The sequence below is a fragment of the Butyrivibrio sp. AE2032 genome (genome assembly GCF_000702965.1).
Genome location: NZ_JNLF01000009.1, coordinates 57,672 through 115,342 on the forward strand (window position 1 = coordinate 57,672; position 57,671 = coordinate 115,342).

The window sequence follows — 57,671 nt, forward strand, 5'->3', positions numbered from 1 at the left end:
ACTCTGAGTACTCTGCAGACTTTTTCAAGGTAAGAGAGTACTTCTGCGGATTTGACGGATCTAACGGAACACTGGTTGTGAGCCAGGAAGAAGCCGGAATGTGGACTGACGGAAGATACTTCATTCAGGCTGAGAATCAGATGAAGGGCACAGGAGTTAAGTTATACAAGATGTTAGAGCCTGGAGTACCCACAATCTCTGAGTACCTGAAGGCTAACATGAAGGAAGGACAGACTCTTGGCTTTGACGGAAGAGTTATCTCCACCAGCATCGGCGAGGATCTGGAAAAGAAACTTTCTGCTAAGAAGGTCAGCCTTAAGATTGATAAGGACCTGGCTGAAGAGGTTTGGACAGACAGACCAACGCTTCCATGTCACGATATGTACGTGCTTTCTGATGAGCTTTGCGGAAAGAGTTTTAAGGAAAAGCTTGCTGTAGTCAGGGAGAAGATGAATGAGTATGGAACAACCTTCCACCTTCTTTCAAAGCTTGATGACATAATGTGGCTTACAAACCTTCGAGGAAATGACGTGGAGTGCAATCCTGTAGCTCTTTCTTATGCAGTGATCACAGCAGACGAGTTTCTTCTTTTCGCTCAGCCTGATGAGGTGACAGATGAAGTAAAGAGTTACTGTGACAAGGTAGGAATTACCCTTAAGGATTATCATGAGCTCTTTTCATATATCGAGGGCACTTCCTTTACAGGAGATGTGCTCTTTGATAAGAGAAATACAAATTTCCTGACCTTTAAGACTCTTTCAAAGAAGACCAAAGAGGCAGCAGTATCACTTAAGAATGAAAAGGATCCCACAGAGCTCTTAAAGGCCTGCAAGAACGAGACAGAGCTTAGAAATATCCGAGAGGTATATCTTCGTGATTCTGCAAAGCTCACTGAGTTTATCTATTGGGTCAAGAATAATGTTGGAAAGATTCCTATGACTGAGTATTCAGCTGCTATGAAGCTGGATTCCATGAGAGCTGCGCTTCCTGGCTTCATTGAACTTTCCTTCCCTACCATCAGCGCTTATAAGGCTAATGCAGCCATGGCACACTATGAGGCTACAGAGGATAATTGCAGTGAGATAAAGCCAGAGGGTATGCTCCTTGTGGATTCAGGCGGAACCTACATGGGCGGAACTACTGACGTAACAAGGACCATCGTTGTGGGACATATCTCAGACGAGATAAAGCGCAACTATACTGCTACAGTAATGGGAATGCTCCGTCTTGCTAAGGCTAATTTCCTTGAGGGATGCACGGGCAAGAACGTGGATATCCTGGCTCGTCAGCCCCTTTGGAATCTTGGAATTGATTACCAGCACGGTACCGGCCACGGCATCGGATATGTCCTTAATGTACACGAAGGACCACAGAACATTAGATGGAGATTCACTCCCGGACAGAATGAAGCTCCCCTTATGCCTGGCATGATTGTTTCTGATGAACCCGGAGTATACATCCAGGATGAGTACGGTATCAGGATCGAGAATATTGTGGAAGTAGTTAAAAGAGGTAACGGAAGGTACGGCCAGTTCCTTGGCTTCGATCACCTGACCTATGTACCAATTGATCTTGAAGCTATCGACACCTCCATCATGGACAGCAGCGACATCAAGGCACTTAACGATTATCACGCAGAGGTTTACAGAAGGATCAGTCCACTTATCCAGATCACTTATATCCGCGAGTGGCTTAAGGAAGCTACAAGAAGCATCTGATGCAGTAAAAAATACATAATTATAAAAACATTAAAAGTATCTTAAAAAACGCGCAAAGCCTTGAATTTAAGAGGTATTTGGCTATAATAAAAGTAGAACGAAGAGTTCTCCTGGGATGACCGACAACTCCTGTGTAATTTGAACCTACATTACTTTAAACGGGATTCCTACATTGCCTATTTGAATGTCACGCCTCCGGCCCTGAGCATGCTCAGATAAGCTATGGGAGAGGAAGGCAGGAGATTAGGTTGCGGTGACCCACCTGGCGTCAGCTAGGAGTCAAATAACAGGAAACGGCACCTTGGGATACTTTTAGGAAATAAAAGCAGTCATTAACGTGGCTGCTTTTTCCATGTGAGGGGAATTGTGTATGGATGTAAAGGCACAGCTTTTTGCCTTAGGAAAAGATTTTGGCTACAGAATGCAAAAAAAGAATATAGCAGCCTTTTCCGGAAGTTGTGCGTACTTCTTTGTTATTTCAATTGTCCCCCTTTTTGTTTTGATCACATCGACACTGCCATATACCACAATTACACAGGCTGATCTTGGAAGAGCAGTTATAAGCTTTACTCCCAATTTTGCTGATGAGCTTATGCTAAGACTTGTGGAAGAATCCTATGACAGATCAGTGGCGGTATTTTCTTTATCCGCCCTGGCAACGATATGGTCGGGAGCACTGGGAATGCTTTCCATCATAAGAGGACTTAACGCTATTTATGATGTGCCTGAGAGAAGAAATTATTTTGTGCTCAGGGCAATAGCTGCGATATATACAATTGCCATGATAGTTATAATAGTTGCCATGCTGGCACTCATGGTATTTGAGAATATAGTCAGATCCGTTGCTGTAAGCCATTTCCCTGGGATCATGTTTATAATATCCCTTTCGTCATATTTTAAATTTATTGTTGTTATTGCTGTGGCGACAGTACTGTTTGCCCTTATCTATACCTATGTTCCAAGTGCGAAAATGACCTTTGTATATCAGCTTCCGGGAGCTTTGTTTTCAGCCGTTGTATGGTATATCTTTTCCTGGCTCTTTTCCATCTATGTAAATTTCTCGGAGTATTTTTCAGTATATGGAAGTCTTGCGACGCTGCTTATTATGATGGTCTGGCTATATGTGTGCATTTACATCTTCATGGTTGGCGCCTTTATCAACAGGTTCTTCCATCCGGCAGTAAAGGTACTTTATGATGATCATCATCAGAAGATTGTTAAGAGGAAAGTGAAAAAGAAAAGCACACAAAGGCTTCGCAAGCCTAGAAAATATAATGAATTTGGGTGAAAGGAGATCATATTACGCATGAAATTTAACGACAAGTTCTTCAAGAAAAAATGGGTTTCCTATACCATTGCCACCTGTTCAGCCGTAGTTCTTTTTATTCTTCTGGCCCATATAGCAGATATCTGGAAGGGTGTAGTAAGCTTTTTTGCATTTATGAAGCCGGTAATTACCGGAATCATTATTGCTTATGTCTTTAATCCCTTGTCGAATTTTTACGAGAATAAGCTTTTTAAAAATATCAAGAAAGAAAAGTTAAAATGGACCTTATCAGTGGTTCTGGCGCTGATAACCATACTGGCTGTTATAGTTCTTTTGTTTGTGGCTATGATACCTCAGCTGGGAGAGAGCATTGCAACCCTGATGGGAAATATGGATGGTTATCTGGATGCTCTTGAAGCTTTCCTGGTAAATGCTGCTAACGGAGGAGCAAATCTTACAATATTTGGCTTTTCCCTTGATTCCTCCACTTTGATAAACCTGGGCGCCTCAGCCGTTGGCAAGATTGAGAAGTATTTCTCGGAAAATATGGGAAATTTGGCAAGTACTACTTCAAATATTGGAAAAGGCATTTTGGATGTGGTGCTTGGTCTTATACTTGCAATCTATTTCCTTTTGGATAAGAAGAGGATCATCACAAACTGCGCAAGACTGATGCAGCTTCTCATGAGCAATGAGAGATATGCAGGTGTTACAACTTATCTGGACAGATGCAACTCTATTATTATCAAGTACATCAGTGTGGATCTTATTGATGGAATTATAGTAGGTGTTGTAAATTACATATTCATGCTCATCATGGGAATGCCTTATGCAGCACTGATCTCAGTTGTCGTTGGTGTTACCAATATGATCCCAACCTTTGGTCCTATCATAGGAGCGGTGATCGGAGGTTTTATCCTGGTTCTTATCAATCCCTGGCATGCATTGTGGTTTTTGGTGTTCACCGTCGCTATTCAGACAGTCGATGGTTATATTCTGAAACCGAAGCTCTTTGGAGACAGCCTTGGAGTATCAGCTCTGATGATACTTATCTTCATTATTCTTGGGGGACGTCTCTTTGGTGTGATCGGCATTCTTGTTGCCATTCCTGCAGCTGCGATTGTGGATTTCACCTGGAGAGATTTTGTAATAAAAAGGCTTGAGGAACGACATTCCAAGAGGTACAATAGTTAGTAGGGTTATTTCTTATTCCACTAGATATTGAGTGGAGATTAAAAAAGGGGGCTATATATTATGGAGTTTATGGATATCTTTGATGATGCTATCACCTTTGCTAAGGACAAGATCGACACTTGTGTTGAATTTTGGGATGGCCTTGACAGTAACAAGAGAAGGCTTCTCATTGGATGCGTCATTGGAAGTGTAGTAGTGATCACTTTGATCTCAGTTGCTTTCAGCCTTGGCAAGGCCAAAGGAAGGAAGCTTGCTTTTGACGAGGAAGATTTTTAATTAAATATGATATTTAAGGGAGCTTCTTGTTTTGGGAGCTCCCTTTGTGTTTCTTTGCACCTGTGGAGCATGTATTGTAAGGAGCATTCCTGTAATTCAGAAATAACGCCAATTGAATAAAAAGAAACCTCTAAGTAAGATAAAGGTGTTCATCTTGGCGGATGAAAAAACATCTTATGCTAACCGGAGGTTTCTCAAAATGAATTTTACACAGAATGACAGACTTAAGCAAGTAACTGCAGATACACTGATTGTTGGGGTTGATGTTGGATCACAGACACATTTCTGTAGAGCGTTTGACTGGAGGGGATTTGAGCTATCCAGAAGAGTGTTTAAGTTTAGTAACGACCGAATGGGATTCCTTACATTCCTTCGATGGATTGAGGAACTCATGAATAAGACCGATATGAAGAAGGTCATTGTCGGCTGCGAGCCTACTGGTTGCTACTGGCTTACGTTTCAGAAGTTCTTACAGGACCATGATGTAAGGCTTGTAACAGTTAATCCATTTACTGTAAACAGAAGCAAAGAACTGGATGATAACAGCCCAGAAAAAAGTGACCTAAAGGATCCTAAAACAATTGCCATGCTGGTTAAAGAAGGAAGATATTCAACGTCTTATCTGCCGGAAGGTGTATATGCAGAGATCAGAGAAGCCTCTGTATGCAGAGACCAGATCATGAAGCAACATGTGCGTCTGTCAAACCAGATACAGGGATGGTTACAAAAATTCTTTCCTGAGTATCTGGATTGTTATTCCGATTGGGATTCAACAAGTGGACTTATGCTTTTAAAGAGTGCACCCCTTCCGCAGGATATCCTAAAAATCGGGGCAGGTGGAATCAATCAAATATGGCGTGATGCAAAGGTCCGTGCGGCAGGATTAAAGAGGGCTCAGACCCTGGTGGAAGCTGCACAGGAAAGTGTGGGGTTAGAAGCCGGTGAGGCTGCAAGACTCGAGATTTGGGTTCTTGTGAATGACTACATACTTAAGGCAGAACAGCTTAAAAGACTTGATGAATACCTGGAAGAAAAGATAAAAGAAGTACCAAATGTGGAGAAACTGCTCGCCATTAAAGGAGTAGGGATGAGTACTGTGATTGGCTTTGTTGCAGAGGTTGGTGATATCGGACGTTTCACAGACCCTAAGCAGATACAGAAGCTTGCAGGGCTAGAGATAGTCAAAAAGAGTTCTGGAAAGAAAAAAGGACAGCCAAGAATCAGTAAGAGGGGCAGAAGAAAGCTACGAAGAACAATGTATGAATCAGCTCGTGCACTGATGAACTGGAATCCTGCATTTCAAGATGTGTTCCTTTATTACAGGAATAGAACAAGAAATCCGCTTGGAGGAATGCAGGCAAAGATTGCAGTTGCATGTAAGGCTATCAGAGTGTTCTACGTAATACTACAGACAGGTTGTGACTTTGATGAAGAGAAGTTCCGAAGGGACATTATCAGACCGGAAGCAGCCTGACTCAAACAGCACATACTGTACCAGACAACGTCCGCCAAGAGTTCAATTGGTGCTGGATTACAGGAGTGCTCTCTATCAATGACAAAGCAGAGCGAAGCCGCTGAGACATAATTTATAGGGCAATGACCCTGATAAGGAGCAAAAGCGGCACCCCACTATGGGTAGGCTGGACGAAGGAATTTAGGACACTCCCACGGGAGTATGATCCTGTTAGACATGAGAGGTTAGCAGCCATAGGGAAGAATGGGACACAGATTCGCCTTCATAAAAAGGATGACGTTATCTTTCGTGCACCCTTCTGACTGGAAACACATATGCATTGTACCTGAAATGACATAGTTTTCGCCCATTATTTATTGCTTATCATTGTTTGTAACTTATTAACCAATTGCACAGAAGGCTTAAATGCTGGTTCTTTTGTGCAAAATATATAAGAAAGTATAGAGAGACTTTTTATGAAGAAGGTATTATGTGCTATTGGTGTTGCACTGGCAATGATCTTATTGGTTTGTGCAGGAATAATCGGATATCTTACAGTGGATGAATATTCTCCAAGACCTGTTGAGACCCTTGAAGTAGAAGGGGAGGGACATAAGACAGTTCCAAAGGATTCTACCATAAGAGTCATGTCCTGGAACCTGGGCTATGGAGCTCTTGGCGATAATGCGGATTTCTTTATGGACGGCGGAAAGATGGTCTACTCTGCTGATAAGGAAAGAGTCCTGGCCAATCTGAACATGGATATAGAGGCTATAGAAAAAGTCTCTCCTGATATCCTTATGTTTCAGGAAATGGACACAAATTCAGCCAGATCCCGTTTTGTGAATGAGCCCGAGTATATGGCAGAGCATAGTGACGCGGAGATTTTTGATGGTGCTTTTGCCTTTGCCTATAACTTCAAGGTTTCTTTTGTTCCGCTTCCTGTACCACCTATCGGTAAAGTTAATGCAGGACTTGGCTTTTTTACTGATTATGAAGTGACAAGTGCCGAAAGACTTGCACTTCCTTGTCCTTTTACGTGGCCACTTAGCACAATGAATCTCAAGAGATGTCTTCAGGAGGTAAGGATGCCTGTGGAGGGCACAGATAAGGAATTGGTTATCATAAACCTTCATCTGGAAGCCTATGACGACGGCGAAGGCAAGATTGCCCAGACCAGGGAATTAAAGGAAGTTATCAACAAGGAAATTGAAAAAGGAAATTATGTTGTAGCAGGTGGAGATTTCAACCAGATCTTTTCAAATGCTGACACCAGCAAATTCCCTATGCTGGATCGTAAGGATGCATGGATTCCAGGAACTATTGATGTTACAGAGTTTGGGAATGAAGTAACCTTCCTTACAGATACCGATGTTCCTTCCTGCAGATCTTTAGACAGGCCCTACGACACAGCAGAAAGTAAAGATCCGACGGATTTCCAGTACTATGTAATAGACGGACTTATTGTTTCCTCCAATATAGAAGTAGAGGAGATTCACACTGAAGATCTGGGCTTTGTTTCAAGTGATCACAATCCTATCGTCATGGATTTTAAATTGAAGTAATTATTCATTGCGGGGGCATTGAATATTTGCGATAGTTTTCGTGACACCACACGGTTTTTCGCTTATAATATTTTGTATGGGTTACGAAAACGTTTAAAAATTTTGAAAGGGGAATTTAGTAAAAATGGCACACAAGGCAAAACGTAATGTAATTGTTGGACAGTCGGGAGGACCAACAGCAGCTATCAATTCATCTCTTGCAGGTGTTTACAGGACTGCTATTGACCGTGGATACAAGAAGGTATATGGAATGATCCACGGCGTTCAGGGTCTTATGGAAGGCAGATATGTAGATCTTTCTGATCATATTCAGTCAGGCCTCGATATCGAGCTTCTTAAGAGAACTCCTTCTGCTTATCTTGGATCCTGCAGATACAAACTGCCTGAGATCTTTGAGAATAAGGACGTTTACGAGAAGATATTTGAGATTTTAGACAAGCTTGAAATTGACTGCTTCATCTACATTGGTGGTAATGACTCAATGGATACCATCAAGAAGCTTTCAGACTACGCCATTATTTCAGGCTCACAGATCAGATTTGTAGGATGCCCTAAGACAATCGATAACGATCTGGCTCTTACAGACCACACCCCTGGATATGGCTCAGCAGCTAAGTATATTGGAACATCAGTAAAAGAGATTATCAGAGACAGCTGGTCACTTGAGACCACCAGTGGACAGGTTATCATCGTAGAGGTTATGGGACGTAATGCCGGATGGCTTACAGGTGCCACAGCTCTTGCAAAGGGTGAGGACTGTGATGGACCTGATGCTATTTATCTCCCTGAGCTTCCTTTTGATATGGATGCATTCCTTAAGAAGATCAAATCCCTTCTTAAGAGCAAAGCTTCTGTAGTAGTAGCGGTTTCTGAGGGTATCAGAACAAAGGATGGCAAGTATATCAGTGAGCTTGGAAGCAGCATTGAGTATGTAGATGCTTTTGGACATAAGCAGCTTACAGGTACAGCAAGATACCTTTGCGACGTTGTTGCTAAGGAATGCGGATGCAAGACTCGTCCGATCGAGCTTTCAACTCTTCAGAGAGCAGCAAGCCACTGCGCTTCACGTGTTGATATCCTTGAGGCTTATGAGGTTGGTGGTGCAGCTATGAAGGCAGCTGATGAAGGTGACAGCGGAAAGATGGTTGTTATCGAGAGACTTTCCGATGATCCTTATCAGGCTGGAACAGAGGTTAAGGATGTTCATAAGATCGCTAACGACGAGCGTACCGTTCCAAGAGAGTGGATCAACAAGGACGGTACATATGTAACTAACGAATTTATTACATATGTAAGACCTCTTATCCAGGGTGATGTAGGACCTATCATGGTTGATGGTATCCCGAGGCATCTTTACAGACCTGGATTCCAGGACATTTTATGATATAGGGATTGCGAGAGTTTTTAACAGTGGAGAAATCCGAATATCATAAAAATTGTGAATTTGATTCAAGAAAATCGCTAAAAATCTGGATAAATTGTTGTTATGGTACTTAAAAAGTAGTAAAATAGGCAATGTAGTAAAAAAATTCTTTTCGGAGGAAAACCAAATGAATAAGACAGAACTTATCGATGCAATCGCAAAGGACGCTGGACTTTCCAAGAAGGATGCGGCTGCAGCACTGAACGCTTTCACAGACACAGTAACAAAGGAGCTTAAGAAGAAGGGCAAAGTTCAGCTCGTAGGTTTCGGAACATTTGAGACAACTAAGAGAGCAGCTAGAACAGGTAAGAACCCTCAGACTGGCGCAGCTATCAAGATCCCTGCATCTGTAGCACCTAAGTTCAAGGCTGGTAAGGCTCTTAAGGACCTTGTAAACAAGAAATAATTTTAGTTTTATGAATTAAAGAGCTGTCACACTTATGTGTGGCAGCTTTTTTGATGCCTATTAACATCAATATGATGATAAAATATAGTTGTATAACCAATAAAGTATCCTTAAAGTGCGGTAAATTGATTGAAATAATCATAAAAATAAAATAAAATTAAAGCATGACACTAGATAGAAGTTTTGAGAATTTTATACAGATATTATCTGAAGAAGAAGTGACTCCTGAGATTTCCCCAAGCGCTTTGGCGGATCTTTCCAAGGAGTTTTCTTTGCGTTCCATAGTTTCTGTTGTTTCCTACAGGCTTGATTCTGAAAGAGCCGGTGAACCGGATACCATAATACCGTTATTTGGCCCTGTTCCTGAGAATGAAAAGCCAACCTACAGATTCAAGAGCAACATGTCCGGGAAACGGACGGTTATATATAACATATATACTGTTGGCGACAAGAAGTGGACTGAAGAGGAGTATAAGTACTTTTCGCTTATCATGGACGTTCTTTCCTTCCATATGGAGAGATTTCTTTTGATAAGTGCTGTTAAGAACAGCGCTCTGACACAGTTCCTTACAGGGCTTCCCAATTCAGGTGGATACCTGGAGTTTGTGGGGCAAAAGCTTGGAACCGGTGAGATAATGAATTATGACGCCTTCTTTTTTAACCTCAAGAGCTATGGCCTTATAAGCAGGCGCTATGGCATTCAGGAAGGCGATGAGATAATGAAGCGCTACTCCAAAAAGCTTCGTGACTTCTGTGAGGAAAATGAGATAGTAGCCCACTTTGGCGGAGACAACTATGCTGCTCTCATCAAGAAGGACAGGACAAAGAAGTTCCTTAAGTTCATCTCTGCTGTCCCTGTTTATGGCATGAGGAAGGACAAAAGGGATGAGTTTACCATAGCTGCAGTTTCCGGAATTTATTCTGTAGATGAATCCATGAGCAGTCCCGGACAGGCAATCTCCAGAGCTGTAATGGCCTGTAATTATGCCAAGAACGTGGCAAATAAGCCTTATGTCTATGTTAATAAGGCAATGAGTACCAGAATTTACAGGCAGAAGCAGATCGAGGACAGATACGAGGAGGCCCTTGCAAGCGACGAGTTCAGGATCTACCTTCAGCCTAAGGTAGATATTGAAAGTGGCAGGATTGTGGGAGCCGAAGCTTTAGCAAGATGGTTCTGCAAAGGACTGGTGCTATATCCCACAGAGTTTATACCAATCCTGGAACAGGAGGGGATGGTAGCGTCCCTGGATCTGTATGTGCTTAAGAAGTCCTGTGAGTTTATCAAGGAATGGATCGACAACGGTATAAAGCCTGTGCCTGTATCCGTCAACTTCTCCAGACGAGACCTTAGTTACAAGGACCTGGCAAAAGAGATAACAAGTATAATCGACAGTTTCAATATAGACAGGAAGCTGATTCAGATAGAGGTTACAGAAACAGCCAGCGAGGATGAAAGGAAACAGATGACAGGCTTCCTTTCAAGACTCAAGGATGAAAACATCTCAACAGCTATCGATGATTTTGGAACCGGTTATTCCTCCCTTTCTACACTTAGGGATTTTCCTGTATCTGAGATTAAGATCGACAGGTCTTTTATCAATAATGATGAATTAAACAAGTCTGATGAGATAGTTCTTAAGAATATAATTGCTATGGCCAATGAGCTGGGAATCTCAGTGGTTTCTGAAGGTGTGGAAAGACCGGATCAGACTGCACTTCTTCAGTCTGTTGGCTGTCATGTGGCACAGGGATTTTTATATGACAATCCTATGCCAAAAAAAGATTTTGAGAAGAGACTTATCAAGGGGGTTTACGAGGAATAAACCCCCTTGACTTTTTCTTAACGAACCCGTATATTGATTCATGGACATGGGCCGTGAAAGCGGCTCAATAATTTAATATCGAGGAGGATTTTGACATGATTAAAAGAAGACCAGGCAGGAGGTTAGGCACGGCCCTCTTGATGATCGTGTTGACAACGCTGACTATTGCATTGAGCGGATGCTCAAGCGACAAGACAGGAGATGATTCTTCTACTCTTACTGTAGGAATACCTCAGGATATCGACAGTCTTGACCCCCACTATGCGACAGGGGCAGGAACGAAGGAGGTACTGTTTAACGTTTTCGAAGGACTCGTTAAACCTGACAAAGATGGTAATCTTAATCCTGCTGTAGCCAGCGAGTACACGGTCTCAGATGATCACACAGTTTACACTTTCACACTGAGAGACGGAATTAAGTTCCACGATGGAAGCGCTGTTACAGTAGAGGATATCAAATATTCTATTGACCGTAACCGCGGCGCTGATGGCAGTGAGCCACTTATCTCAGCATTTTCCAAGATCACTGATGTGAATATTGTAGATGACAAGCACGTAGAGATTGTACTTGCAGAAGCTGATTCAGACTTTATTGCACAGCTTACTGTAGCTATTATCCCTGCAAATAACCAGACACCGGAGACAACACCTATCGGAACCGGTCCTTACAAGTATGTTTCAAGCTCTCCACAGGAGAACGTGATCATGACAAGGTTTGATGATTACTGGGGACAGAAGGCATACATCAAGGACGTAACCTTCAAGGTTGAGGCAAATGCAGATGCTATCGTTATGGACCTTAACGGTGGTTCAATCGATATGTTCCCAAGACTTACATCCAACCAGGTTGCTCAGCTCTCTGAAGAGTTTCAGGTTTACGAAGGAACCATGAACCTTGTTCAGGCTCTTTACATCAACAACGCTGAGAAGCCTTTTGATGACGTAAGAGTTCGTCAGGCTCTCTGCTATGCCATCGACAGACAGGAGATCATGGACTACGTTTCAGATGGTGATGGAACACCAATCGGTAGCGCAATGTTCCCATCCTATGCTAAGTACTTCTTACCTGAGCTCAATGACACATACACCAAGGACATTGATAAGGCAAAAGAGCTTTTGGCAGAGGCTGGTTACCCAGATGGATTTGAGTTCACAATAACAGTTCCATCAAACTACACACAGCACGTGGATACAGCACAGGTCCTTTCCGAGGAACTTAAGGCTATCGGAGTTACAGCAAAGATCCAGGAAGTTGAGTGGAATACATGGCTTTCAGATGTTTACTCAGACAGAAAGTATCAGAGCACTGTAATCGGTGTTGATGCTTCAACCCTTTCAGCTTCTTCACTTCTTGCAAGATATGTATCAGATGCAGGAAGAAACTTTGTAAACTTCAACAGCGCAGATTACGATGCAGCCTACAAGAGCGCTGTAGAGACTTCTGATGATGCAGCTAAGACAGAGTTCTACAAGGAATGTGAGAGAATTCTTTCTAAGGAAGCTGCCAGTGTATACATCCAGGATCTTCCTGAGTATGTAGCACTTAATAAGAAATACACCGGATATGAGTTCTATCCTCTTTATGTACAGGATATTTCACTGATCAAGCCGGTTGAATAATTGATCTAAATGTGAGGATACGCATATGAAATACGCAATGAAAAAGTTACTGATGATGCTTGGTACTTTGCTTGTGGTTTCATTATGCGTATTTCTTGCTTTTTCGGTAATTCCCGGTGATCCGGCGCTTCGTAAGCTGGGAACCGAGGCATCTCCTGAACTTGTGGAGCAGATGAGACAGGAGATGGGGCTTAACGACCCTTTGATTGTCCGCTATGGCAGATGGTTTATCGCTTTTCTTGGCGGAGATTTTGGCATTTCCTATAACTACAGCACTCCTGTTAAGGAAATGATCGCAAACAAGATCCCTATCACACTTACTATGGCAATAATGGCCTTTCTTATGACTGTTCTTATTTCTTTTCCCCTTGGTATCATCACAGCCAAGCATGAGAACGGAATCCTGGACAGGACTATCCTGGTGATCAATCAGGTTATCATGGCTGTTCCGCCATTTTTCTCAGGTATCATTATCACTTTTGTGTTCGGACTTATCCTGAGACTCTTTACACCGGGAGGCTTTGTCTCCTACACCCAGAACTTTGGTAAATTCATTCGATATCTCTTTTTCCCATCTCTGGCAATCGCACTTCCCAAGATAGCTATGACAGTCAAGATGCTCAGGGGAAGTCTTATAGATGAGGCCTCTAAGGACTATGCAAGAACAGCCTATAGTAGAGGCAATAACACTAACGGCGTGCTGTACAGGCACGTTCTTAAGAACGCGCTTATTCCGGTCATCACGTTCCTGGGCATGGCTCTGGCAGACATGGTGGCAGGCAGTATCGTAATTGAGCAGGTATTTTCTATCCCCGGAATCAGCAGGATCCTTCTTACAAGTATCGGTAACAGAGATTATCCTGTTGTGGAAGCCATTATCATGGGCATTGCCATTATTGTAATGGTGGTTAATTTCCTGGTGGATATTATATATAGAATCGTAGATCCAAGGATCGGACTTGAAGATGAATAGATCGCAATTTAAAAGAAACTTAAGAGATAATCCATACCTTTTGGCAGGGATGATCATTACTGGCCTTGTGCTTTTGATGATCATTGTTGGTCTGTTTTGGACACCCTATGACACTACGGCCATGAATTCGTCAGAAAAGCTCCAGGGCATTTCCCTTCGCCATATTATGGGTACGGATAACATGGGAAGGGATGTGTTCAGCCGTGTTATGTACGGAAGCAGGATAACCCTTCTTATTGCCATTGGAACTGTCTTTATAGGAGCAGGACTTGGCACTATCATCGGCGCAGTCACAGGGTACTTTGGAGGAATGCTGGATGAGGTTGTTATGAGAGTAGTTGACGCCCTTTTTGCTTTTCCAAGTATTCTCCTGGCTCTGGTTATTGTGTCTGTGTTTGGAACCGGATGGATACAGCTTCTTATTTCACTGGGAATTGCCTTTATGCCAAGCTTTGCCAGGATAGTAAGGGGTGAGGTCCTTCGCTGCAAAAATATGGACTACGTGGAAAACGCAAGACTTCAAGGGGTATCTAACCTTCGAATGATCTTTGTACATATCCTTCCCAACATAAAGGGAGTTCTTGCGTCCTCAATACTTATCGGATTTAACAATGCAGTTCTTGCCGAGGCAGGTCTTTCCTACCTGGGAGTTGGATCACAGCCTCCCTATGCCAGCCTTGGAAAGATGCTTTCAGATGCACAGCAGTATATGTTCACAACCCCAAGCTACGTGCTCTGTCCAGGTATTGTCATCGTTTTGATGGTTTTGGGCTTTGCGTTTCTTGGAGAGGGGATAAGCAGATGGAAATGAGCAGCAACGATATTATCCTTGACGTAACAGATCTTCATATAGAATTTCATGACCATGACAAGCCTGAAGTGGCTGTTGAGGATTTCGACCTGATGCTTGGAAAGGGTGAAATTGTCGGAATTGTTGGCGAGTCCGGAAGAGGAAAGAGCATGAGTGCTCTGGCAATCGCAGGTCTTCTTAACAGAAAGAGCCTTACAAAAAGCGGAAGGATCATGTTTGACGGCACTGACCTTCTTACCTGTGACCGTAAGACTTTGAGGTCCTATCAGGGAGATGAGATATCCATTATCTTCCAGGAGCCTATGACAAGTCTAAACCCGGTTAAGAGGATAGGCTGGCAGGTGGAAGAACCTCTTTTCATCCATCATCAGGAAATCCCCAAGGAGGAACGGAAGAAAAGAGCTATAGGAATGCTGAAGGCAGTTGGTCTTGATAAGGCTGAAGATGTTTACAACATGTATCCCCATGAACTCTCCGGTGGAATGAGACAGAGAGTTATGATCGCTGCAGCTATGATAGGAGGCCCTAAGATACTGATTGCAGACGAGCCCACAACAGCTCTTGATGTTACGGTCCAGGCTCAGATTGTTGAACTTCTTAAGAAGCTTAATAAAGAGATGCATACTTCCATAATCTTTATTTCCCATGACCTGAGCCTTGTGAATCAGCTTTGTCAGAGGGTTATTGTTATGCAGCAGGGTAATATTGTGGAGTCCGGAAGAACCTCAGAAGTATTTGCAAATCCCAGGGATCCTTACACCAAGAAGCTTATTGCAGCTATTCCCAAGATAGACCTTTCAGATGACAGGGACTAATTTATGAGTGAAGAAATGGTTTTAAGAGTTAATGATCTGAATGTCTTTTACAAGAACAGGAAGAGAAAGCTCTTTTCAAAAAAGAATAAGAAAATACAGGCTCTTTTCGATGTGAATCTGACTATGGAAGAGGGAGAAGTACTGGCAATTGCAGGAGAATCCGGAAGTGGAAAGTCAACTCTTGCAAGGGCTATTGTCGGCATTAACAAGGACTACCAGGGGCAGATCTGGCAGAAGTATGACAGACCTCAGATGGTTTTCCAGGATCCATACAGTTCCCTTAATCCTGCCAAAAAGATAGGCTGGCTTCTTGCTGAGCCTCTTCGCGTGGACAAGGATCGTAAGTGGACCAAAGAGGAGATTGACCAGAGGGTAAAAGAGATAATGGAGGAGATCGAGCTTCCTCTTAGTATGCTGGATCGATATCCTGCGCAGCTCTCAGGAGGACAGAGGCAGCGTGTGTGCATCGGAATGGCACTTATGAGATCTCCTAAGCTTCTTATTGCGGATGAGCCGGTATCGGCGCTGGATGTTACCATTCAGGCCCAGATTCTTGAGCTTTTGGAGAATCTCCATAAGAAGCATGGCATTTCAATTATCTTTATCTCCCATGATCTTAGGGTGGTCTATCAGATCAGTGATCACGTGCTTATCATGAAGGATGGCAGGGTTGTGGAGCAGGGACCTACAAGGCAGGTCTACAAAAATCCAAAGCATGATTACACAAAGCAGCTCTTAAAGGCCGCTGGAATCGCATAATAGCTAAAAAATCTTAAATTTCCTACATTTTATATAGGATGTTTAGGATTTTTTTATTATAATTAGCTTAAGAAGCGGGATTTTAGTGCCGATAAATTCACTGTAGAAAGGAGGATACTATTATGGCATTAAATATTAATGGCGGATTTACACCCGGTTACAATGCGTATAATATTCCCTCTGTCAAAGACAATACACAGATAAATCCCGCTGCAGAGCAGATTAAAGAAAATATACAGGAAGCCCCCAAGGTCCAGGAAGAGAGCAAAGCCTTTGATCTAACCGTTGAAGTTCCTGCCAGAGAAAATGCTTCAATTGAGAACGTAGCTATTTCTTTTGGACAATATGATTCTTCTTCAATAGATCTTTTTGCTGATATGGGACTGGCGTCCAGAGATATGAAACAGGCTATATCTGGAATGCAGAAGGATCAGATTCTTCATCAGTATCAGTACTTTGTAGGAGGAAAGGATCTGACAGGCAAGGAAAGCAACATCATTGCCGGAACAGATGATGGCGTAGTAATTAAGCTCGACTGATAGCTTTATAGACAATAAGAAAACCACCTGCTTTTGCAGGTGGTATTTTTTTGGGAGGAGGGGTTGCCTAGTGGGGAACCAGACAACCCGTGTATGAAAAAAAGTATTGTTGGGGGTTCAGAAGTTTTGTCCTTCTGATGAAATTATAGTAACGGATAAATTTAGACAAATTATGTCAGAACTCTAAAAGAAATATAACCTATTATAAAAAAAGTTAATCATACTTATAAAATAAAAATATATATCCCTATAACGCAAAAACACCCACGAGGGGACGTGAGTGCCTGCGATTTTCTTATGAGGGGGAGAAAGTGATTCGGTTATGCATCCCAGTGGACGGGATGGTAGTTCAAACCTTGTTGCATCACTAACTTGACTTTTATTCTAGCACCTAATTGTGTTCAAAAAGTGAACAATTCAAACATTTTTGTGGTTATTCTGTGAACAAAATCTGCGTACATTTTTCTTTGGAATGTCTTCGTGGGGCGGACAAGTGTCTTTTGTGGGGGAATTCTTGATGTATATTAATCAGTTGTAGCGATTTTATCGTGTAATACTTGACATAAAGTAATCTGGATTTTACACTAAACAAGGTTGAACAAGTGCAATGACGTACGGCATTCGCATGTATGTGATTGCATTTTTTTTGCTGTAATTTAATGATTTAGTGAGGTAAAGCATTAACGCTTTTATGCTTTTAAGGGTTGATACGTCACTATCTCATTTTATTAGATAATTTTTTATACAGGTTGGAGAAGCTATGAATACTAAGACACTAATGTACATTGTAAAGAGAATACTGCTTGCAATTGTTACGATTTGGGTAGTTATCACAGTTACCTTCTTTGTAATGCACGCAGTTCCGGGCGGTCCTTTCATTGGTGAGAAGGCTGTCAGCGAGTCAGTTATGGCTGCCATGGAGGCTAAGTACGGACTGGATAAGCCTCTTGGAGTACAGTATCTGACATATCTTAGTGATGTTGTTACAAAGTTTGATTTTGGACCATCACTTAAGCAGAAAGGTAGAACTGTTAACAGCATCATTTTTGATGGTATGAAGACCTCTGCTAAGCTTGGACTTATTGCTGCAGTTATCGCATTGATCTGCGGAATCATTCTTGGATCAGTTGCTGCACTTAGAAGAAACAGAATAATTGACCGAGTGATCATGATCATTACAACTGCATTCGTGTCGATGCCTTCATTTATTATGGGATCTCTTTTGCTTATAGCATTTGCTATTAACCTTAAGTGGTTCCCTGCTAACGGAGCATCCAAGAACGGACTTGTACTTCCTATAATTACATTGTCACTTTACCCTATGGCCTATATTACAAGGCTTACAAGATCATCAATGCTTGAGGTTCTTGGTCAGGACTACATCAGAACCGCTAAGGCTAAGGGTGTATCAGGATGGAAGATAATCTTTGGACATGCACTGAAGAATTCTCTTATTCCTGTAATCACATATTTCGGACCTATGCTTGCTGGTATTGTTACAGGTTCCCTGGTTGTTGAGCAGATCTTTGCTGTTCCCGGAATCGGACGTGCCTTCGTAAACAGTATCACAGGTCGTGATTATCCTCTGATCATGGGTACTACCATTGTTCTTGCAACACTTATTGTCATCATGAACCTTCTTGGTGACATCCTTTACAAGGTAGTAGATCCACGTATCACACTTGAATAAGCTCATTATTAGAAATAGGAGAGAGAATTGCAATGGATATAACAAAGTTAAGCGCCCAGGTTAATATGGATGATTTCATTCCTGCAACCGACGAAGAAAAAGAATATATGGTGCAGATGCGCCCATCATCTACATTCTTTAAGGATTCCGTAAAGAGACTTCTTAAGAATAAGGTTGCGACGGTTTGCTTCTTTATAATAATCATTATTGCTCTTGCAGCAATCTTCATTCCGATGTTCTGGCCATATTCCTATGACAGCATGCTTGGAATGACACCTGGTAAGCCTGTAGATAACAGCTTTAAGGACCTTAGACCTTTTGAATATGGTAAGTCAGAGCTCAAGAGGATCGAAGCAGGTGAGACAGTTATCCCTCACATTTTCGGAACAGATTCTCAGGGCCGTGACTACTTTATCAGAGTGGTATACGGAACACGTATTTCACTGGCAGTTGGTTTCTTTGCCAGCCTTATCGTTCTTGTTATCGGTATGACTATCGGTTCAGTAGCAGGTTATGCCGGAGGAGCTGTGGACCTTGTCATAATGCGAATAGTCGATATCATATATTCGCTACCGGACATGCTTATGGTTATCCTTCTTTCATCAGTACTTAAGGTGGTCATGGAAGGTGCACTGGACGGAACGGTACTATCAAAGATCGGTTCCAATATCATAAGTTTGTTCATAGTATTTGGTGTTCTTTACTGGGTATCAATGGCGCGTCTCATAAGAGGACAGATCCTTTCACTTCGTGAGCAGGAGTACGTTCTTGCTGCTGAGGCTGCCGGAGCAAGAGGTAAGTGGATCATCTTAAAGCACCTGATCCCTAACTGCTTCTCAGTTATCATCATTTCAACAGCTCTTCAGATCCCTAGTGCGATCTTTACTGAGAGTTACCTGTCCTTCCTTGGACTTGGTGTTAACGCACCTATGCCATCACTGGGCTCTCTTGCATCAGATGCCCTTAATGGTATTTCATCATATCCATACAGACTGATCATTCCTGCAATTGTTATTTCACTGATAGTTCTTTCACTTAACCTGTTTGGTGACGGACTTCGTGATGCGTTTGATCCTAAGCTGGATACCTAAGCATGCTTAGGTATGGTTATGCACACTCGCGCGATTGGAAGTTGTTGCCTATGGCAACCGCGCTCGGCGCATGGATTTCTCAAGAGAAATCCAATTTGAATAGTTTTTTGGAGGCATAGTAATGAATCTTTTAGAAGTAAGAGATCTGCATACCTCATTCTTTACAGATGCAGGTGAGGTAAAGGCAGTAAATGGAATATCCTTTAATCTGGATAGAGGAAAGGTTCTCGGTATCGTAGGAGAATCAGGTTCTGGAAAGTCAGTTACCGCATATTCAATCATGCAGATTCTGGCAGGAACAGGTAAGATCGTTTCCGGTTCCATCAAGCTTGATGGACAGGAACTTGTAGGTTCAGGTGAGAAGGTCATGAAGACCGTTCGTGGTAACAAGGTATCCATCATTTTCCAGGATCCTATGACATCACTTAACCCTACCTATACAATCGGACATCAGCTTATGGAGGCAATTCTTCTCCATACAGACAGAAATAAAGAGCAGGCTAGAGAAAGAGCTATCGAGATGCTCAAGCTCGTTAACGTGAATGAGCCTGAAAAGAGAATGAATCAGTATCCACATGAGTTCTCAGGTGGTATGAGACAGCGTGTTATGATCGCTATGGCTCTTGCATGTGAGCCAGACATTCTTATTGCAGATGAGCCTACAACAGCTCTTGACGTTACAATCCAGGCACAGATCCTTGACCTTATGAAGTCACTTCAGGAAGAACTGGGAATGGCCATTATCATGATCACTCATGACCTTGGTGTTGTAGCTCAGATGTGTGACGAGGTTATCGTTATGTACGCCGGCTCAATCTGTGAGCAGGGAACAGCAGATGAAGTATTCTACAATCCTTGCCATGAGTACACAAAGGGACTTCTTCGTTCAATCCCTACAGAGGGAAAAGAGGGTGAGAAGCTTCAGCCTATTACAGGAACACCTATTGATCTTCTCAACATGCCTAAGGGTTGTCCTTTTGCACCAAGATGTGACAATGCCATGAAGATCTGTCTCAGAGAGAGAGCAGAGCGTATGCAGATCAATGATGATCATGCTGCCGGCTGCTGGATGAACGTCAAAAAGCAGATGGAAGGCGGTGCAAAGTAATGAGTGAATTATTTAATCAGGAAAACAATCTCGTTGAGATCAAGCATTTAAAAGAGTACTTCAACGTTAACGTTGGTTTTTTCAAATCTAAACCACTTAAGGCTGTAGATGATGTTTCTTTTTCCATTAAAAAGGGTGAGACTCTGGGTCTTGTAGGAGAGTCAGGCTGCGGAAAGACAACTGTTGGACGTACCATATTAAACCTTTATAAGCCTACAGCTGGAGAGATCTGGTACGATGGAAAGCTTATAAAGACTAAGGAAGATATTAAGGAATTCCGTAAGAAGGCTACTATGGTTTTCCAGGATCCTTATTCATCCCTTAACCCAAGAATGACAGTATCTGATATCATTGCAGAGCCACTGGATGTTCATGAGCTTTACAACAACAAAGAGGAGAGAAGAGCACGTATCCTTGAGCTTATGGGTTACGTAGGACTTAACTCAGAGCATGCTTCAAGATATGCTCACGAGTTCTCCGGCGGACAGAGACAGCGTATCGGAATCGCAAGATCCCTGGCTGTTAACCCTGAGTTTATCGTCTGCGATGAACCTGTATCAGCTCTTGACGTTTCAATTCAGGCGCAGGTTATCAACATGTTTGATGAACTTCAGGAGAGACTGGGACTTACATATCTGTTCATCGCCCATGATCTTCTGGTAGTTAGACATATCAGTAACAGAATAGCAGTTATGTACCTTGGTAAGATGGTTGAACTGGCAGATGCAGATGAGATCTACAACAATCCACTTCATCCATATTCAAAGTCACTTATTTCAGCTGTTCCTGTTCCGGATCCTAAGGTTGCAAGAGCTAACAAGAGAATCGTTCTTTCAGGCGATATCCCTAGCCCTCTCAATGCTCCTTCAGGATGTCCATTCAGAACAAGATGTGCTTACTGCAAGGCTGATTGCTCAGAGAGTATGCCTGAGTTTAAGGAAGTAAGCAAGGGACACTTTGTTGCTTGTCATCACGTTGCTGAGATTAACTAATATTTGGGGAATTGTATACATGTGTTCAAATGCATGATATACTATATATTGTGTATCGTGATTTGATATAACAAATTTCATATTCATAAGGAGGACAATTATGAAAAAGAAGTTAGTTTCTTTGGTACTTGCTTCAAGCATGGTACTGAGCCTTGCTGCTTGCGGAAATTCAGCAACAGCTCCAGCTGGCACAGATACCCAGACAGCTACTGAGACTCAGACAACAGAGTCCGGAGCTTCAGAGACACAGGCTGATGCAACACCAGCTGAGCCTGTTGGGGAGCAGACAATCAATGTATGTCTTGCTTCAGAGCCTGCATCACTTGATCCAGCACTTAACTCTGCAGTTGATGGTGCTACAATGATCAACCACCTTTTCTCAGGTCTTGCTAAATGGGGACTTGACGCAAGCGGAAATCTTGAGCTTCAGCCAGATTGCGCACAGGAACTTGTTGAGGGTGTAACAAATGATGACGGAACAGTTACTTATACTTATACCCTTAGAGATGGTCTTACATGGTCTGACGGACAGCCTGTAACTGCAGGTGATTTCGTATTCGCTTGGAACCGTGCAATCAGCCCTGAGACAGCAGCTGACTATGGCTACATGTTCGAGGTTGTTGATGGTTACGCTGATGGAAAGCTTAACGTAACAGCTATCGATGACAAGACTCTTGAGGTAACACTTGCAAACACAGTAGCTTACTGGAATGAGCTTCTTGCATTCCCTACATACATGCCTGTACGTGAGGATGTAGTTGCTAACGAGGCATGGGCTACAGATCCTTCAACTTTTGTATGTAACGGTGCATACACAATGACAAGCTGGGATCACAACTCACTTATCACACTTACAAAGAACGAGAACTTCTACAATGCTGATAAGGTAACAATGAACGAGATCAACTTCTACCTTTCAGATGATGCTAACAACCAGCTCGCTAACTTCGAGAATGGTGACTGGCAGCACTGTGGTCAACTTAAGCTGTAAAGCCAGATAAATACTGGCTTTGCGGCTTTTTTGTTATGCAAAAAAATATTGATTATTTATTAAAAAACGCTTGACAAAGCTCCTAAAATTTGCGGCCGCTACGCGGCCCTTGATCAATAGGAGATGTTGTTTCGTGGCCGCGAAACACATCAAGATCACGCAAATTTAGGAGGTTACGTATGGAAAAACATGAAATCTGCAAACTCATCATCCAAAAGATCAAGCAATATCTCTCTTCTCCGGACTGCCTGGAAGCTCACCGGGAAAAGAACCACTTCATCAGAAAGCGCAAACTTTCAATGCTCCATCTGGTAACATATCTATTCTACACTACAAAGGCATCTATGTATCAGAATCTTTCCGCTATACGTGATGACCTGCTTCCATCAAATTTTCCTGAAGTATCAAAGCAGGCTGTATCCAAAGCTCGTCAGTTCATTAGCCCCAGTCTGTTCCAAGATTTATTTACTCTTTCGGTAGATATCTTCTACAAAAATCTCAAGAAGAGAAAGCTATGGCATGGTTATCATATCTTTGCCATTGATGGCTCAAAGATAGAAGTTCCTAATTCTCCATCAAACTTTGATTTCTTTGGTGAGATGTTCACTTATCCGCATAAAGATAGGAAGTTTTCTTCAGGTCTAGCTTCTATTGTCTATGATGTTCTCGATGATTATATAGTCCATGCATCTCTTCATAAATACCTTGGGTCTGAAAGAGCTGCAGCACGAGAGCACCTAAAAACGCTAGAAGACTTAAACATATATAAAAACTCAGTAATCGTCTTTGACCGCGGATACTATTCAGAAGATATGTTCAGGTACTGTGTATCAAATGGGTATCTCTGCCTTATGAGACTCCGTGAAAAGTTCAAAATGGTTCGTTCCTGCCATGGTGATACTGTAGCAATATTGCCAGGAAATTCCAAAACAGGCACTGAAGATATCAAGATAAGAGTCTTAGAGGTTATTCTAAGTGATGGATCTCGCGAGTACCTTGGAACCAACATATTTGACACAGCTATGTCTGTGGATATGTTTCGCGAACTATATTTTCTCCGCTGGCCTGTTGAGGGCAAATACATGGAGTTAAAAGAAAAATTCCTTCTTGAAGAGTATAGTGGAAAAACTAAAACTGCTGTGTTTCAAGAATTCTATATAAATCTACTCATGTCAAATCTGACTTCTCTGATAAAAAACAAAGTCGACGATGACATAGATGAACACATGACCACAACTGGCAAGTATAGGTATCAAGCTAACCGAGCCTATATTATAGGCCGTCTAAAGAAAGCATTTCCTAAGATCCTTTGTAACATACTGCAAACAGAATACATAGATCAGATAGTATCCGATGCATTCAAAGTTCGGTCACAGATAATCCCCGGCAGGAAGTTTAGAAGAAAGACCAGAAAACTGGTTTGCAGAAAACACTTTCCAAACCTTAGACCTGTCAATTGATACATCATATATGAGTTTTTCTTAGACCTGATATGATTCAGGTCTGTTTGTCATGCGATAACATTAAGAAGAAAACATAGCTGCCTATTCAATATGATATAATCTGTTGGTAGATGATACACATTAACTTAAAGCAGTATTTCTATTCCTACTAAGTTGACGGAAAGTGTACCACATTGGTGACTGGCAGATGATCGACGACGTTCCTACAAACGAGATTGCTTCTCTTAAGGAGACATATCCTAACGAGTTCGTAACAGCTGGTCAGCTTGGAACATACTATGTATGCTGGAACGTAAACGAGGAGCTTCTTCCTTCAACAAGCACACTTACAGGTGCTGACAAGGCTAACGCTGAGAACGAGATCCGTAACGCACTTGCACTTCTTATCGACAGAAACTACATCGTTAACGACGTAGCACAGGGCGGACAGGTTCCTGCTTCTTCATTCGTAGCTATGGGTCTTACAGATGCTGACGGATCACAGTTCTATGAGAACGCTGGTGGAAACAGCTTCAACGGATACTATGATGTATCTGAGGATGCTTACGAGGCTAACTGGGCATCAGCTATTGAGACACTTAAGAAGTACTATACATATGATGACGCTACATCAATGTTCACAGACTTCCCTACACTTACATACCTTTACAACACATCAGAGGGACACAAGGCAATTGCTGAGGCTATTCAGGCTACATTCGCTGGTATCGGCATCACAATGAACCTTGAGAACCAGGAGTGGGCTACATTCCTTGATACACGTAAGGCTGGTAACTACTCAGTAGCACGTAACGGATGGCTTGGTGACTACAACGATCCTATTTCATTCCTTGATATGTGGACAACACAGTCTGGTAACAACGACGTTCAGTTCGGTAAGGGCGACAACGCTAAGGTTCAGGCTTACTCACTTGATATCACAGATCTTGGTTATGACACAAAGGTTGAGAACGGAACATGGGCTGAGACCTATGACGTTCTCATCTCAGACATCAAGACATGTACAGATACAAAGACAAGATACGAGCTTATGCACAGAGCTGAGGACCTTCTTATGTCAACAGGTTGCATCTGCCCTATCTACTACTACACAGATCTTTACATGATCAGCAGCAACGTATCTGGCTTCTTCTCAAGCCCTCTTGGATACAAGTACTTCATGTACTGCACAATCACAGGCTGATAGGAATTACTTCCTTTTAGCAGGTGTAAGCTGAAAACTAAAGGCTGTCACACATATGTGTGGCAGCCTTTTTGCATTCACTGAAAGTCAATGGGGAAAGTCAATGGGGACGGTTCTGTTTGAATCACGCCATAATGGTTATAATCTTTAAAGCGGATATTGATTATTATTTTCTACGCTTATATACCTTTGCGAAGATGATTGCCCCTGTGAGGAGGAGTAAGTAGCCTCCAAGGTAGAGCAGGTTCTTGGTGCTGTGGCTTGATGTAGGTCCGAAGTTTGGCATGTCGCCTCCAGGGCCGCCGAAGCTATCAAAGTCTGGCATATCTCCGCCAGGACCGCTGGAACCAAATGGGCCACCGGAACCGCCGGGGCCACCACCTGAGCCGCCATGACCGCCGCCCATGGAACCCATGTCAGAGAGGGTGATGGAAGATGCATCGATAAGGACATCAGGATCAGCCTCCTGTTCTGAATCTGTGGAACCTATAGTACCAGCAAGCTGTCCTTCTATACTCTGGCATCTTAAGGTTACGAACTCTTTGATGGTTTCTACCGCAGTCTCGAATTCTGAGGTCTCACAGAACTTTGTGGGATCCTTCTCGACATATTCCTTGATCATGTTATAAGTTGTATCGATCAGGTTAGTAAGATATCCGCTTTCATAGAACTGGGAGAGAAAATTCTCATGATATTCATGGTAAAGCTCAGTATACTCCTCACAGGAGGTGATCCATGCAAACATTGGCCTGTCAGTGCTGCCTTCAGTAATAGACAAAGGCGTATCAATAGGATCATTAACTGCCGATTCAGCATCATCTGCCTGGAAGGTTCCGTAAGCAAGATTATAATCCCAAGGGATCATGGACATCAGTCCATCCTCTTCGTAGAGGTAGTAGTTGTGGATCATGGATCCGGTGTAACTATCACCATTAACAACGAAGTTGTGAACAACCATGTATCTGATTACAGCGTCTACATCTACAGCCTCAGCAATTTCTTCAGCGTCGCTGTTCTCAATTCCTTCACTAAGGCTCTTTAAGGACCTTATTAGACGCTTCTTATCCTTATAGGATGTAATTGTCTTAGCTGAGTCAAATATGGTGGAGTAGGAGTCTATGGGCGCTCTTGCTCTTAACTACCATGCGAATAGTCTTTGACTTAAGGAACTCTGTAGCTTTTTCTTCACTTCCGTGACCGTCGCAGCTAACAACTACGATGTATGGATTAACGTGAGACTTCTTATTAACAAAGATAAGAAGGATAATACCGATAAGAACGCTTCCGAATACTGCCAGAGGGATCATTCCAGCTGCAAGAACGATACCAACTGCAATTGACCAGAACAGGAAAGCAATATCCAGTGGCTCTTTTATTGCAGTTCTGAAACGAACGATGGAAAGGGCACCGACCATACCAAGGGACAGTACAACGTTACTTGTAACTGCCAGGATGACAAGTGTTGAGATCATTGTAAGTGCTACTAAAGTTACGCCAAAGCTGGAGGAGTACATAACTCCCTGATAGGTCTTCTTATATATAAGGAAGATGAAAAGTCCAAGGGCGAAGGCCAGGGCCATAGCCAGGACCATATCAAAAATACTGATGCTTGTTACATTCTCAAGAAAGCTTGATTTAAAGATGTCGTTAAAACTCATTTTTCTATTCCTCTTTTCGCTTTATATAATTTTTGATTATTCAATCCAGATACCCTGCGGCTCTGGGGTCGATCATTGGTAATCTGCAGGCTTCGTACTTGGAAAAAGAGCTTGTCCTGCAGTGGGGGAGTTGGACTATATCCCTTATTATCTCCGGAAGGTACTCATCCCATTGTCACCGTTGTAGTACCTGATCCTGAACTTGTTTCGTCTGCTGACGCCGTCCTGTTTTTCGTAGAGGGCTTTGTCATTTGGAGTATCGAAATACAGACTTCGGATAAGATATTTTCCGTCAATGGCATGACTATCAGCTTTGGCAACAGCCAGAAGGCGCTGTCTTATGGCTATCATGTCTGATGTGGTTATGTCGTGTTTTAATTCATGCCGATATTTCACAGTTTTTCTCCTTTCATTTTCCTCCGAAAATAAGCCTACAACGCAAACCTAAAAACAACCTAAAATACCTTAAGTATTAATGTAGTTCTTTACATTTATTCAAATGGGACTATAATAAAAAACTGTGTTTAAACAAGAGTTTTTTATAGAACCATGGGAGGATTTAAGTAACATGTTATCAAAAGACAAATTGAAGCCTATGCTGTTTTCAAACCTGAAGAACTACAGTGGAAAGCAGTTCGCCTCTGATGTGGTGGCAGGTATCATCGTAGCCATCATTGCACTTCCACTTTCAATTGCCCTGGCTCTGGCGTCAGGAGTAGGACCTGAAGAAGGTCTTTACACAGCAATTGTGGCAGGATTCATTATTTCATTCCTGGGTGGAAGCAGAGTTCAGATCGCCGGACCAACAGCAGCCTTTGCGACAATAGTTGCCGGTATCGTGGCAACAAAGGGAATGGAAGGACTGGCCCTTGCTACAATATTTGCGGGAATTCTTCTTATCCTTATGGGTGTATTCAGACTGGGTACCCTTATCAAGTTTATCCCTTATACCATCACCACCGGATTTACAGCAGGTATCGCCGTGACAATCCTTATCGGACAGATCAAGGACTTCCTCGGACTTACATATCCTGCAGGAACAGCTACAGTTGAGACCATGGATAAGGTAAAAGCCATTGGAGCAAATATCGGAACCTTAAATGTACAGGCTCTTATCGTAGGCATTGTCTGCCTCCTTATTCAGATAGTATGGCCTAAGGTCAGCAAGAAGATCCCAGGATCACTTATTGCAGTTCTTGTTGGAATCCTTATGGTTAAATTTCTTAATCTTAACGTCAACACAATTGGAGATCTTTACGAGATCAAGGGAGCACTTCCAACACTTAAGGTGCCAAGCTTTGATCTTGAAACTGTAAGGTCAGTAGCAGGAGATGGCTTTACCATCGCAATCCTGGCAGCTATTGAGTCACTGCTTTCCTGCGTAGTTGCAGACAGTATGATCAACTCACACCACAGATCAAACATGGAGCTTATTGCTCAGGGTGCAGGTAATATCGGTTCAGCTCTTTTCGGTGGAATCCCGGCAACTGGTGCTATTGCCAGAACTGCAGCTAACATCAAGAACGGCGGAAGAACTCCTATAGCAGGTATGGTTCATTCACTTTGCCTTGTACTGGTCCTTGTGGTTCTTATGCCATATGCAGCACTTATCCCAATGCCTACAATAGCAGCAATTCTTTTCCTTGTTGCTTATAATATGTGCCAGTGGAGAACCTTCGTACATCTTTGCAAGACAGCTCCAAAGAGCGATATCTTTGTTCTGGTTCTTACCTTTGTACTTACAGTAGTATTTGACCTGGTTGTAGCTATCGAGATCGGTATGGTCCTTGCATGCCTCCTTTTCATGAAGAGGATGAGCGAGGAGTCCGGAATCCGTGGCTGGAAGTACTATGATCCTGATGATGATCCTGACGGACCAGAGTTAAAAGAGATACCTAAGCACGTAAGGGTATACGAGATTAGCGGACCAATGTTCTTTGGCGATGCTGACCTGATCGCACAGATCGGTTTCAAGGATTTCACAAGAGCTCTTGTAATCCGTATGCGTGGAGTACCTGCTCTTGATGCAACAGCTATGCGTTCCTTTGAGCAGCTCTATGAGAAGTGCAAAGAGAACAATGTTCAGCTGGTATTTTCACATGTAAACGAGCAGCCTATGAACACCATGGAGAAGGATGGTTTTGTTGAGAAGGTTGGTCGTGAGAACTTCCTTCCTCACATCGACGATGCATTAAAGAGAGCAGCTGAAATTTGATAAAATTATTATTAAATCTGTTTAGTAGAGGTGGCCCGACCGGGTTGCCTCTACTTTTTTGTGATAAAATGGTAATGCTAAAATGTTCAAAATGTCGACTTTTTTATCGAACAGGAGGATGCTGTTGGAAAGCAAAAGCCGTGAAAGAACGGAGCTTGAACAGTACTTCATAGACAACCTGGACAGGGCCATGGAACAGCAGTGGATCAAGGCGTTCCATCAACCCCTTATTCGTGCTGCCAGTGGCAGGGTTTCAGATGAAGAGGCCTATGCAAGATGGATGGATCCTGACAAAGGAACATTTGAAGCGTCTGAATTTATTCCCGTTTTAGAAGAAGAGGGACTAACCTATAAACTTGATCTCTACATGGTGGAAAGAGTCCTGGACAAAATGAAGGGCCAGCGTGAGCATGGTCTTTTTGTGGTGCCTGAGTCCGTGAACCTTAGCAGATCTGACTTTTATTGCTGCGACATGGTAAGTGAGGTGGTAAAGAGAATCGACGCCTCAGGATTTACCAGGGACAAGATGTCTATAGAAATTTCAGAAAAAGACATCACCAGCGATGTAGAATTCATGAAAAAGCAGGTAGAGAATTTCAGAAGTGAGGGTGTTAAGGTCTGGATGGATGACTATGGCTCAGGAAATGCCTCCATGCTCATTCTTTTGCAGATTGCTTTTGATGCTCTGAAGCTGGATTCTATTTTTGTTCATCAGATTGAAAAGAGTGAAGCAGGACGTATCATCGTTACTGAGCTTATTAAGACTGCTGTTTCTCTTGGCATGGTAACTGTTGCGGAGGGAGTTGAGACCAAGGAGCAGGTAAACCTTCTAAAAGAGGTGGGATGTAACAAGCTACAAGGATATTACTACATAAAACCTGTATCACTAGCTGAGATCATCCAGAGAAATGTTCAGGGAATTCAGATTGGTTTTGAGAATCCTGATGAAGCAGAGTACTTTGAGAAGATAGGAAGCCTTAATCTCTACGATCTTTCTATTTCCAGAAATGACAAAAAGAATCTGGGAAATTATTTTGACACAATGCCTATGGCTATTTTTGCCATGGATGAAGATAAGGTTACTATCGTCCGGTCAAACAAGAGCTTTAGGGAGTTTGCTTCAGTTAATTTCCCGAGGTATGTAGAAAACAAGGAAATACCCTATGATCAGATACCTAAAGGAACGGGATATTACTCTTTTAACGCAGTAAGACAATGCGCTAAGGAGGGAAAGAGGAAGATCATAGATGACAGAACAGCGGATGGAAGAATACTTCAGCTGTTTATGCGAAGAATAGCAACAAACCCTGTGACAGGAACTAATGCTGTGGCTCTTGCAATCCTTTCTATTTCTGAGTCTGCTGCGGATGAAGGCCTGAACTACAACTACATAGCCAGAGCTCTATCCGAGGATTATATTAAGCTTTTCTTTGTGGATATGGATACCGGTGTGTACACTGAGTATACTCCTGACGGAGCAAATTGTGATATCAAGCTCACAAAACATGGAACGGATTACTTTGATCTTGAACGCAGTGAATTTGATGTTCCGATATATGAGGAAGACCTTGAGACCTTTAAAAAGGCCTTAACCAGGAAGAACATACAGAGTCAGATAAAAAAGACCGGTGTCTTTTCATTTGTTACAAGGGCAATGATAGAAGGAGATCCTGTCTTTGTATGCATTAAAGCAGTAAAGGTAAGGGGCGACGGAAATTTCATTATCATTGGTATCAACAACGTTGATGAACAGATGAAGGGCAGGGAGACTGTAGAAAGAGCAAAGGAGGAGAGACTTATCTACTCAAGGGTAGGAGCTCTGACCGGAAACTTTATCTATCTGTATACAGTTGATCCTGAAACAGACCACTACAATAAATATAACCCCGGAAATATCATCTCGGATATGGCTATAGAAGATGAGGGTGATGATTACTTTAATAAGGTAATAGAAAGAGCCCCAAAGGGTCTTTACGAGGATGACGTTGATTCCTTCCTATCGGCTTTCACAAAAGAAAAGGTGCTAAAAGAGATAAAGCGATCGGGAATGTTTGTAAATGAACACAGGCTCATGATTGATGGGGAGCCTCGCTATGTCTCTTTAAGAGCCAAGCTTCTTGACGAAGAGGGTAAAACAAACCTCATAGTAGGTATACTGGACATTGACCAGCAGATAAGACGTGAGCAGGAATATGCCATGAACCTCAATGCTGCTGAGATCAAGGCCAATATTGACGAGCTCACAAAGGTTAAGAATAAGCATGCCTACTCAGAAGCTGAAAAGAGAATGGATGAGAACATAAAAGAGAATCCAAACCTTGAATTTGCCATTGCTGTTTTCGACCTGAACGGCCTTAAAGAGGTCAACGACACATTGGGTCATCAGGCCGGTGACAAGTTCATCATAAAGGGATGCAATATCATCTGTCGTATCTTCAAGCACAGTCCTGTATACAGGGTGGGTGGCGACGAATTTGTGGCAGTGGTTCAGGGCTATGATTATATTAACCTGGCTGCCCTTATGGATAAGCTCCAAAAGCATAATGAGAAAAACAAGCTGAAAGGGGATGTGGTAATTGCTGCAGGTGCCAGCAGATACCAAGAGGACGGAAGAGTTGCCCCTGTATTTGAGCGTGCAGATGAAGCAATGTACAAGAACAAGAGGGAATTAAAGAAAGAGGCCCCATGAAAAATCCGTTAAAGACCTTAAAAATGAGGGAGACTACTAAAGCCCTTATTATCATGTCATTCTTTCTGATCATATCTAATGCTTTACTGGGACTGATCCTGGTAAGGCAGTCTAATGGCGCGCTCAAAGGGCAGATTGATGAGCGTATGCTTGATATTTCCAACACAGCTGCATACATGATAAACGGCGATGATTACGAGGCTTTGACGGGAAGAGTGGATAATGACCCTGTTTATAGGGATATCTATGACACCCTTAATTCCTTTCAGGATAACATTGAGCTGGAGTTTATCTACGGCGTCAAGAAAAATGATGAGGATGGAACCTATTACTTTACTGTAGATCCTGCACCTGTTGACTGCTCTGAATATGGAGAGCTGGTAAAAGAGACACCGGCCCTTGTAAAGTCCTTTGAAGGAAAGGCCTACGTGGATGAAGAAGCCTATGAAGATTCCTATGGTCGATTCTACAGCGCATATTCACCGATCTTTAATTCTAAAGGTGAAGTAGTGGGTGTAATTGCTGTGGACTTCAGTGCCGAATACTATGACAGCCAGCTTAAACGGAATCTTTGGACAATTGTTGCAGGAGTTCTTTTTTCGATTCTTATTGAAGTGGTAATCATCGCACTTTACTCCGTGAATAGCAGTCGAAGAGAAAAGCTGAATAAATCCAACGTTCAGGCCAATAAGATGATCACCGCTATGGCAGCGGACTACAGGAGCGTTTACTTTGTGGATCTTGATAAGGACCTTGGAGAGTGCTACAGATCTCACTCAAGCCTTACGGATGGACTTAGAGAGGGGGAGGTATTTCTTTTCCAGGATACCTTCAAATACTATGCCAAGAAGTATGTTACTGATGAGTACAGAAAAGAGTTTCTGGACTTCATTTCACCGGAATCCATCCAAAAGAATCTGGAGACAGAACCCATCATAGCCTTCAGATATCTGGTTAAAAGAGATGGTCAGGAAAGTTATGAGATGCTTCGAATGGCAGGCGTTAGAAGACCTGAGGACAGAGACGACCATGTTGTTCATGCTGTGGGCATCGGCTTTTCTGATGTGGACAAACAGACAAGGGATACTCTGGAGCAGCAAAAGGCACTTATCGATGCCCTCACAATTGCAGAGGAAGCCAATGTTGCAAAGACTGTATTCCTCTCCAACATGAGCCACGAGATCAGAACCCCTATGAACGCCATTATAGGTCTTGATAATCTTGCCCTTGCTGAGGAGGGGCTCTCCGATCAGGTAAAAGAGTACCTCACAAAGATCGGGGATTCTGCCCAGCACCTTCTTGCTATCATCAATGACATTCTTAATATGTCCAGGATCGAGTCCGGTAAGGTGGTGCTTAAGAAGGAGGAGTTCTCCTTAAGAGACCTAATAGAGACCATTAACACTTTGGTGGGAAGCCAGTGCTCAGACAAGAAGCTTTCCTATGAGTGCAACCTCGCTCCAGACATTGACGAACTTTATATGGGTGATGCCACCAGGGTAAAAGAGATAATTCTGAATGTACTTAGCAACGCAGTAAAATACACTCCTGAAGGCGGATGGGTACATTTCAATATTAAGAAACTGGCAAGCTACGGAGGAATGAGTACACTGCAGTTTGTCATGAAGGATAACGGAATAGGAATGGATAAGGATTTCATTCCCAAGATATTTGAATCCTTCAGTCAGGCAGACGCTACAGCTGCCAACAAGTTTGGAAGTACCGGCCTTGGAATGGCCATCACCAAGAACCTTGTGGACATGATGAACGGTAAGATCGAAGTGGCCAGTGAGAAGGGAAAGGGTTCAACTTTTACCATCACCCTTACGTTTGAAGTAGCCAAAAGTTCTTTTGCCCAGAAGAAAGAGACTGAGGTGGAAAGTCCGGGTGCCGAGAAGGCCACAGAGAAGTCTGAAGAGTTTGATTTTACAAAGATCAAGGTATTGGTGGCTGAGGACATGGACATCAATGCCCAGATACTTTTAAAGCTCCTATCTAAAAAGGGTGTGGAGGCTAAGAGGGCTGAGAATGGAAAGGTTGCCCTTGATATGTTTACAGAATCCGAGGAAGGCTTCTTTGACGCCATCCTTATGGATATGAGAATGCCTGAGATGGACGGACTTCAGGCGACCCAGGCAATAAGGGCTTTGGATAGAAAGGATGCCAAGAGGATCCCTATTATCGCTCTTACGGCTAATGCCTTTGACGAGGATGTTGAGAGGAGTCTTCAGTCTGGACTTGATGCTCACCTTAGCAAACCTATGGAGCCGGTTAAGATCTTTGAGACTCTTCAAAGGCTTATCATCGAAAAAACAAAGGAGTAAAACATACAGTGGCAGAAGAAAACGTAAATAACAAAGAACTGGAAAAATATCTATCGCCGATACATGTTTGGGCCTTATCCTTTGGATGCGCCGTAGGATGGGGCGCCTTTGTCATGCCGGGAACAACTTTTCTTCCAAAGGCAGGACCTATGGGAAGTACAATAGGACTGATCCTTGGCGGACTTATCATGTTCATTATCGGAGTGAACTATCACTATCTGATGAATAAGTTTGAGGGAGCAGGCGGGACCCTGACCTATACCATAAAGACCTTTGGTTACGACCATGGTTTCATGAGTGCATGGTTTTTGATATTGGTTTACGTTGCCATAATCTGGGCCAATGCTTCGGCCCTTGGACTTATCAGTAAGAACCTCTTTGGCAGCACCTTCCAGTTTGGATTCCACTACCAGATCCTTGGGTATGATGTGTTCTTTGGTGAGGTGATGCTATCTGTCCTGGCTGTTCTCATCTGCGGCTTTTTGTGCATTAAGGGAAAAAAGCTGGCTGTTAATATTCAGGTGATCTTTGCACTGACTCTTATTGTGGGAGTATTGGCATGTGCACTTGGAGTTGGCTCAACCATTTCAGGTATTCAAAAAATACCGGAACCATATTTTGCTTCTGATCAGGGATTCCAGCTTAAACAGATCTTTACTATTGTGGCTCTGTCGCCCTGGGCTTTTGTTGGCTTCGAATCCATTTCCAATTCCGAGGCTGGCTTTAAGTTTTCTACTAAAAAGAGCCTTAAGATCATGTCCATAGCTCTTTTGACGGCAACTATAGCCTATGTATTACTGGCTCAGATGGCAGCTGCCGGGGTTCATGATAAGTATGTCGGATGGGAAACATATTTGGCAGATCTTCCTAATCTGAAAGGCATAGAGGGTCTTCCTACCTTCCATGCAATATTCGACACCTGGGGCGATAAAGGTGTATTTATATTGGGACTGGCTGCCTTTGCCGGCATCATGACTGGACTTATTGGTAATTTTATCGCCTGCAGCAGACTCCTTTACACCATGGCTGATGATGGAATGATGCCTGGGTGGTTTGGGAAACTCAATGAGGATAAGAGTCCAAAGAACGCCATAATTGCTCTTATGGCAATATCTCTTTTCATCCCATTCCTTGGTAGAACGGCAATAGGGTGGATAGTAGATGTAAACACCATCGGAGCCACCATTGCTTACGCTTACACCTCAGCAGCTGCTTTTGCTAATGCTAAAAAGGAGAGCAATATAGAGGTCATGGCTACGGGCATTTTCGGAGTTGCCATGTCTGTCATGTTCTTTATTTACTTCATGATGTGGTCGGCGGAAGCTATGTCCACGGAGAGCTATCTGATACTGGCATCCTGGAGCGTACTGGGATTCTTTTACTTCAGGTTTGTATTTGAAAAAGACAAGGAGCATAGATTCGGTCAGTCCACTGTAGTGTGGATTGTGCTTCTTTTCCTGATATTCTTTACTTCCCTGGTGTGGGTAAAGAGTGCTACGGATGATATGACTACAGAGGTTATCGGAGATATCAGTCAGTTCTACGAGCAGCATAATCTGGACAAGGATCCGGAGACGGTAAGGCAGACGGAAGCCTATATCAGTTCTGAGCTTAGAAAAGTTGACAGGACTCTCACCAGAAACAGTTTGATTCAGATGAGTCTGAACATAATCTCTCTTATCATCATGTTCAGCATTTATTCCATAATGTCAAAGCGCGAGAAACAGGCTCAGGTGGAGACCATTAAGGCCCATGAAAGGAGCCGGGCAAAGACGGTATTCCTGTCCAATATGTCCCATGACATCAGGACTCCTATGAACGCCATCATTGGTTACATTAACCTGGCTGAGGAGCCGGGAGTTACCCATGAGGAGCTTAAGGATTACATCCAGAAGATAAAAGGCTCCAGTAATCACCTCCTGGCCCTTATCAATGACGTTTTGGAGATGAGCAGGATTGAGAGCGGAAAGCTGGAGCTTGAGCCTGTTCCTATAAATCTGAAGGATGTCTTTTCCGAGGTAAAAGATCTTTTCGCTACTCAGATGACTGAGAAGAAGATTAATTATGTGGTTGACTCGGAGAAGATTCTGGAAACTTATGTTTATTGCGACAAGAACAGGCTTAACAGAGTGCTTTTGAACCTTATCAGCAATGCTTACAAGTTCACTCCGGAGGGCGGAACAGTAAAGGTTATTATAAGTCAGCTGGAGTCCAGGGATGTTACCAAAGGTGTCTACGAGATCAGAGTATCTGACAGCGGAATTGGTATGTCCAAGCAATTTGCTGCCAAGGTATTTGATGCCTTTGAGAGAGAAAAAGATTCCACAGTTAGCGGAATTCAGGGTACAGGCCTTGGAATGAGCATCGTTAAGAGCATTGTGGATATAATGGGTGGAACCATTGATGTAGTAACCCAGAAGGGAAAGGGCACAGAATTCATAGTTACTCTGGATCTTGAGCTTCAAAGCATTGAGGACATCCAGAAGGCAGAGGATAAGGCTAAGGATAAGGCAGAGAAGAAGGCTGGTTTTGCCGGAAAGAGACTTCTTCTGGTAGATGATATGCCTATCAACAGACAGATTGCGGCTAAGCTCCTGGAGAAGCTGGAATTTGTGGTAGAAACTGCTGAAAACGGTCAGGAGGCAGTGGATAAGGTGTCCGGTGCTGACCCAGGCTACTACGACGCAGTGCTTATGGATATCCAGATGCCTGTCATGGGTGGCTACGAGGCCACTGAGGCAATACGAAAGCTTCCGGATGAGGGAAAGGCCAAGGTGCCTATCATAGCCATGACAGCAAATGCCTTTTCAGAGGACATCAAAAAAGCCGCAGATTCAGGAATGGACGGCCATATTGCAAAACCTATCGACGTAAATCAAATGATACAGGTCCTTTCAGACCTCCTATAATCTTAGGATGCGGCTCCCGGATCATTCCGGGAGCCGTAACTATATTTTGTACAATTCTTCATTGCAAAAACACAATATATGGTATAATAAAGTTACAAGTCATACAAATATAGGGGGACCTACGCATGAAGAAGATCTACGTACTGGACACCAACGTTTTGATTCAGGCACCTCATGCTCTCAAGTGCTTTGATGATAACGAGGTCGTTCTTCCGCTGGTAGTCTTAGAGGAGCTTGACTCTCACAAGAGGGATGAAGGTGAGCGTGGAGCTAATGTTAGAGAAGCCATCAGGATTCTCGAACAGCTACGAGGCCAGGGGGATCTGGTTGCTGGGGTTGAGCTTGACAATGGAGGGCTCCTTAGAGTTGAGAAGAACTTTAAGGATGTTGAGCTTCCAAAGGACATGTCAGAATATAAGTCTGACAATCGAATCCTTAAGGTATGTAAGGGGCTTAAGGAGACAAGTAAGGAACAGGTAATTCTTGTAACTAAGGACATTCTGATGAGGATTAAGGCACAGCTCCTTAATATCAAGTCAGAGGACTTTACAACCGAGCAGGTTGCACTTCACGGTGAGCAGTACAGTGGAAGAATTGATGTATATGCTCCCGAGGATATCTTTAAGGATTTCAAGAAGAAGGGTATTCCTGTAGATAAGGTGTATTGCTGTGACGAGGAGGGGAATCAGTACGCACCGCAGCTGTATGAAAACGAGTTTGTTATTGTAAGGGCTGATCAGTCCCTTGGTAAGACCCAGATGGGCCGTGTGTGTGGCAAACTGATCAAGAAGCTTGAGTATGAAAAGAGTCAGCCCTACGGCGTAAAGCCAAGGAATGCAGGGCAGTACTTCCTTCAGGAGGCGCTTATGCAGCCGGCTGATGTGGCACCACTTGTAATAGTAAAGGGTATGGCAGGAACAGCCAAGACCTTCTACTCTCTGGCAGTTGGTCTTGAGAAGATGATCAATCGCCCCACAGGTGAGTATAGAAGGATTCTGGTCTGCAGACCTAACTCCCAGTTTGATGATGACATCGGATTCCTTCCGGGAGATGAGCAGGATAAGATATCTCCCCTTATGAGACCTATCATTGATAACTTAGAGCAGCTCATTGATTCCAATGAGGAGGAGCGCTACAAGGATGAGAAGGAACTTCAGGGCAAGACTGATGAGGTCTTTGAGAGAGGAATCGTACAGTGCGAGGCCCTTAACTTCATCAGAGGAAGATCAATCCTTAAGACCTATCTGATCATTGATGAGGCCCAGAACATGACACCTACTCAGGCAAAGGGTATCATAACAAGAGCCGGTAAGGACACCAAGATAATCCTTCTTGGAGATCCAAACCAGATTGACAGGCCTTTCCTGGATGAGCGTACCAACGGTCTTTCCTATGCTTCAGAGCATATGAAGGGAAGCCCTTTTGCATGGCAGATATCTCTTTCTGCATCAGAGTGTGAGAGAAGCCGTCTTGCAATGGATGCCATCGAGAGGATGAGAGACAAGGGGTAAAGTGTATGAAAAATAAACATAGAAGAGCTGGCAGAAGCTGCTCATAAATAAAAAGTATTATTCCGGCAGGAGATTGAAACAACCGTTCTCCTGCCGCTTTTTTTATGAAATTTTTATCCATAGACCGTCTATATTTTTATATAATTATTAGTATCTAGCATTATGTCTTTGGGAGAAGTCTATGATAGCTAAATCTATGGATACTAAGCCTAATATCACTACATATGCCGGTTTGGATTCTTTTGACGGGGACACTCTGGAGAAGGAACTGGCTCTTTTCAAAAAGAGAGGCTTCAATACAGAAAAGCTTAAACAATTCAACTACAATGCCCTTCAGCTATCAGAAATAAGAAAGGGCCTTGAAGATGATGTTGATGTAAATAAATTCCTTGACCCTAAGCTTTCATGGCTTGAGATGGAGGAGATAAGGCTTGAACTTGTACAGGGCATTGACATGTCTTCCTACAGGGAGCAGGGATTTGACAGCCAGCAGATCTATCAGATCCGCAAGGGAATTGCCTCCGGTATTGACGTGTCTGTTTATGCCAAGAAAGAATTTCTTCCTGCACAGATGAAGCAGATCCGTAGGGGGCTTACTGTATCTGAAGATTTTCCAATAATCTTTTATCTTGACCCGGCCTTTGATAGCCTTCAGATGAGGGAGATCCGAAAGGGGCTGGAAGCCGAGGTTGATGTTTCTACCTATGCTCATGTGGATATTCCATTCATGAAGATGAGGGTCATCAGGGAAAGCGCTGAGGATGGCCTTGTTTTTAGTGAGGAAAAGGTAAAGAAATATGGTGCCGGAATACTTAATCAGTTACATCTGGCTTTTAAGGAAAATATCGATCTTTCAGGTTACATCACAAATGGTTTTGATGCTGACCAGCTGGAAGAAATAAGGATTGCTCTTAATGAGAAGCTTCCCATCAACAAATTCATAAGCCTGGATATGCGTGGAGATGCTATAAGGGAAGTCCGTTACGGTTTAGAGCATGGAATTGCCGTGGAGCAGTATGCCCATGCCCAGTATAACTGGCAACAGATGCAGGAGATGCGTCTTGGGCTTGAACATCAGATAGATGTTTCTTCTTTCAGTAGTCCTCTTTACTGGGCTGACCAGATGAAGGAGATCAGGATTGGTCTTGAAGAAGGTCTTGATACAAGTGTCTATTCCTCCATGATGTATACTGCCAGGGACATGAGACGTATGCGTCAGAATCTTCTTCTTGGTGTATATGATGAAGATGAAGGCGATGATGGTCTGGCTATGGAGATCAGTGACTCCAAGTCTCAGAAACTTCTTGTGAAAATGCTTGATCACAAGGACGACTATCTGTCTTTTACCCATGGGAAAATGCTATGCTGGCTTACCCTGCCTGAAAATGAAAATCTGAAGGGGCTTAATGAGGAGGTATTATACGGCTTCCTTTTCAGAAATAAGATCAGAACCGGTATAGACCAGACTATGCTCCGTCGGATCGCAGCAGATCCTAAGCCCGGTGAAAAGTACCTGGTGGCTGCAGGAGTTGATGCGGTGGATGGACAGGATGGATATTATGAATATTTCTTTTCCGGCGCAGCAGGCGGAGGCATTTCAGAGACCGAGGACGGAGAGCTTGATATTTCAAGGATAGACGAGTTTATGATGGTCAACATTGGTGATGTTGTGGCCAAATACCACAGATCCACCAAAGGAAAAGATGGCTGTGATGTCTTTGGTAAGGTGGTTGTTGCAAAGAAGGGAAAAGAGATACCGGTCCTTCAAGGTGAGGGCTTCATGGTTCTCAATGACAGGGTGTCCTATGTGGCAAAATACAAAGGCATTCTGAAGATTGAAGATGGAAAGATCTTTATCAGGAAAATGATGATCATGCCTGAGGTCAGGATCACAGATAAGATCGTAAGGTATGAGGGTACTGTCATTGTTAAGGGAGATGTCTTTTCCGGATCAGAGATTCGTGCTACGGGCGATGTGATCATAAGTGGTCATATGGAGAGCTCTACCATTGTCAGCGGCGGTAATGTAGTGGTTAAAGGCGGAGCAACCTGTCCTGTAAGAGGCGGAATAGACGCAAAAGGAGATGTTTCCGGCAAGTTCTTTGAGGGCGTTTCCATAAATGCAAACAATGTTTATTCCAATTCCTTTGTTAACTGCAATGTTGTTGCAAAGGGCCTGGTAAAGACCTATGGTAATGACGGTGTTATCTATGGCGGCACAATAAAGAGCCTTACCGGGGTGGAATGTGCCACTGTAGGCAGCAAAGGCGGAGCCAAGACCATTGTCAGCGTTGGTTTCATTGATAATGTACTCAGCGACTATCATATAGCAAACAGTGACCTTGCAAGAGATAAAGAGGAACTTAAGATCCTAGAGAAGGAAAGGGAAAAGCTCCAGGATATCGGAACGGTGACCAGAGAGATCCTGCAGTTTAAGATTAAGATAAATGCAGCTATTGGCGTCAAGGAAAAGACGATCAGAGAGGTGGAAGAGAAGATTGCTGCTATGCAGGATACCATTCAAAAGGGCAATCGGGCCAAGGTTTACATTACCCATATGGCCTACAATGGCGTAATCTTCGTTATCTGCGGAGTCATCCACAAGATTGAGAACAGCGATAAGCTGATGATGCCCATGACTGTAAAGGTTGATGCAAAGAGAGAAAACATAGTTATACTGTGAGTGGCTTTATGCTACAATACGTTACATGGAAAACAGTGCTAGAGAACTAATATACATAGTGACTGATAAGGATGGAGACTTGACTGCCAGACAGATAATGGTAGAAAGGCTCCATCTTTCTAGTCGTGAAATAACAAGGTGCAAGCAGTTTGAGGATGGAGTTAAGGCGACTCTGAACGGTAGGAAGCCCTCAGGATTCCCGGCTCATGCAGGAATGGGTGAGGCTTTACCTGATTCAGAAGGCTTTGTTCCCATTATGGTAAAAGAGCTATTGCACCCGGGAGAGGTTTTGAAGGTCAGGGTCTACGAAGATATAGACAACGCCTCTGAAATAGTGCCCTGGGATATTCCTATAGATATCGTCTACGAAGACGAAGATCTTATTCTCATAAACAAGCCCGGGGACATGGTGGTCCATCCCTCCTATGCCCACTACACGGATTCCCTTTCAAATGCCCTTGCAGGATACTATAGGGCTACAGGCCAGGACCACGTCATAAGGACTATCGGCCGTCTGGACCGTGAGACATCAGGGCTTTTAATCTTTGCCAAGAACAGGCACAGCGCAGCAGTTCTTTCAAACCAGAAGGATAACATGTCCAGGAGAAAAGAGTACCTGGCTCTCTGTTCAGGAGTTTTTGATGATCCTGAAGGAACCATTGATGCGCCTATCGGTCAGGAGCCCGGGGTAAGGATGATCCGAAAGGTCATGGAAGAAGGAAAAGAAGCTGTCACACACTATAGGGTGGTGCAGCAGTTTGAAGATTACGCCCTGGTAAGGCTTCACCTTGATACAGGAAGAACCCACCAGATACGTGTTCACATGAAATATATTGGACATCCTCTCTTAGGGGACAATCTTTATGGCGAAGAAATATCGGACAATCATGGAATGAAAAGGGCAGCCCTTCACGCAGCTCACCTGGAGTTTAAGCAGCCTGTCACAGGAAAAGAGCTGTCTTTCGAGGCACAGCTTCCTGAAGACATGAAGGGGCTTACATTCCCTTCTTGATGATATCCTTGCCAAATTCAAGCTGGAGCTTTTCAGTCATGGCGTCCAGCTTTTGTTGTTTTTCACGGCTGGGAAGCGGACGAGATGGGAGCTGACCTTGAACGGGCGAAGCGGTGCTTGAAGCGTTTAGTATTCCGTCGTCGAACAGGTTCAGCTGCTGGTAGGAACCATCATCAAGCTTGGTTACGCCAACGCCCACAAGCCTTATGACTTCGCCCTTTATGAAAAGTCCATTATCTCCAAGAAGGAGCTTGTCGGCCAGCTCCTTGGAGTATCTATATAGCCTTTGCTCATCATCTATTGAGCTTTCAAGCTGCATCTGAGATGAATGCCTTTTGAAATTTCCGGTTTTAACTGATACGGTCACTGTTCGACCAAAGACGTGATCTCTTTTAAGGCGTCTTGAGACGCTGGCGGAGAGAGACTTAAGGACGGGAACTATATCTTTATCATAGCTGTCTGCTGTCAGGTCAGAGTGAAGAGTTGTCTCGTTGGAATAGCTCTTTGCATCCTCGTAGGTTACATTCAGATTGGTACTTCCAATACCATTGGCTGAAGAGAGGATATATGCTGCTGCATTTTCACCAAGGACTGAAGTCAGGAGCATTGGGTCAGCAGTTGCTGCATCGCCTATGGTCTTAATGCCGACGCTAAGAAGCCTTGAGGCAGTAGCCTTTCCGCAGCCAAAGAGGTCTCCGATAGGGAGTGGCCACATCTTACTCTGTATCTCCTCAGGGAAGAGAGTGTGTATCCGGTCGGGTTTTTGGAAATCGCTGGCCATTTTTGCCAGGAGTTTATTAGAGGAGATTCCTACATTGACTGTAAAGCCAAGGGTGTCTCGTACTTCATTTTTGATCTTTTCTGCAAGGCAGATAGGGAAAGGCTTTTCAGGAGTCTCAAGATCCTTGTAAAGCTCTTTTGTCCCGGAAACATCAACAAAGGCTTCATCAATTGAAACCTGCTCAACTAAAGGAGAGTACTTGCAGAGGATATTGATGAAAGCTTCAGAGTAATAGTGATAGGTTACAAAATCTCCCTGAACAAGGACCAGCTGTGGGCATTTCTGAAGTGCCTTTACTACAGGTTCTCCGGTTACTATGCCATACTTTTTGGCAGGGATGGACTTGGCGGTTATAATACCGTGACGCTTTTTGACATCGCCACCAACTGCCGAAGGAATGGTGCGCAGATCTACACTGCCGGGTTCCTCTTTAAGGGCTTTTAAGGCAGACCAGGAGAGGAAGGCAGAGTTGACATCTATGTGGAATATGAAGTTGTCATATTGGTCAAATGTCGGATATAAGCTCATATTATTATCATACACCGAACAAAAGTTTGGTACAATATGAAACAAAAATTCATTTTTGCTGAAAAAATTGAAATTTTTATTATTTTACGATAAATATTGTATTGCATGATGTTGATAAGCCCTTGTTATTAAGCTAAAATTATGTTTAGGGTATGGGTAGTAGGTATGCCCATTTTCAAATGAGGACAGGAGAAAAATATGAAAAAGGTACAGTTTAAAAGAGTATTGGCGGTGGTAATGACAGCAATCATGGTATTCTCCGTTGCAGCCTGTGGTGCATCAACTAATTCAGTTATTGATGACAGTGCTGCTACCAGAGGACTGGAGGAAGGTGCCGGTGAGATCTGGATCGATGACGAGGCAATTGCCCTCGCAGGTTCAGCTGCTTCTTCTCAGGCTGCACTTGATGCCTGCACAGCAGTATTTAATCTCATGAATCAGCAGAGAGCTGCTCAGGGACTTGCACAGCTTGCATGGAGCAACGCTCTTACAAATGCAGCTCAGGTTCGAGCAGGTGAGATCATAGGTACATTCTCACACACAAGACCAAACGGAACAGATTTCTGGACAGTAGATTCCAGCTGTATGTATGGTGAGAACCTTGCAAAGCTCTATCAGTCAGCTGACAGCGTTTACACAGCATGGATGAATTCACCTACACACGCAGCTAACATTATGGATTCCGGCTATAAGACAGTAGGTATCGCAATTGCTCAGGCAGACGACGGAAGTTGGTACTGGGCACAAGAATTTGGATACTAAGACGAGTAAAGTAGAAGCGGTATGAAAACTTGCTTGCAAGTTTTTCATACCGCTTATGTTTTACGACCAAAGTCCATGTGTTATAATAATTACAAATATAATGAACATGGGGAGGTGCTTATTATGTTTGGAAAATCATCAAAAGACATCTACATCAACAATGAGACAAGGCCACTTTCAGTCTCAGGAGCAAACGACAATCCCTACATGCAGGAGATGCTCCGTGGCGAAGAGAAACGCCGTGAGAAGAACCGTGATGATATCCACAACAGGCAGAACGGCTACATCAAGTAATTCAAAAATTTATAGTTTTTAATACACTAAGAAAACACCTCGTAAGAGGTGTTTTTTTCTCATGGATGGAGTACAATTTATATATATCTACGGAGGGGAAGATATGGATGAAATCTTAAGAAAGCAAAAGACAAGACCATCTTATGAGAAGATGGTGGTTGTCATTGGTCTTATTCTTCTAGGGGTTTTTCTAAACTATCTGGGGGCTTACTGTGCAGGTCTTACAGGAATCCCTATTTATCTCGATGTGATAGGAACTATGGTTACATCTATGCTTGGCGGCTATGTGCCTGGCATTATTGTTGGATTGTCAGCACCTTTTATCAATACTATAAGTGGTGCTGATCCGATGGCTGTTTCCTACACAATGCTTAACGTTCTTATTGCCATTATCACGGCCTTTTTCCATGAACAGGGTTATCTTGAAAAAGCACAGGGAGTAATGACTGCCATGATTCTAAACGCCTTTGTGGGCGGAGTTATAGGTGGCATCATCACCTGGTTTATTTATGGTTCTGAGGGAGAAGATACATCTTCTTCGCTGGTTCACGGCCTTATAGTAAATATAGGGATGAAGCCCTTTGCTGCGGAGCTGATAGGTGGATTCTTCGTAGACATTGCGGATAAGGCGGTATGTCTTTTCCTGGCACTGTCCATTGTGTACTTCCTACCGGAAAAAGTAAGGAAGATATTCAAGATCCATGCCTGGAGACAGGCGCCTCTTTCCAGTGAGGTCCTAAAGGATATCAGGAAAAAGAGAAGCAGACAGGCTTCCCTTCGTATCAAGCTGGTTACGCTTCTTACCTGTGCAGCTTTCATTATTGGTGCTTCTGCAATCTACATCTGTTATCTTATGTACTTCAATTCCACAGTTGATCATCAAAAACTCTACGCCATCGGTACAGCTCAGGTGGCTGCAGGAATGGTGGATGGAGACAGGGTGGATGAGTATATGAAGCTGGGTAAGGCCAGTGCAGATTACAGAACTGTTGAGAGCAACCTCAAAAAGATACTGGATTCTTCCAGTTTTAATGAATATGTCTATGTTTATAAGATGATGCCTGATGGCTGTCATGTGGTATTTGATGTGGCAGTTGAGGGCGGCGAAACATCTTCGCCGGGTATGGTTATTGCCTTCGATGAGTCTTTTTCAGAACAGGTACCAGTCCTTCTTGCAGGAGGAAGGATTGACCCCATTGTATCTGACGACACTTACGGATGGCTCCTTACAGTGTATGAACCTATCGTGAACCGGGCTGGAGAGGTTACAGCCTATGCAGGTGTTGATATTTCCATGGATGATCTTAGAGCGGAGTCAAGAAGGTACATTGTAAAGGTCATTTCAGCCTTTGTGGGAGTATTCTCTCTGACACTGGCTATCGGACTTTACTTTGCTGAGTATCATGTGATACTGCCTTTGAATACTATGGCCTATACAGCATCCCTTTTCAGTGAGAACAAGGAACATGCTCTTAAGGAAACAGCTGAGATGTTCCATGAGCTCCATATCATCACGGGAGATGAGACGGAGAATCTTTATAAAGCTTTCTCTGAGATGACTGATGAGAACCTGCAATACCTGATGGATATTCAGAAAAAGAATAAGCTTATAAGCGATATGCAGGATTCACTTATCCTGGTTTTGGCGGATATGGTTGAGAGCAGGGATAAGAATACAGGAGACCATGTAAAGAAGACGGCGGAGTACGCCAAGATAATCATGGACGAGCTGATGAAAGAGAATATCTATACGGACCAGCTTACTGACAAGTTCAGGTCAGATGTTTACAGATCAGCACCACTTCATGACATTGGAAAGATAAGCGTATCAGACGTGATCCTTAACAAGAACGGAAAGCTTACGGATGAGGAATTCGCTTCCATGAAGGGACACACCACAGCCGGTGCGGAGATTCTTGACAGGGTAATGTCTACAGTTCCGGGTTCTGATGAAGGGTACCTTAACGAAGCAAGGACCATGGCTTTGTACCATCACGAGAAATGGGATGGCAAGGGCTATCCCAATGGCCTTTCCGGATTTGATATTCCGTTATCTGCCAGGATAATGGCTGTGGCAGACGTATTTGACGCCCTTGTATCCGACAGAAGCTATAAAAAAGGCTTCTCCTTCGAGAAGTCCATCGATATCATAAAGGAAAGCTCAGGAACTCACTTTGATCCACTTATCGCCCAGGCCTTCTTAAACGCCCAGGACGAAGCAAGAAAGATCATGGAGAAGCACTACAGCAACTGATAAAGAAAGGGGACGGTGAGAACCGCCCCCCTTTGCTTTATATGTGGGAATTTATTACAGAAGGCTTGCATCGCCTTCGGAGTATTTTTCGTCGCAGTATCTGCAGCGGTAGATCTCGTTCTTTTCATCGGCGAGATAGAAGATCTGAGGCAGTTCCTGCTCGATGGAAGAGATGCAGCGGGGGTTGTGGCACTTGATAACTCCGGTGATCTCTTTTGGAAGAACCAGAGATCTCTTTTCAATAATCTCTCCGGCCTTGATTACGTTTACAGTGATGTTGTGGTCGATGTAGGCAAGGACGTCCAGGTCAAGACTGTCGATGTCACATTCAATCTTAAGGATATCTTTCTTGCCCATGGCCTTGCTCTTGGCGTTTTTGATGATGGCAACGGTGGAATCCAGCTTATCTAGGCCCAGGTGTCTGTAGATCTGCATGCTCTTGCCGGCTTTTATATGATCAAGAACGAATCCTTCTTCTATTTTTCCAATATTTAACATATTCTAAATCCTCCCAAATCTTATTCAATTCCAAGAAGTGTCAGTATAAGTGCCATCCTCACGTAGAGACCGTATTGTACCTGCTTGAAGTAGGCTGCTCTTGGATCGTCATCAATTTCAACTGAGATCTCATTTACTCTTGGAAGAGGGTGGAGGATAAACATCTTTTCTTTTGCAAAGGCCATCTTTTCCTTGTCCAGGATGTAGAAATTACGAAGTCTTATGTAATCTTCTTCGTTAAAGAATCTTTCCTTCTGAACTCTGGTCATGTAGAGGAAATCCAGCTGAGGCATAACTTCTTCAAGTTTGATGACTTCTTCGTAAGGAATGTTCTTCTGGCGAAGCATCTCTGTAATGTAGTCCGGAACCTTCAGCTCCTTTGGGGAGATGAAGATAAAGCGTATGCCTTCGTAGCGGCTTAAAGCATTTATCAGAGAGTGTACGGTTCTGCCAAACTTAAGATCTCCGCAAAGACCGATGGTAAAGTCTGAGAGCTTGCCGTACAGTGATCTTATGGTCAAAAGATCTGTGAGCGTCTGGGTAGGATGCTGGTGACCACCATCGCCTGCGTTTATTACAGGTATTGATGACCTGGATGCAGCTACCATCGGAGCACCTTCCTTGGGATGTCTCATGGCGCAGATGTCTGCGAAGCAGGAGATAACCCTTATGGTATCTGCAACGCTTTCTCCCTTGGCTGCAGAAGAGTTTGAGGCATCTGCAAAGCCCATGCACTTCCCGCCGAGACGTAGCATGGCTGTTTCAAAGGAGAGCCTTGTTCTTGTACTTGGTTCATAGAAGCAGGTTGCAAGGATCTTGCTGTCACACTTGTGGGCGTAACCGGGCATATCCCTTTCAATTTCTCCTGCCAGATCAAAGAGTGTTTCAAGTTCCTCCACAGAAAAGTCCAGTGGATTCATCATGTGTCTTAAGTTGTTCATAAATTCCCCCGTTCCTTTTATTATTATATTTAACTTAAGCGCGTACCCTCGAAAAGAGAATACGCGCTTATTATGCTACTTAACTTTAACTGAGAAAGGTGAAGCTGTTGCTGAAAGGTCAATTGGAATATGGTAGTAAATATCATCATTGCCAAATTCCTTGAAGTAAATATATTTACTGGTGACATTGATGCTGTTAACAACGCCGCCATGGACAATGATCTTGTCTGAACCGTCAAGATTACATCTGCGAAGAGATGGTGATTCTGCATTTGAAAATGCGTAGTAGATGTAATTCCTGTCAAGGGTGAAGCAGTCAACTCTGTCAGAGGTTACCAGCTGCTGTTCGCCGGTGGAGAGATTGGTCCTCCAGATGCTGTAGTTGGAATCTCCATTGAGATAATAGAGATAACCGTCCTGTACAACAGGGTAGAAGTAGTGACCGGTAATAGCTGTGCTCTGCATGTCGCCACCTCTGGTGTTAAGAACGTGAATGTCGTGGTCGTTATTTACGCCTGTGTAATAGATATAACCGTTGTCGTAGCAGAATGGAGAAATAAGCTCCTCGGCAACCAATTGGTCATCAGTCTTGTTACACTTGATCTTGTGAAGAGAGCCACCATTGGTAAGGATCTGATAGTAAAGATACTCGCCGCACAGCTGAACCTGTCCACAAAAATCACGGATAAGACAGGTCTGATCCTGTCCATTTGTCTTGCAGCGGTAAAGACCAAACTGATTGGTTGCTGCACCAAATCCTGATATCTTTGAAGATTTTTTGGTGGAATCCATGTAGAAATAGAGGAATCCGTCTGCACCGCTAATGTACTTTGCGCCCATGCTGGTGAGGCGCTTTGGCTTGGATTCATCAAGATTCATGGAATAGAGACAGTAGTCATCGGAGGCATTTGCGAAGTAAACCTTGCCGTCCATTTCAAAGAAAAGTCCTCCGTTCTGGAGGTTTCCGGAGGTGTTGCCGGTGTTAGAAGGGTCCATTTTAACACGCTTGCTAAAGAGATAAAGCGTCATTACACCTGCAACGGCAAGAAGTATAAGTAGGAAAATCACTGCAGCTTTCTTGTTCATAGCACGTCCTCCTTAAGCCATTATATCCCTTGTCTGTTCTTGCTATCAAGAAGTAATTGATTTAAAATTTTATCTAAGAATTGTTAGGGAGAGATGGACAGATGGATTTAAAGGAACTCAGAGTGCAGATTGATGAAATCGATTCTCAGCTTGTAAAGCTTTTTGAGGACAGGATGGAGGTTTCGGCAAAGATTGCCGATTATAAGATTTCCACCGGTAAAAAAGTATTCGACAGACAGAGGGAGAAGGAGAAGATTGAGGCAGTCAAAAGCCTTACCCATTCTGAGTTTAACAGTATAGGAGTGGAAGAGCTCTTTTCCCAGCTCATGTCTATGAGCAGAAAACTCCAGTATGCAAAGCTGGCAAGTCAGGGGGCATCCCTTCGTCTTCCCTTTATACAGATAGATAGCCTTGATAAGGGTAATTGCAGAGTATGCTACCAGGGAGCTGAGGGGGCTTATTCTGAGCTTGCCACCAAGAAGTTCTTTGGAGATGATGTGAACTGCTTCCATGTGGACAGCTTCCGTGATGCCTTTGGTGCATTGGAAGATGGCAGCGCTGACTACGCAGTTCTTCCAATTGAGAATTCCACTGCAGGAATAGTAAGTGAGATATATGATCTGCTGACAGAGTATGAGAATTACATAGTAGGTGAGCAGATAATTGAGATAAGGCACTGCCTATTGGGGCTTCCTGGAGCACAGATTTCAGATATCAAGACAGTTTATTCCCACCCACAGTCTTTGATGCAGTCAGCAAGGTTCCTTGCAGACCACAGCTCCATTAAACAGGTGAGCATGAAGAACAATGCATTTGCTGCCAGGAAGGTGGCTGATGATAAGGATAAGACCCAGGGCGCCATTGCAAGTGCCAATGCGGCTGATGTTTATGGCCTTGAGATCCTTCAGGAGGGCATAAACCAGGCGGAGTCCAATTCCACCAGATTTATTGTGGTTACCAATCAGAAGGTATACCTTAAGGATGCTAAAAAGATAAGCCTCTGTCTTGAAATTCCACACGAGGCCGGATCCTTGTACCACATCATGTCCCATTTTATTTACAACAACCTGAACATGACCAAGATCGAGTCCCGACCCATCGAAGACCGGAATTGGGAGTATAGATTTTTCATAGACTTCGACGGAAACCTGGAGGATAGCGCTGTTAAAAACGCCCTTCGTGGTCTTCGCGAAGAAGCTAAATTGATGAAAATTCTTGGAAATTACTAAGATATATCTACAATGCAGCCCACAGACAATCAAGAGCATATACTCGGATTGTCTGGGGGCGGACACGGAGAACAACCTATGAATGGAGAAGTTTTCGCAGCAATTGACCTTGGCTCATATGAGATGGCTCTTAAGATCTTCGAACTCTCGGAAAAGAACGGGGTTCGGGAGCTTGATCACGTCCGTCATCGTATGGACCTGGGAAGTGAGACCTATGCTTCGGGCCAGATCAGTACCGGGCATGTGGAGGAAATGATAAGAATACTTTCTGAGTTCAGGCAGATCATGAAGAGCTATGGCGCCACCCACTATAAGGCCTATGGTACCAGCGCTGTCCGTGAGACCAGAGATTTTATCATTCTTCAGGAACTCATAAGACAAAGAACCCATCTCCAGATAGATGTTCTTAGTAACTCCGAGCAAAGGTTTTTGGATTACAAGTCCATCGCTCTTAAGAATGAGCAGTTCCAGGAGATCATCAAAAAGCCTACAGCCATTATTGATATCGGCGGTGGAAGTATTCAGATATCTCTTTTCGAAAAGGATGCTCTGGTGGCTACCCAGAACCTTAAGACCGGAGTCCTTCGTCTCCATGCCATCATGAATACTGTACAGGCTACAAGGTTCAAGTATTTTGAACTTATTTCCGAGCTTGTAAATACACAGCTGGCTGTCTTTTCCAAAATGTACTTAAATGACAGGAAGATAGAGAACCTTATCATCATTGACGACTATGTGGCTCCGGTCCTTAGAAGGATCAAGAATGAGCCGGGCAAGGTTGGCTATGCTTCAAGTGCTGAGTACAGGGGATTTTTGGAGAATGCCTCCGACAGGAATACCATGGAGGTGGCAAAGCGCTTCAACATTCCTGAGGAGAATATTCCGCTTCTTTATGTGTCGGCAATACTTATAAAGTGTATCCTTGAGATTACCAAGGCTGAGTATCTGTGGGCTCCCGGCGTTACACTCTGTGATGGCATAGCCTATGAGTATGCTGAGAAAAAGAACTTTATCAAGACGCCACACGACTTCGAACAGGATATTGTTTCCTGCGCAAAGAATATCTCCAAGCGTTATATGGGCTCCAAGAGCAGACGCGAGACTTTGTGGCAGATAGCTTCGACTATCTTTGATAACACTAAAAAGATACATGGACTGTCCAAAAGAGACAGACTTCTTTTACAGGTTGCAACCATGCTCCATGACTGCGGTAAATACATCAGTATGGTCAATCTGGGTGATTGTTCCTACAACATCATCATGTCCACGGAGATCATAGGTCTTTCCCACAAGGAGAGAATGATCGTGGCAAATGTGGTAAGGTACAATCACGAGGAGTTTGATCACTTTGGAAGTGGAAGTCCCTATATCGAGGGCCTTTCCTATGAGGAGTACCTGAAGGTGGCTAAGCTTACAGCCATTCTTCGCGTCACCAACGGACTGGACAGAACCCATAAGCAGAAGTTTAAGGATGTCAAAGTTACCCTGAAAGACCATGAAATGATAATCAACATTGATACCAGAGCTGACATCACTTTGGAAAAAGGTCTTTTCAACAACAGGGCAAGCTTCTTTGAGGAAGTATTCGGAATCAAACCAATAATCAGACAAAAGAGGATCATGTGAGGTGAATATGGCAAAGACTAAATCTGGAGTAGATTACGAGGATCCAAAGCTATATATAAACAGAGAGCTGAGCTGGCTTCAGTTCAACGAAAGGGTATTGTCTGAGGCAGAGGATGATTCCAATCCTTTGTTTGAAAGGCTCAAGTTCCTTAGCATCACAGCCAGCAACCTGGATGAGTTTTTCATGGTAAGGGTTGCTTCCCTTAAGGACATGATAAATGCAGGCTATAAGAAGCTGGACATAGCTGGAATGACTGCTACGGAGCAGCTGACTGAGGTACTTCGTGAGGTTCACAGATTTGTGGACAAGCAGTATGAGATATACAACACTCAGCTTATTCCCATGCTTCAGGAAAAGGGGCTTGTGATCTCTGATGGGAGCGATCTGAGCAAAAAAGATCAGGTTTATGTGGACAGGTATTTTGACGACTTTGTATATCCTGTTCTGACTCCCATGGCTGTTGACTCCTCAAGACCTTTCCCTCTTATCAGGAACAAGACTCTTAACATCGGAGCCCTTCTCAAGAAGAAAGAGGGCAAGGATGACGTGGACTTTGCAACGGTTCAGGTTCCGGACGTGCTTCCAAGGATCATTGAGATTCCCTGTGAGAATAACGGGATATGTCCTCGAAAGATCATGCTTTTAGAGGATCTTATAAAAAGAAATATGAGCAAGCTCTTTTTGAACTACGATGTTCTACAGAGTGCGCCCTACAGAGTTGGAAGAAACGCCGATCTGTCCATTGATGAGGATGAGGCTGAGGATCTGTTAAAAGAGATTGAGAAGCAGATCAAGCTTCGTCAGTGGGGACAGGCCATAAGACTTGAGGTTCCTGCTGGAATAGATAAAAAGCTCTTAAAGATAATTGCAGGTGATCTTGGAGTTGAAAGCAATGAGATCTACAGCATTCATGGACCTTTGGATCTTACATATCTCATGAAAATGTTCAAGCTTGAGGGCTTTGACGACGAGAAGGAACATGGTTATCTGCCTCCTCAGCCGGTGCCTGAGTTTGATACAGGAGAGAACATTTTTGATGTTATCTCAAAAGGGGATGTGCTGATGCACCACCCATATCAGACCTTCGAGAACGTAGTAAGGTTTGTTGAGATGGCAGCTGTTGATCCTGACGTTCTGGCAATCAAGCAGACCCTCTACAGAGTAAGTGGTAATTCACCTATCATTGCAGCCCTTGCGAAGGCTGCAGGCAACGGCAAACAGGTTACAGTTCTGGTTGAGCTGAAGGCCAGATTCGATGAGGAGAACAACATCGTCTGGGCGAAGATGCTTGAGAAAGCCGGCTGTCATGTTATCTATGGTCTGGTAGGTCTTAAGACTCACTGTAAGATAACTCTTGTTGTAAGAAGAGAAGAGGATGGAATCAAGAGATACGTTCATCTTGGAACCGGTAACTACAATGACGCCACAGCAAAGCTATATACGGATGTAGGTCTTTTCACCTGTGCCCCTGGCATTGGCGAAGATGCTACTGCTGTGTTCAACATGCTCTCAGGATACTCTGAGCCTCTTGGCTGGAACAAGCTGTCTCTTGCGCCTCTCTGGCTTAAGGACAGGATCCTTGAACTGATAAAGAGAGAGGAAGAACATGCCAGGGCAGGAGAGCCTGCAAGGATCGTGGCAAAGATGAATGCCATCTGTCACAAGGATGTCATTGCGGCTCTTTACAAAGCCAGCAGCGCAGGAGTTAAGGTCAATCTTATAGTAAGAGGTATTTGCTGCTTAAGGACAGGAATCCCCGGAGTATCCGAGAATATCACCGTAAGGTCCATAGTGGGCAATTACCTTGAGCACTCCAGGATATTCTATTTTGAAAATGGCGGAAGCCCTGAATTTTTCGCAAGCAGTGCCGACTGGATGCCAAGAAACCTTGAGCGAAGGGTTGAGATTCTTTTCCCTATTGAGGATGAAAAGCTTAAGGCAAAGATTTGGCATATCCTGGATATGGAGTTGAAGGATACAGTCAAGGCCCATGAAATGAACGATAAGGGCATTTACGTTAAAAGAAATACTAAAGACATCAAGGCTGAAGATAGGATCAACTCCCAGAAGGTATTTGGTGAGGAGGCTCTTGTGTCTTTGAAAAAGCCGGAAGGATTAAGCAGGGTATTTGTTCCTGAGAAAAATCCTAAGGCGTGATAGTTGGAGGAACTGATGAAATACATTTTGGCTTCCGGGTCACCAAGAAGGAAGGAGCTTCTTTCAAAGGTTGTCCCGGAATTTGACATCATCCCGGCAGTATCTGAAGAGAACTGTGATAAGGATGAACCATCTGAAATTGTGGAGGAGCTTTCTTTTCAGAAAGCCTCCGAAATATTTCATAAAAATTTAACGGAAAGTCGTGAAGGATTTGTTGTAATAGGCGCAGACACCGTTGTATCATATAATCATAGAGTTCTTGGAAAACCTTCCGGAACCCGCGAAGCCTTTGAAATGGTTAAGATGCTCCAGGGTCAGACCCACAGCGTTTTTACCGGTGTAACGTTATTTTTTGCGGATAATAACGAAATAAAGCATGTGACCTTCAGTGAGTGTACCAAGGTCCATGTGGCAAAGATGACAGATGAAGAGATACAGGATTATGTAGACAGTGGTGAGCCACTGGACAAGGCTGGAGCCTACGGGATCCAGGGCTTGTTTGGCAGATACATAACCGGTATCGACGGCGATTATTACAATGTGGTTGGACTTCCGGTGGCAAGGCTTTATCAGGAACTTAAAAAGAACGAACTAATTTGACCAGGTGGAGGTTTTTTATGCACGAATATGACGAAGCAGTTCTTAGATGTTTTCTTGAGAATCAGGGGCAGTTATTCCCTGAGGACGTAGCCAGCAATATGGAGGAAGCTGAGGCCTTTTTAGAGGACAGCATGGCTGTAGTCGTGGATGGAGTAGAGGAAGTCGAGGAATACTTTGAGGAGTCGGGGGTAGACACCGAGGGCGGAAATGTCCTTGATGCAGATGAGGTTTTTGATATCGGAGACGGCAGATACCTCATTGTTGAAGGATGAAATGAGTAAGAAAATTTTTTTCTTTGATCTTGATGGGACTCTCCTTAACAGGGAAAAGCGCATTACTGAAAAGACATTGGAGGCTCTTGAAAAGTTCACAGAAGCCGGTAATTACTTCTGTATAAATACAGGAAGAGCTATTGATAGTGCAAAAGCAGTATACAATGGGCTTGGACTGGATTTTAAGGGGAGTTTTTTATGCGGTTCCAACGGAACCGAGATTTACAGTGTTGATGAGGGGCGGTATTTGTATAAGACGGGAGTGCCTTTGGAGCTGGTTCCAAAGATACTGGATCTATCCGAAGAGTTCGGCGTTCATTGTCACACCTACAACGAAGGAAATATAGTATCCAGGCATAATGGCGAGTGCATGGATTATTACAGAAGGGTGATCAAGACACCTCTTATAGTCACAAGAGATGTTTTGGAATATGTAAAAGAGCCACCATCCAAGATGATAGCCATTGAGCTCCATGACCATGAAAAGCAGGAGAGATTCAGGCTGGCGCTTAAGGATATGGTGGGAGATAAGCTTACACTTCTTTATTCGAACGCTTATTACATGGAGATATTCCCATCCGAAGCCGGAAAGGGAAGTGCAGTAAAGAGGCTTGCAGACATTCTGGGAGTGGACGTTAAGGACACCTATGCTGCAGGAGATGAGCAAAACGATATCTCCATGCTTGAGGCTGCCGGAACAGGGATAGCAATGTTAAATGGAACGGACCTTGTCAAGGAAAGTGCCGATTTGATCACCACTTTGGACAATGACCACGACGGACTGGCAGAATTTATTCTTGGCGTAATAGATTAATGGTTGTCTCTATCACGTTAATGTGTTAAACTGCAACAAGACATAGACTACAAATGTGAGGAGAACGGATTATGAACATAGTTTGCTTAGACCTTGAGGGTGTACTGGTACCGGAGATCTGGATTGCTTTTTCAAAGGAGAGCGGAATTCCGGAGCTTAAAAGAACCACCAGAGATGAACCTGATTATGACAAGCTCATGAAATGGAGACTTGGAATACTTAAGGAACATGGCCTCGGGTTAAAAGAGATACAGGAGACCATTGGAAAGATTGATCCACTTCCTGGAGCAAAAGAGTTTTTGGATGAACTTAGAAAGCTCACTCAGGTAATAATCATAAGCGATACCTTTACACAGTTTGCTACTCCTCTTATGGAGAAACTGGGATGGCCCACTATTTTCTGCAACACCTTAGAGGTAGCAGAAAACGGCGAGATAACAGGCTTTAAGATGAGATGCGAGCAGTCCAAGCTCACAACCGTAAAGGCCCTCCAGTCCATCGGATATGAGACCATAGCAAGCGGAGATTCATATAACGACCTTGCAATGATACTTGCCTCAAAGGAAGGATTTCTTTTCCGCTCTACAGAGCAGATAAAGAAAGATTATCCTGATCTTCCGGCTTTTGAGGAATATAACGACCTTCTTGATGCGATCAAAAAATCACTTAACTGATAAGCACTAAGTTGAGAGGAGTATTATGTGGGATTATAGCTTTGCTGTACCGAGCATGTTTATAATATCCATAATTCTCGTGTTCTATTTTTCTTTGCCACGACTTTCTCTAAGGGTGAACAGGACTTTCCTGGACATCCTTGTTGTAGAAAGTATGGTCATTTTTCTTGATGTGGTTTCCAGCTGGGCTGATGAGCATTACGCTGAAACATCGAATTCGGTTCTTTATATCCTGAACGGCTTATATTTTGTGTTCTTCTTTGCAAGAGCATACGTCTTTTTTGCATTCACTGCCACTGTATTCAGGCTGGACCCGGGTAAAAGACCTGTGACGACCAGTTTACTTCGTCTGCCCTGTGTCGTTGCAGCTGTGATCGCAATGTCCTGCCCATGGACAGGGCTTATCTACAGCATTCAGGAGGATGGCTATCATTCAGGAGCGTTTTACGATCTTGTTTATTACATCTTCTTCCTTTATCTTGCTTTTTCCTTTTTTATCATTTTTGCATATCGGAAAAACCTGGACAGAAGACGACACAGGTACAGTATCTTTTTGGCAAATGCTGTTCTTCTTTTGGGTTTAATTGTCAGAAGAATGTATCCGACGCTTCTTTTGATGGATACCTTCTGTATCATGGCTGTTATCATTATGTACCTTGCGTTCCAGAATCCCGAGTTTTATCTGGAGCTTCGAGGCTCGGTATTTAACAGCACAGCCTTCCGTGATTACATCGATGAGAATAATGGTAAACTCCATGACAAAGCAGTGGGAATGGTGGTTCACAACTATCATGAGATGAGGGATATCTACGGCGGACGTCAGATAGACAAAGGTATATCTCTTATCTCCGATTATCTACTGCAGAACTTTGAAGGATGTAAGATCTTTTACTACCGCAAAGGAAGGTTCATTATCCTTGGAGACGGTACTATGTCATTCCATGATGTTATCAGCACGTTGAGTAAGAGGTTTAATGAACCCTGGACAGCG

General features: G+C 43.4%; 47 protein-coding genes and 1 other RNA gene (2 of these 48 cut by a window edge). 41 read left to right on the forward strand and 7 right to left on the reverse strand.

From position 1 onward, the window contains the following. From BO18_RS31540 to BO18_RS31645, 23 genes are all read left to right on the forward strand, one after another. Positions 1-1,718: the 3' portion of an aminopeptidase P family protein gene (locus BO18_RS31540; RefSeq protein ID WP_034452984.1), read on the forward strand. It extends 106 nt beyond the left edge of the window; only the last 1,718 of its 1,824 coding nucleotides appear in the window; the start codon falls outside the window, past its left edge; its stop codon occupies positions 1,716-1,718. Positions 1,719-1,822: 104 nt separating this feature from the next. Further along, positions 1,823-2,030: non-coding RNA, 6S RNA (gene ssrS / locus BO18_RS34145), on the forward strand. Positions 2,031-2,088: 58 nt separating this feature from the next. Next, positions 2,089-3,006 (forward strand): YihY/virulence factor BrkB family protein, encoded by a 918-nt coding sequence (locus BO18_RS31545; RefSeq protein ID WP_242856650.1) that lies wholly within the window; start codon positions 2,089-2,091, stop codon positions 3,004-3,006. Positions 3,007-3,024: 18 nt separating this feature from the next. Continuing rightward, complete coding sequence (locus BO18_RS31550; RefSeq protein WP_034452986.1) at positions 3,025-4,179, forward strand: AI-2E family transporter; 1,155 nt, start codon at positions 3,025-3,027, stop codon at positions 4,177-4,179. Between the two features lie 60 nt (positions 4,180-4,239). Next, positions 4,240-4,455: a hypothetical protein gene (locus BO18_RS31555; RefSeq protein WP_034452988.1), complete on the forward strand. Its 216-nt coding sequence runs from the start codon at positions 4,240-4,242 to the stop codon at positions 4,453-4,455. A gap of 199 nt (positions 4,456-4,654) precedes the next feature. Next, positions 4,655-5,929 carry an IS110 family transposase gene (locus BO18_RS31560; protein ID WP_034444859.1) on the forward strand — a complete coding sequence of 425 codons (1,275 nt, stop codon included), beginning with the start codon at positions 4,655-4,657 and terminating at the stop codon, positions 5,927-5,929. 455 nt (positions 5,930-6,384) lie between these two features. Beyond that, entirely contained in the window at positions 6,385-7,473 is a 1,089-nt protein-coding gene (locus BO18_RS31565) for an endonuclease/exonuclease/phosphatase family protein (RefSeq protein ID WP_034452990.1), read from the forward strand. A 124-nt stretch (positions 7,474-7,597) separates the two neighbouring features. Then, entirely contained in the window at positions 7,598-8,857 is a 1,260-nt protein-coding gene (locus BO18_RS31570) for a 6-phosphofructokinase (RefSeq protein ID WP_034452991.1), read from the forward strand. 166 nt (positions 8,858-9,023) lie between these two features. Further along, positions 9,024-9,302 (forward strand): HU family DNA-binding protein, encoded by a 279-nt coding sequence (locus BO18_RS31575; RefSeq protein ID WP_034452992.1) that lies wholly within the window; start codon positions 9,024-9,026, stop codon positions 9,300-9,302. 272 nt (positions 9,303-9,574) lie between these two features. Beyond that, positions 9,575-11,128: a putative bifunctional diguanylate cyclase/phosphodiesterase gene (locus BO18_RS31580; protein ID WP_034452994.1), complete on the forward strand. Its 1,554-nt coding sequence runs from the start codon at positions 9,575-9,577 to the stop codon at positions 11,126-11,128. 95 nt (positions 11,129-11,223) lie between these two features. Further along, the gene (locus tag BO18_RS31585) at positions 11,224-12,747 is read left to right on the forward strand and encodes an ABC transporter substrate-binding protein (RefSeq protein WP_034452995.1); all 1,524 of its coding nucleotides are present in this window, start codon (positions 11,224-11,226) and stop codon (positions 12,745-12,747) included. A gap of 25 nt (positions 12,748-12,772) precedes the next feature. Beyond that, entirely contained in the window at positions 12,773-13,720 is a 948-nt protein-coding gene (locus tag BO18_RS31590; protein WP_034452997.1) for an ABC transporter permease, read from the forward strand. After that, positions 13,713-14,531, forward strand: a complete 819-nt coding sequence (locus tag BO18_RS31595) for an ABC transporter permease (RefSeq protein WP_034452998.1) — start codon at positions 13,713-13,715, stop codon at positions 14,529-14,531. The genes BO18_RS31590 and BO18_RS31595 overlap by 8 nt, the downstream gene beginning before the upstream one ends. Further along, the gene (locus tag BO18_RS31600; RefSeq protein WP_051689366.1) at positions 14,522-15,346 is read left to right on the forward strand and encodes an ABC transporter ATP-binding protein; all 825 of its coding nucleotides are present in this window, start codon (positions 14,522-14,524) and stop codon (positions 15,344-15,346) included. The genes BO18_RS31595 and BO18_RS31600 overlap by 10 nt, the downstream gene beginning before the upstream one ends. Positions 15,347-15,349: 3 nt before the next feature. After that, positions 15,350-16,105 carry an ABC transporter ATP-binding protein gene (locus BO18_RS31605; RefSeq protein ID WP_034452999.1) on the forward strand — a complete coding sequence of 252 codons (756 nt, stop codon included), beginning with the start codon at positions 15,350-15,352 and terminating at the stop codon, positions 16,103-16,105. Positions 16,106-16,227: 122 nt separating this feature from the next. After that, a complete protein-coding gene (locus tag BO18_RS31610) occupies positions 16,228-16,644 on the forward strand; it encodes a hypothetical protein (RefSeq protein ID WP_034453000.1) in 417 nt (138 codons plus the stop codon). Between the two features lie 760 nt (positions 16,645-17,404). Further along, positions 17,405-18,334: an ABC transporter permease gene (locus BO18_RS31615; RefSeq protein ID WP_034453001.1), complete on the forward strand. Its 930-nt coding sequence runs from the start codon at positions 17,405-17,407 to the stop codon at positions 18,332-18,334. Between the two features lie 32 nt (positions 18,335-18,366). Beyond that, a complete protein-coding gene (locus tag BO18_RS31620) occupies positions 18,367-19,425 on the forward strand; it encodes an ABC transporter permease (protein WP_034453002.1) in 1,059 nt (352 codons plus the stop codon). 121 nt (positions 19,426-19,546) lie between these two features. Next, the gene (locus tag BO18_RS31625; RefSeq protein ID WP_034453003.1) at positions 19,547-20,533 is read left to right on the forward strand and encodes an ABC transporter ATP-binding protein; all 987 of its coding nucleotides are present in this window, start codon (positions 19,547-19,549) and stop codon (positions 20,531-20,533) included. After that, a complete protein-coding gene (locus BO18_RS31630; RefSeq protein WP_034453005.1) occupies positions 20,533-21,525 on the forward strand; it encodes an ABC transporter ATP-binding protein in 993 nt (330 codons plus the stop codon). Before BO18_RS31625 ends, BO18_RS31630 begins: the two co-directional genes overlap by 1 nt. A gap of 100 nt (positions 21,526-21,625) precedes the next feature. Beyond that, positions 21,626-22,516, forward strand: a complete 891-nt coding sequence (locus BO18_RS31635; RefSeq protein ID WP_051689367.1) for an ABC transporter substrate-binding protein — start codon at positions 21,626-21,628, stop codon at positions 22,514-22,516. Between the two features lie 179 nt (positions 22,517-22,695). Continuing rightward, positions 22,696-23,976, forward strand: coding sequence for an IS4 family transposase (locus tag BO18_RS31640; RefSeq protein ID WP_034445760.1), 1,281 nt, complete (start codon positions 22,696-22,698; stop codon positions 23,974-23,976). A gap of 190 nt (positions 23,977-24,166) precedes the next feature. Next, positions 24,167-25,162 (forward strand): ABC transporter substrate-binding protein, encoded by a 996-nt coding sequence (locus BO18_RS31645; protein ID WP_051689368.1) that lies wholly within the window; start codon positions 24,167-24,169, stop codon positions 25,160-25,162. A gap of 166 nt (positions 25,163-25,328) precedes the next feature. On the opposite strand, the gene BO18_RS34150 is transcribed toward BO18_RS31645, so the two are convergent. From BO18_RS34150 to BO18_RS31655, 3 genes are all read right to left on the reverse strand, one after another. Then, positions 25,329-26,282, reverse strand: coding sequence for a CotH kinase family protein (locus tag BO18_RS34150; RefSeq protein ID WP_081861362.1), 954 nt, complete (start codon positions 26,280-26,282; stop codon positions 25,329-25,331). After that, the gene (locus BO18_RS31650; RefSeq protein ID WP_081861363.1) at positions 26,257-26,820 is read right to left on the reverse strand and encodes a DUF4956 domain-containing protein; all 564 of its coding nucleotides are present in this window, start codon (positions 26,818-26,820) and stop codon (positions 26,257-26,259) included. The genes BO18_RS34150 and BO18_RS31650 overlap by 26 nt, the downstream gene beginning before the upstream one ends. A gap of 147 nt (positions 26,821-26,967) precedes the next feature. After that, positions 26,968-27,216 carry a VTC domain-containing protein gene (locus tag BO18_RS31655; RefSeq protein ID WP_051689369.1) on the reverse strand — a complete coding sequence of 83 codons (249 nt, stop codon included), beginning with the start codon at positions 27,214-27,216 and terminating at the stop codon, positions 26,968-26,970. A gap of 172 nt (positions 27,217-27,388) precedes the next feature. On the opposite strand from BO18_RS31655, the gene BO18_RS31660 reads away from it, so the two are divergent. The 7 genes from BO18_RS31660 (at position 27,389) to BO18_RS31695 (ending at position 42,163) form a co-directional block, all read left to right on the forward strand. Then, complete coding sequence (locus BO18_RS31660) at positions 27,389-29,035, forward strand: SulP family inorganic anion transporter (protein WP_034453006.1); 1,647 nt, start codon at positions 27,389-27,391, stop codon at positions 29,033-29,035. A gap of 124 nt (positions 29,036-29,159) precedes the next feature. Further along, on the forward strand, positions 29,160-31,724 hold the full coding sequence (locus BO18_RS31665; protein ID WP_034453008.1) for a bifunctional diguanylate cyclase/phosphodiesterase: 2,565 nt from the start codon (positions 29,160-29,162) through the stop codon (positions 31,722-31,724). Next, the gene (locus BO18_RS33910) at positions 31,721-34,048 is read left to right on the forward strand and encodes an ATP-binding protein (protein WP_051689370.1); all 2,328 of its coding nucleotides are present in this window, start codon (positions 31,721-31,723) and stop codon (positions 34,046-34,048) included. Before BO18_RS31665 ends, BO18_RS33910 begins: the two co-directional genes overlap by 4 nt. 8 nt (positions 34,049-34,056) lie before the next feature. Beyond that, positions 34,057-36,957 (forward strand): ATP-binding response regulator, encoded by a 2,901-nt coding sequence (locus tag BO18_RS33915; RefSeq protein WP_051689371.1) that lies wholly within the window; start codon positions 34,057-34,059, stop codon positions 36,955-36,957. 125 nt (positions 36,958-37,082) lie between these two features. Beyond that, positions 37,083-38,468 carry a PhoH family protein gene (locus tag BO18_RS31685; RefSeq protein WP_034453010.1) on the forward strand — a complete coding sequence of 462 codons (1,386 nt, stop codon included), beginning with the start codon at positions 37,083-37,085 and terminating at the stop codon, positions 38,466-38,468. Positions 38,469-38,649: 181 nt separating this feature from the next. After that, on the forward strand, positions 38,650-41,151 hold the full coding sequence (locus BO18_RS31690) for a DUF342 domain-containing protein (RefSeq protein WP_034453012.1): 2,502 nt from the start codon (positions 38,650-38,652) through the stop codon (positions 41,149-41,151). Between the two features lie 25 nt (positions 41,152-41,176). Further along, entirely contained in the window at positions 41,177-42,163 is a 987-nt protein-coding gene (locus BO18_RS31695; protein WP_066738546.1) for an RluA family pseudouridine synthase, read from the forward strand. Here the strand turns inward: BO18_RS31695 and BO18_RS31700 are convergent. Beyond that, entirely contained in the window at positions 42,147-43,472 is a 1,326-nt protein-coding gene (locus tag BO18_RS31700; RefSeq protein ID WP_051689373.1) for a DNA polymerase Y family protein, read from the reverse strand. The two genes, BO18_RS31695 and BO18_RS31700, sit on opposite strands and share 17 nt — an antisense overlap. A 198-nt stretch (positions 43,473-43,670) precedes the next feature. On the opposite strand from BO18_RS31700, the gene BO18_RS31705 reads away from it, so the two are divergent. The 3 genes from BO18_RS31705 to BO18_RS33920 all read left to right on the forward strand — a co-directional run bounded on the left by BO18_RS31705 (position 43,671) and on the right by BO18_RS33920 (position 46,782). Beyond that, positions 43,671-44,234 (forward strand): CAP domain-containing protein, encoded by a 564-nt coding sequence (locus BO18_RS31705; protein WP_051689374.1) that lies wholly within the window; start codon positions 43,671-43,673, stop codon positions 44,232-44,234. A gap of 123 nt (positions 44,235-44,357) precedes the next feature. Then, positions 44,358-44,528 (forward strand): hypothetical protein, encoded by a 171-nt coding sequence (locus tag BO18_RS35330; RefSeq protein WP_022769030.1) that lies wholly within the window; start codon positions 44,358-44,360, stop codon positions 44,526-44,528. Positions 44,529-44,631: 103 nt separating this feature from the next. Continuing rightward, positions 44,632-46,782 carry an HD domain-containing phosphohydrolase gene (locus BO18_RS33920; protein WP_051689375.1) on the forward strand — a complete coding sequence of 717 codons (2,151 nt, stop codon included), beginning with the start codon at positions 44,632-44,634 and terminating at the stop codon, positions 46,780-46,782. Between the two features lie 54 nt (positions 46,783-46,836). On the opposite strand, the gene BO18_RS31715 is transcribed toward BO18_RS33920, so the two are convergent. The 3 genes from BO18_RS31715 to BO18_RS31725 form a co-directional block, all read right to left on the reverse strand. Then, positions 46,837-47,280: an aspartate carbamoyltransferase regulatory subunit gene (locus BO18_RS31715; protein WP_034453014.1), complete on the reverse strand. Its 444-nt coding sequence runs from the start codon at positions 47,278-47,280 to the stop codon at positions 46,837-46,839. Between the two features lie 20 nt (positions 47,281-47,300). Next, the gene (gene pyrB / locus BO18_RS31720) at positions 47,301-48,221 is read right to left on the reverse strand and encodes an aspartate carbamoyltransferase (RefSeq protein WP_185752657.1); all 921 of its coding nucleotides are present in this window, start codon (positions 48,219-48,221) and stop codon (positions 47,301-47,303) included. A 75-nt stretch (positions 48,222-48,296) separates the two neighbouring features. Beyond that, the gene (locus BO18_RS31725; RefSeq protein WP_034453016.1) at positions 48,297-49,307 is read right to left on the reverse strand and encodes a DUF5050 domain-containing protein; all 1,011 of its coding nucleotides are present in this window, start codon (positions 49,305-49,307) and stop codon (positions 48,297-48,299) included. A 101-nt stretch (positions 49,308-49,408) separates the two neighbouring features. Here BO18_RS31725 and pheA point away from each other — a divergent pair, with 101 nt between their 5' ends. The 8 genes from pheA to BO18_RS31765 form a co-directional block, all read left to right on the forward strand. Further along, positions 49,409-50,536, forward strand: a complete 1,128-nt coding sequence (gene pheA, locus BO18_RS31730; RefSeq protein ID WP_034453018.1) for a prephenate dehydratase — start codon at positions 49,409-49,411, stop codon at positions 50,534-50,536. Positions 50,537-50,614: 78 nt separating this feature from the next. Then, positions 50,615-52,162, forward strand: coding sequence for a Ppx/GppA phosphatase family protein (locus tag BO18_RS31735; RefSeq protein WP_034453019.1), 1,548 nt, complete (start codon positions 50,615-50,617; stop codon positions 52,160-52,162). A 7-nt stretch (positions 52,163-52,169) separates the two neighbouring features. Further along, positions 52,170-54,320 (forward strand): RNA degradosome polyphosphate kinase, encoded by a 2,151-nt coding sequence (locus BO18_RS31740; protein ID WP_034453143.1) that lies wholly within the window; start codon positions 52,170-52,172, stop codon positions 54,318-54,320. Positions 54,321-54,335: 15 nt separating this feature from the next. Next, a complete protein-coding gene (locus BO18_RS31745) occupies positions 54,336-54,920 on the forward strand; it encodes a Maf family protein (RefSeq protein WP_034453021.1) in 585 nt (194 codons plus the stop codon). A 17-nt stretch (positions 54,921-54,937) separates the two neighbouring features. Beyond that, a complete protein-coding gene (locus tag BO18_RS31750; protein WP_034453023.1) occupies positions 54,938-55,192 on the forward strand; it encodes a hypothetical protein in 255 nt (84 codons plus the stop codon). A gap of 1 nt (position 55,193) precedes the next feature. Continuing rightward, positions 55,194-56,006 (forward strand): Cof-type HAD-IIB family hydrolase, encoded by an 813-nt coding sequence (locus BO18_RS31755; RefSeq protein WP_034453025.1) that lies wholly within the window; start codon positions 55,194-55,196, stop codon positions 56,004-56,006. A 71-nt stretch (positions 56,007-56,077) separates the two neighbouring features. Then, complete coding sequence (gene thrH, locus BO18_RS31760; RefSeq protein WP_034453028.1) at positions 56,078-56,680, forward strand: bifunctional phosphoserine phosphatase/homoserine phosphotransferase ThrH; 603 nt, start codon at positions 56,078-56,080, stop codon at positions 56,678-56,680. Positions 56,681-56,705: 25 nt separating this feature from the next. Then, positions 56,706-57,671, forward strand: the 5' portion of a protein-coding gene (locus BO18_RS31765; protein WP_034453029.1) for an EAL domain-containing protein. Its footprint extends 927 nt past the window's final position; 966 of the gene's 1,893 nt are visible here — the first part of the coding sequence; the start codon lies at positions 56,706-56,708; its stop codon lies off the right edge, out of view.

What these genes read in the sequence shown, in the direction of transcription:
- BO18_RS31595 (WP_034452998.1), top strand. Translation starts at nt 13,713, where the DNA reads ATGAATAGATCGCAATTTAAAAGAAACTTAAGAGATAATCCATACCTT.
- BO18_RS31560 (WP_034444859.1), top strand. Translation starts at nt 4,655, where the DNA reads ATGAATTTTACACAGAATGACAGACTTAAGCAAGTAACTGCAGATACA.
- pheA (WP_034453018.1), top strand. Translation starts at nt 49,409, where the DNA reads ATGGATTTAAAGGAACTCAGAGTGCAGATTGATGAAATCGATTCTCAG.
- BO18_RS31585 (WP_034452995.1), top strand. Translation starts at nt 11,224, where the DNA reads ATGATTAAAAGAAGACCAGGCAGGAGGTTAGGCACGGCCCTCTTGATG.
- BO18_RS31745 (WP_034453021.1), top strand. Translation starts at nt 54,336, where the DNA reads ATGAAATACATTTTGGCTTCCGGGTCACCAAGAAGGAAGGAGCTTCTT.
- BO18_RS31740 (WP_034453143.1), top strand. Translation starts at nt 52,170, where the DNA reads ATGGCAAAGACTAAATCTGGAGTAGATTACGAGGATCCAAAGCTATAT.
- BO18_RS31725 (WP_034453016.1), bottom strand. Translation starts at nt 49,307, where the DNA reads ATGAACAAGAAAGCTGCAGTGATTTTCCTACTTATACTTCTTGCCGTT.
- pyrB (WP_185752657.1), bottom strand. Translation starts at nt 48,221, where the DNA reads ATGAACAACTTAAGACACATGATGAATCCACTGGACTTTTCTGTGGAG.
- BO18_RS31685 (WP_034453010.1), top strand. Translation starts at nt 37,083, where the DNA reads ATGAAGAAGATCTACGTACTGGACACCAACGTTTTGATTCAGGCACCT.
- BO18_RS31630 (WP_034453005.1), top strand. Translation starts at nt 20,533, where the DNA reads ATGAGTGAATTATTTAATCAGGAAAACAATCTCGTTGAGATCAAGCAT.
- BO18_RS31635 (WP_051689367.1), top strand. Translation starts at nt 21,626, where the DNA reads ATGAAAAAGAAGTTAGTTTCTTTGGTACTTGCTTCAAGCATGGTACTG.
- BO18_RS31565 (WP_034452990.1), top strand. Translation starts at nt 6,385, where the DNA reads ATGAAGAAGGTATTATGTGCTATTGGTGTTGCACTGGCAATGATCTTA.
- BO18_RS31570 (WP_034452991.1), top strand. Translation starts at nt 7,598, where the DNA reads ATGGCACACAAGGCAAAACGTAATGTAATTGTTGGACAGTCGGGAGGA.
- BO18_RS31750 (WP_034453023.1), top strand. Translation starts at nt 54,938, where the DNA reads ATGCACGAATATGACGAAGCAGTTCTTAGATGTTTTCTTGAGAATCAG.
- BO18_RS31755 (WP_034453025.1), top strand. Translation starts at nt 55,194, where the DNA reads ATGAGTAAGAAAATTTTTTTCTTTGATCTTGATGGGACTCTCCTTAAC.
- BO18_RS31550 (WP_034452986.1), top strand. Translation starts at nt 3,025, where the DNA reads ATGAAATTTAACGACAAGTTCTTCAAGAAAAAATGGGTTTCCTATACC.
- BO18_RS31695 (WP_066738546.1), top strand. Translation starts at nt 41,177, where the DNA reads ATGGAAAACAGTGCTAGAGAACTAATATACATAGTGACTGATAAGGAT.
- BO18_RS31650 (WP_081861363.1), bottom strand. Translation starts at nt 26,820, where the DNA reads ATGAGTTTTAACGACATCTTTAAATCAAGCTTTCTTGAGAATGTAACA.
- BO18_RS31610 (WP_034453000.1), top strand. Translation starts at nt 16,228, where the DNA reads ATGGCATTAAATATTAATGGCGGATTTACACCCGGTTACAATGCGTAT.
- thrH (WP_034453028.1), top strand. Translation starts at nt 56,078, where the DNA reads ATGAACATAGTTTGCTTAGACCTTGAGGGTGTACTGGTACCGGAGATC.
- BO18_RS31575 (WP_034452992.1), top strand. Translation starts at nt 9,024, where the DNA reads ATGAATAAGACAGAACTTATCGATGCAATCGCAAAGGACGCTGGACTT.
- BO18_RS35330 (WP_022769030.1), top strand. Translation starts at nt 44,358, where the DNA reads ATGTTTGGAAAATCATCAAAAGACATCTACATCAACAATGAGACAAGG.
- BO18_RS31545 (WP_242856650.1), top strand. Translation starts at nt 2,089, where the DNA reads ATGGATGTAAAGGCACAGCTTTTTGCCTTAGGAAAAGATTTTGGCTAC.
- BO18_RS31700 (WP_051689373.1), bottom strand. Translation starts at nt 43,472, where the DNA reads ATGAGCTTATATCCGACATTTGACCAATATGACAACTTCATATTCCAC.
- BO18_RS31590 (WP_034452997.1), top strand. Translation starts at nt 12,773, where the DNA reads ATGAAATACGCAATGAAAAAGTTACTGATGATGCTTGGTACTTTGCTT.
- BO18_RS31735 (WP_034453019.1), top strand. Translation starts at nt 50,615, where the DNA reads ATGAATGGAGAAGTTTTCGCAGCAATTGACCTTGGCTCATATGAGATG.
- BO18_RS31645 (WP_051689368.1), top strand. Translation starts at nt 24,167, where the DNA reads ATGATCGACGACGTTCCTACAAACGAGATTGCTTCTCTTAAGGAGACA.
- BO18_RS31620 (WP_034453002.1), top strand. Translation starts at nt 18,367, where the DNA reads ATGGATATAACAAAGTTAAGCGCCCAGGTTAATATGGATGATTTCATT.
- BO18_RS31605 (WP_034452999.1), top strand. Translation starts at nt 15,350, where the DNA reads ATGAGTGAAGAAATGGTTTTAAGAGTTAATGATCTGAATGTCTTTTAC.
- BO18_RS33910 (WP_051689370.1), top strand. Translation starts at nt 31,721, where the DNA reads ATGAAAAATCCGTTAAAGACCTTAAAAATGAGGGAGACTACTAAAGCC.
- BO18_RS31715 (WP_034453014.1), bottom strand. Translation starts at nt 47,280, where the DNA reads ATGTTAAATATTGGAAAAATAGAAGAAGGATTCGTTCTTGATCATATA.
- BO18_RS33920 (WP_051689375.1), top strand. Translation starts at nt 44,632, where the DNA reads ATGGATGAAATCTTAAGAAAGCAAAAGACAAGACCATCTTATGAGAAG.
- BO18_RS31690 (WP_034453012.1), top strand. Translation starts at nt 38,650, where the DNA reads ATGATAGCTAAATCTATGGATACTAAGCCTAATATCACTACATATGCC.
- BO18_RS31640 (WP_034445760.1), top strand. Translation starts at nt 22,696, where the DNA reads ATGGAAAAACATGAAATCTGCAAACTCATCATCCAAAAGATCAAGCAA.
- BO18_RS31600 (WP_051689366.1), top strand. Translation starts at nt 14,522, where the DNA reads ATGGAAATGAGCAGCAACGATATTATCCTTGACGTAACAGATCTTCAT.
- BO18_RS31705 (WP_051689374.1), top strand. Translation starts at nt 43,671, where the DNA reads ATGAAAAAGGTACAGTTTAAAAGAGTATTGGCGGTGGTAATGACAGCA.
- BO18_RS31555 (WP_034452988.1), top strand. Translation starts at nt 4,240, where the DNA reads ATGGAGTTTATGGATATCTTTGATGATGCTATCACCTTTGCTAAGGAC.
- BO18_RS31660 (WP_034453006.1), top strand. Translation starts at nt 27,389, where the DNA reads ATGTTATCAAAAGACAAATTGAAGCCTATGCTGTTTTCAAACCTGAAG.
- BO18_RS31615 (WP_034453001.1), top strand. Translation starts at nt 17,405, where the DNA reads ATGAATACTAAGACACTAATGTACATTGTAAAGAGAATACTGCTTGCA.
- BO18_RS31625 (WP_034453003.1), top strand. Translation starts at nt 19,547, where the DNA reads ATGAATCTTTTAGAAGTAAGAGATCTGCATACCTCATTCTTTACAGAT.